General features: G+C 68.1%; 48 protein-coding genes and 1 tRNA gene (1 of these 49 only partly in view). 11 read left to right on the forward strand and 38 right to left on the reverse strand.

Features of this window, described 5'->3' with window-relative positions:
• Positions 1–823: 823 nt before the first annotated feature.
• The gene (locus V5F48_RS07720) at positions 824–1183 is read right to left on the reverse strand and encodes a septal ring lytic transglycosylase RlpA family protein (RefSeq protein WP_394108760.1); all 360 of its coding nucleotides are present in this window, start codon (positions 1181–1183) and stop codon (positions 824–826) included.
• A gap of 263 nt (positions 1184–1446) precedes the next feature.
• On the opposite strand from V5F48_RS07720, the gene V5F48_RS07725 reads away from it, so the two are divergent.
• Together V5F48_RS07725 and V5F48_RS07730 are read left to right on the forward strand one after the other, a co-directional pair.
• A tRNA-Pro gene (locus V5F48_RS07725) sits at positions 1447–1524 on the forward strand.
• A gap of 576 nt (positions 1525–2100) precedes the next feature.
• The gene (locus V5F48_RS07730; protein ID WP_394258229.1) at positions 2101–2964 is read left to right on the forward strand and encodes an MBL fold metallo-hydrolase; all 864 of its coding nucleotides are present in this window, start codon (positions 2101–2103) and stop codon (positions 2962–2964) included.
• Positions 2965–3329: 365 nt separating this feature from the next.
• On the opposite strand, the gene V5F48_RS07735 is transcribed toward V5F48_RS07730, so the two are convergent.
• Positions 3330–3797 (reverse strand): SAM-dependent methyltransferase, encoded by a 468-nt coding sequence (locus V5F48_RS07735; RefSeq protein WP_394258230.1) that lies wholly within the window; start codon positions 3795–3797, stop codon positions 3330–3332.
• 91 nt (positions 3798–3888) lie between these two features.
• Between V5F48_RS07735 and mazG the strand changes: the two genes are divergently transcribed.
• Positions 3889–4725 carry a nucleoside triphosphate pyrophosphohydrolase gene (gene mazG / locus V5F48_RS07740; RefSeq protein ID WP_394258231.1) on the forward strand — a complete coding sequence of 279 codons (837 nt, stop codon included), beginning with the start codon at positions 3889–3891 and terminating at the stop codon, positions 4723–4725.
• A gap of 142 nt (positions 4726–4867) precedes the next feature.
• Here the strand turns inward: mazG and hflX are convergent, their stop codons facing one another.
• The 10 genes from hflX to dusB form a co-directional block, all read right to left on the reverse strand.
• Positions 4868–6241 carry a GTPase HflX gene (hflX, locus tag V5F48_RS07745; protein ID WP_394258280.1) on the reverse strand — a complete coding sequence of 458 codons (1374 nt, stop codon included), beginning with the start codon at positions 6239–6241 and terminating at the stop codon, positions 4868–4870.
• Positions 6242–6418: 177 nt separating this feature from the next.
• Positions 6419–6673 carry an RNA chaperone Hfq gene (gene hfq / locus V5F48_RS07750; protein WP_041576100.1) on the reverse strand — a complete coding sequence of 85 codons (255 nt, stop codon included), beginning with the start codon at positions 6671–6673 and terminating at the stop codon, positions 6419–6421.
• Positions 6674–6821: 148 nt separating this feature from the next.
• A complete protein-coding gene (locus V5F48_RS07755; RefSeq protein WP_394258232.1) occupies positions 6822–7679 on the reverse strand; it encodes a D-amino-acid transaminase in 858 nt (285 codons plus the stop codon).
• 14 nt (positions 7680–7693) lie between these two features.
• The gene (locus tag V5F48_RS07760) at positions 7694–9115 is read right to left on the reverse strand and encodes a hypothetical protein (protein ID WP_394258233.1); all 1422 of its coding nucleotides are present in this window, start codon (positions 9113–9115) and stop codon (positions 7694–7696) included.
• A gap of 30 nt (positions 9116–9145) precedes the next feature.
• The gene (trkA, locus tag V5F48_RS07765) at positions 9146–10522 is read right to left on the reverse strand and encodes a Trk system potassium transporter TrkA (RefSeq protein ID WP_394108766.1); all 1377 of its coding nucleotides are present in this window, start codon (positions 10520–10522) and stop codon (positions 9146–9148) included.
• Between the two features lie 118 nt (positions 10523–10640).
• Positions 10641–12008: a nitrogen assimilation response regulator NtrX gene (gene ntrX, locus V5F48_RS07770; RefSeq protein ID WP_394258234.1), complete on the reverse strand. Its 1368-nt coding sequence runs from the start codon at positions 12006–12008 to the stop codon at positions 10641–10643.
• A 3-nt stretch (positions 12009–12011) separates the two neighbouring features.
• The gene (locus V5F48_RS07775; protein WP_394258235.1) at positions 12012–14210 is read right to left on the reverse strand and encodes a sensor histidine kinase NtrY-like; all 2199 of its coding nucleotides are present in this window, start codon (positions 14208–14210) and stop codon (positions 12012–12014) included.
• 413 nt (positions 14211–14623) lie between these two features.
• Entirely contained in the window at positions 14624–16066 is a 1443-nt protein-coding gene (gene ntrC / locus V5F48_RS07780; RefSeq protein WP_282641773.1) for a nitrogen regulation protein NR(I), read from the reverse strand.
• Positions 16067–16073: 7 nt separating this feature from the next.
• Positions 16074–17207 carry a two-component system sensor histidine kinase NtrB gene (locus V5F48_RS07785; protein ID WP_394258236.1) on the reverse strand — a complete coding sequence of 378 codons (1134 nt, stop codon included), beginning with the start codon at positions 17205–17207 and terminating at the stop codon, positions 16074–16076.
• Positions 17208–17239: 32 nt separating this feature from the next.
• Positions 17240–18274, reverse strand: a complete 1035-nt coding sequence (gene dusB, locus V5F48_RS07790) for a tRNA dihydrouridine synthase DusB (RefSeq protein WP_394258237.1) — start codon at positions 18272–18274, stop codon at positions 17240–17242.
• A gap of 184 nt (positions 18275–18458) precedes the next feature.
• On the opposite strand from dusB, the gene V5F48_RS07795 reads away from it, so the two are divergent.
• Complete coding sequence (locus V5F48_RS07795) at positions 18459–19670, forward strand: bifunctional 2-C-methyl-D-erythritol 4-phosphate cytidylyltransferase/2-C-methyl-D-erythritol 2,4-cyclodiphosphate synthase (RefSeq protein ID WP_394258238.1); 1212 nt, start codon at positions 18459–18461, stop codon at positions 19668–19670.
• 19 nt (positions 19671–19689) lie between these two features.
• Here V5F48_RS07795 and surE read toward each other — a convergent pair whose 3' ends face one another.
• The 12 genes from surE to V5F48_RS07855 all read right to left on the reverse strand — a co-directional run bounded on the left by surE (position 19690) and on the right by V5F48_RS07855 (position 31458).
• Positions 19690–20457 carry a 5'/3'-nucleotidase SurE gene (surE, locus tag V5F48_RS07800; RefSeq protein WP_394108772.1) on the reverse strand — a complete coding sequence of 256 codons (768 nt, stop codon included), beginning with the start codon at positions 20455–20457 and terminating at the stop codon, positions 19690–19692.
• A 177-nt stretch (positions 20458–20634) separates the two neighbouring features.
• Positions 20635–22152 carry a serine--tRNA ligase gene (gene serS, locus V5F48_RS07805; protein ID WP_394258239.1) on the reverse strand — a complete coding sequence of 506 codons (1518 nt, stop codon included), beginning with the start codon at positions 22150–22152 and terminating at the stop codon, positions 20635–20637.
• A 216-nt stretch (positions 22153–22368) separates the two neighbouring features.
• Positions 22369–23175 carry a twin-arginine translocase subunit TatC gene (gene tatC / locus V5F48_RS07810; RefSeq protein ID WP_394258240.1) on the reverse strand — a complete coding sequence of 269 codons (807 nt, stop codon included), beginning with the start codon at positions 23173–23175 and terminating at the stop codon, positions 22369–22371.
• Positions 23172–23717 carry a Sec-independent protein translocase protein TatB gene (gene tatB, locus V5F48_RS07815; protein WP_394258241.1) on the reverse strand — a complete coding sequence of 182 codons (546 nt, stop codon included), beginning with the start codon at positions 23715–23717 and terminating at the stop codon, positions 23172–23174. The genes tatC and tatB overlap by 4 nt, the downstream gene beginning before the upstream one ends.
• Positions 23718–23777: 60 nt before the next feature.
• Entirely contained in the window at positions 23778–24014 is a 237-nt protein-coding gene (locus V5F48_RS07820) for a twin-arginine translocase TatA/TatE family subunit (protein ID WP_012116377.1), read from the reverse strand.
• Positions 24015–24094: 80 nt separating this feature from the next.
• Positions 24095–25192: an ABC transporter ATP-binding protein gene (locus V5F48_RS07825; RefSeq protein WP_394258281.1), complete on the reverse strand. Its 1098-nt coding sequence runs from the start codon at positions 25190–25192 to the stop codon at positions 24095–24097.
• A 20-nt stretch (positions 25193–25212) separates the two neighbouring features.
• Positions 25213–25941 carry an SMC-Scp complex subunit ScpB gene (gene scpB / locus V5F48_RS07830; protein WP_394258242.1) on the reverse strand — a complete coding sequence of 243 codons (729 nt, stop codon included), beginning with the start codon at positions 25939–25941 and terminating at the stop codon, positions 25213–25215.
• Positions 25938–26816 (reverse strand): segregation and condensation protein A, encoded by an 879-nt coding sequence (locus tag V5F48_RS07835; RefSeq protein WP_394258243.1) that lies wholly within the window; start codon positions 26814–26816, stop codon positions 25938–25940. The genes scpB and V5F48_RS07835 overlap by 4 nt, the downstream gene beginning before the upstream one ends.
• Before the next feature lie 2 nt (positions 26817–26818).
• Positions 26819–27832, reverse strand: coding sequence for a beta-N-acetylhexosaminidase (gene nagZ / locus V5F48_RS07840; protein ID WP_394258244.1), 1014 nt, complete (start codon positions 27830–27832; stop codon positions 26819–26821).
• Between the two features lie 152 nt (positions 27833–27984).
• Positions 27985–29250, reverse strand: coding sequence for a peptidoglycan DD-metalloendopeptidase family protein (locus V5F48_RS07845; protein WP_394258245.1), 1266 nt, complete (start codon positions 29248–29250; stop codon positions 27985–27987).
• 169 nt (positions 29251–29419) lie between these two features.
• Entirely contained in the window at positions 29420–30694 is a 1275-nt protein-coding gene (locus V5F48_RS07850) for an alpha/beta hydrolase (RefSeq protein WP_394258246.1), read from the reverse strand.
• A gap of 104 nt (positions 30695–30798) precedes the next feature.
• Positions 30799–31458 (reverse strand): protein-L-isoaspartate(D-aspartate) O-methyltransferase, encoded by a 660-nt coding sequence (locus tag V5F48_RS07855; RefSeq protein WP_394108781.1) that lies wholly within the window; start codon positions 31456–31458, stop codon positions 30799–30801.
• Between the two features lie 121 nt (positions 31459–31579).
• Between V5F48_RS07855 and recG the strand changes: the two genes are divergently transcribed.
• Both recG and V5F48_RS07865 read left to right on the forward strand, forming a co-directional pair.
• Positions 31580–33673: an ATP-dependent DNA helicase RecG gene (gene recG / locus V5F48_RS07860; RefSeq protein ID WP_394258247.1), complete on the forward strand. Its 2094-nt coding sequence runs from the start codon at positions 31580–31582 to the stop codon at positions 33671–33673.
• 89 nt (positions 33674–33762) lie between these two features.
• Positions 33763–34149 carry a YbaN family protein gene (locus tag V5F48_RS07865; protein ID WP_394258248.1) on the forward strand — a complete coding sequence of 129 codons (387 nt, stop codon included), beginning with the start codon at positions 33763–33765 and terminating at the stop codon, positions 34147–34149.
• A 16-nt stretch (positions 34150–34165) separates the two neighbouring features.
• Here the strand turns inward: V5F48_RS07865 and glmS are convergent, their stop codons facing one another.
• The gene (glmS, locus tag V5F48_RS07870; protein WP_394258249.1) at positions 34166–35989 is read right to left on the reverse strand and encodes a glutamine--fructose-6-phosphate transaminase (isomerizing); all 1824 of its coding nucleotides are present in this window, start codon (positions 35987–35989) and stop codon (positions 34166–34168) included.
• Positions 35990–36161: 172 nt separating this feature from the next.
• The gene (glmU, locus tag V5F48_RS07875; RefSeq protein WP_394258250.1) at positions 36162–37508 is read right to left on the reverse strand and encodes a bifunctional UDP-N-acetylglucosamine diphosphorylase/glucosamine-1-phosphate N-acetyltransferase GlmU; all 1347 of its coding nucleotides are present in this window, start codon (positions 37506–37508) and stop codon (positions 36162–36164) included.
• 147 nt (positions 37509–37655) lie between these two features.
• Here glmU and V5F48_RS07880 point away from each other — a divergent pair, with 147 nt between their 5' ends.
• The gene (locus V5F48_RS07880) at positions 37656–38054 is read left to right on the forward strand and encodes a hypothetical protein (protein WP_394108786.1); all 399 of its coding nucleotides are present in this window, start codon (positions 37656–37658) and stop codon (positions 38052–38054) included.
• On the opposite strand, the gene V5F48_RS07885 is transcribed toward V5F48_RS07880, so the two are convergent.
• Positions 38014–39639 carry a glycoside hydrolase family 17 protein gene (locus V5F48_RS07885; RefSeq protein WP_394258251.1) on the reverse strand — a complete coding sequence of 542 codons (1626 nt, stop codon included), beginning with the start codon at positions 39637–39639 and terminating at the stop codon, positions 38014–38016. The genes V5F48_RS07880 and V5F48_RS07885 overlap by 41 nt on opposite strands.
• A gap of 191 nt (positions 39640–39830) precedes the next feature.
• On the opposite strand from V5F48_RS07885, the gene V5F48_RS07890 reads away from it, so the two are divergent.
• The 4 genes from V5F48_RS07890 to gltA all read left to right on the forward strand — a co-directional run bounded on the left by V5F48_RS07890 (position 39831) and on the right by gltA (position 45549).
• Complete coding sequence (locus tag V5F48_RS07890) at positions 39831–40298, forward strand: hypothetical protein (RefSeq protein ID WP_394258252.1); 468 nt, start codon at positions 39831–39833, stop codon at positions 40296–40298.
• A 235-nt stretch (positions 40299–40533) separates the two neighbouring features.
• Positions 40534–43278: a glycosyltransferase gene (locus V5F48_RS07895; RefSeq protein ID WP_394258253.1), complete on the forward strand. Its 2745-nt coding sequence runs from the start codon at positions 40534–40536 to the stop codon at positions 43276–43278.
• Between the two features lie 160 nt (positions 43279–43438).
• Positions 43439–44068 (forward strand): molybdenum cofactor guanylyltransferase MobA, encoded by a 630-nt coding sequence (gene mobA / locus V5F48_RS07900; protein ID WP_394258254.1) that lies wholly within the window; start codon positions 43439–43441, stop codon positions 44066–44068.
• Between the two features lie 170 nt (positions 44069–44238).
• The gene (gene gltA / locus V5F48_RS07905) at positions 44239–45549 is read left to right on the forward strand and encodes a citrate synthase (RefSeq protein WP_282639891.1); all 1311 of its coding nucleotides are present in this window, start codon (positions 44239–44241) and stop codon (positions 45547–45549) included.
• A gap of 127 nt (positions 45550–45676) precedes the next feature.
• On the opposite strand, the gene lpxB is transcribed toward gltA, so the two are convergent.
• From lpxB to frr, 11 genes are all read right to left on the reverse strand, one after another.
• Positions 45677–46867 carry a lipid-A-disaccharide synthase gene (lpxB, locus tag V5F48_RS07910; RefSeq protein WP_394258255.1) on the reverse strand — a complete coding sequence of 397 codons (1191 nt, stop codon included), beginning with the start codon at positions 46865–46867 and terminating at the stop codon, positions 45677–45679.
• A gap of 10 nt (positions 46868–46877) precedes the next feature.
• Positions 46878–47831 (reverse strand): LpxI family protein, encoded by a 954-nt coding sequence (locus V5F48_RS07915; protein ID WP_394258256.1) that lies wholly within the window; start codon positions 47829–47831, stop codon positions 46878–46880.
• Between the two features lie 3 nt (positions 47832–47834).
• A complete protein-coding gene (gene lpxA, locus V5F48_RS07920; RefSeq protein ID WP_394258257.1) occupies positions 47835–48641 on the reverse strand; it encodes an acyl-ACP--UDP-N-acetylglucosamine O-acyltransferase in 807 nt (268 codons plus the stop codon).
• Positions 48641–49126 (reverse strand): 3-hydroxyacyl-ACP dehydratase FabZ, encoded by a 486-nt coding sequence (fabZ, locus tag V5F48_RS07925; protein ID WP_394108794.1) that lies wholly within the window; start codon positions 49124–49126, stop codon positions 48641–48643. Before fabZ ends, lpxA begins: the two co-directional genes overlap by 1 nt.
• A complete protein-coding gene (gene lpxD, locus V5F48_RS07930) occupies positions 49123–50220 on the reverse strand; it encodes a UDP-3-O-(3-hydroxymyristoyl)glucosamine N-acyltransferase (protein WP_394108795.1) in 1098 nt (365 codons plus the stop codon). Before lpxD ends, fabZ begins: the two co-directional genes overlap by 4 nt.
• Before the next feature lie 194 nt (positions 50221–50414).
• Complete coding sequence (gene bamA, locus V5F48_RS07935) at positions 50415–52916, reverse strand: outer membrane protein assembly factor BamA (protein WP_394258258.1); 2502 nt, start codon at positions 52914–52916, stop codon at positions 50415–50417.
• A 195-nt stretch (positions 52917–53111) separates the two neighbouring features.
• Positions 53112–54269 (reverse strand): RIP metalloprotease RseP, encoded by a 1158-nt coding sequence (rseP, locus tag V5F48_RS07940; protein WP_394258259.1) that lies wholly within the window; start codon positions 54267–54269, stop codon positions 53112–53114.
• 151 nt (positions 54270–54420) lie between these two features.
• The gene (gene dxr / locus V5F48_RS07945) at positions 54421–55590 is read right to left on the reverse strand and encodes a 1-deoxy-D-xylulose-5-phosphate reductoisomerase (RefSeq protein ID WP_394258260.1); all 1170 of its coding nucleotides are present in this window, start codon (positions 55588–55590) and stop codon (positions 54421–54423) included.
• A gap of 10 nt (positions 55591–55600) precedes the next feature.
• Entirely contained in the window at positions 55601–56419 is an 819-nt protein-coding gene (locus V5F48_RS07950; protein ID WP_394258261.1) for a phosphatidate cytidylyltransferase, read from the reverse strand.
• Positions 56419–57186, reverse strand: coding sequence for an isoprenyl transferase (locus tag V5F48_RS07955; RefSeq protein WP_394258262.1), 768 nt, complete (start codon positions 57184–57186; stop codon positions 56419–56421). The genes V5F48_RS07950 and V5F48_RS07955 overlap by 1 nt, the downstream gene beginning before the upstream one ends.
• 28 nt (positions 57187–57214) lie before the next feature.
• Positions 57215–57516, reverse strand: the 3' portion of a protein-coding gene (gene frr / locus V5F48_RS07960; RefSeq protein ID WP_394108801.1) for a ribosome recycling factor. It continues 262 nt past the right edge of the window; the window shows 302 of its 564 coding nt (coding positions 263–564); the start codon falls outside the window, past its right edge; its stop codon occupies positions 57215–57217.

Consider the following 57516-nt stretch of genomic DNA (forward strand, 5'->3'; position numbering starts at 1 on the left):
CACCTTCCGCCAACTCACCTTCCGCGAACCCACCTTCCACCAGCGCGCCGGCGGGCCGCGCTCCGCAGCCCCATGCCCGGCCCCAGGCGGGCTGGGCGGATGAAGAGGTGCGGCGGGTTTGGGATGAAGGGTGGGGCGAGGGCGCCCCCCAGTCCCTGCCGCGGGCGACACGGGTCGGCCCGCTCATCGGCCCCATCCACGAAGAGGAGGATCCCGCCTCGGGCGTGCTTCCCGAAGCCGAGCAGCGCCGGATCGCCGAGCGAATGGCTGGCCGCGCTGCGGCTCCCGACCCCTATGTGGCGCAACGGCGTGGTCCGCCGCCCTGGAGCCGGGCCGAGGCCCCGCTGGACCTGCCCAATCCGGCGTTCCGCGACGTATCGAGGGCGGAGGCGCCGGCCTATGCCCCCGAACCGGAGCCGCCGGCGCAGCGGGTGCCGCGTGAGCCGCTGCGTCCGGGCCCGCCCGAGCAATATCTGCCGCCGCACCTGCGCTCGGAGCCGCGGATGGCGGGCCAGCCGCCCATGGCCGCGCCCGTGCTCTCGCGCGACGACGTGCATCGCATGCAGTCGGCACTCTATGAGCTCGGCGAATGCCGGCGGCTGATGGAAGAGGTGCTGGCGCCGCGGGCGGCCGAGCGTCGGGGCGAATGAGGGACCGCCGCGTCCCCGCAGTCTCCGTCGCGCGGAGCCAAGCCGCATCCGGCAAGGCGCGATCCGCGCGACGTCACGTCATCTGAGGGAAAAGGCGACGAGGCTGCGCCGGAGAGTGCCTCCATCCTGGCGCGCGGCCTCGTTCGGCCTGTTTGCTGAAAACCCCGCCGGCGTCAGTCCAGCACGGCCAGGGCAACGCGGGTGAGGCCCGAGCCGGTAAAGCCAAGCTCAGCGGCCGCGCCGCGGGATACGTCGATCAGCCGGCCACGGATAAAGGGGCCGCGATCATTGATGCGCACGACGACGGTGCGTCCATTGCGCAGATTTGTAACACGCACCTTGGTGCCAAAAGGCAGGGAACGGTGCGCCGCCGTCATGGCGGAGGGGTTGAAGCGCTCGCCGCTCGCGGTGCTGCGGCCTTGCCAATAATAAGAGGCGACGCCGGTGGAGGTGTCCGCTTTTGCGGTGTTCGAGACGGCCATTCCGGCCGAGAGGGACAGGGCGAAGCAGGACAGGACCACGCGTATCTTCATGCAATCAATCTTCCGTGTCATTTCGGATGATTGCCGAATGGCGGCGCAATGGGGCGATAGCGTCCCAATTTGCCGGCGAAAAGGTGATGATTCGGGTATCCTCGCCACAATCTTGCCGGCATTCAGCACGGAATGGACAATCTCAAGCTGTAGCTTGGCTGGGGATTGGCGGCTGAAAAACACAGGACTGGGGAGAGCATGGGATACCTGTGCGAGGGGGCTTGCCCGCGCCGGATCGATGGTCTAAGCCTCCCATCCTCAGTCGGAGCGTAGCGCAGCCCGGTTAGCGCACTAGTCTGGGGGACTAGGGGTCGGAGGTTCAAATCCTCTCGCTCCGACCATTCAACACCCCAAAAACCCTGCCCAATCCCGCCGGTGCCCGTGACGACGCGGGTTCCCCGCAGTCGCGTGGGCTCACGTTATTGCGCCTCTTGGCTGCGCCGTTTGGCTGCGCCTTTTGCGGGGAGGCGGCACGACCAGCCCCGGATTCAGTCAGCCCCGGATTGGGTCTCTCCCCGATCGCCCTTCCGCATCGCCCTTCCGCACCGCCCTTCCATGCCGCGCTCCTGCACCTGCTCCTGCACTTGTGGGGAGCGCGACGCAATTCGCCTCGGGACAATCCGTGCCCGTCGCCATTTTGCACTTAGGGGCAAATGCTCACTTGAGAGCCTAAGCGAATCACCCGCGTTAAGTCACACCAATAGCGGGCGGATCTGCCTTTACCTGAGACCCGTTCTGGCGCTCGCGATCTCGTGCGATACGCCGTGCGATTTCCGCCCTCATCACCCGATTTCAGTCCCGCTGAATGATCTTTGGCGCCCTGGAGTGTGACTCCGCGGCGAATATGGATCACGCTGCGGGCCGATTCCGCCCTGACCCCTGACCCGAGCAGCAGACGCAGCGAGGTCGCGAGAGCCATGCCTTTGCCCAGCGAAACCGGCGCAAGCCTCACCTTCACCATCCTGGGATGCGGCTCATCCGGCGGTGTGCCGCGGGTGGGGCAGGGGTGGGGCGCCTGCGATCCCCTGAACCCGCGCAACCGTCGCCGCCGCTGCTCCATGCTGGTGGAACGCTTTGGGCCGAACGGTAAAACGACCGTTCTGGTCGATACGTCTCCGGACTTGCGGGAGCAGCTCCTCGGCGAGGCCGTGACCCATATCGATGCGGTGCTCTATACCCACGAGCACGCCGACCACACCCACGGCATCGACGATTTGCGCCCGCTCGCCATCCATCATCGCAGCCGGGTGGATGTCTATGCGGATGAAGATACCTCCCGGATGCTGCATCAGCGCTTCGGCTACTGCTTCTCCACGCCGCCCGGCAGCGCCTATCCGCCCATTATTACAGAGCATCGCTTCCGGGAGGGCCGGGAGATTGTGGTGGAAGGGGCGGGCGGCGCCATCAGCGCCCTGCCGTTCCGCCAGCGGCACGGCGATATCGATTCCTTCGGCTTCCGCTTCGGCGACGTGGCCTATTCCAGCGACGTCAACGGGCTTGCCGAGAACAGCCTGATGCGCCTGCATAATCTCGATGTATGGATCATCGATGCCCTGCGCGAGACGCCCCATCCGTCGCACTTCACCCTTCAGGAGGCGCTCGACCACGTGGCGCTCGTGAAGCCGAGGCGGGCGATCCTCACCAACCTTCACACCGATCTCGACTATGCCGTTCTGGCAGCTCGCCTGCCGGACGGCATCGTACCGGCCTACGACGGCATGCGTTTTGAGTCCTGCGTCCGGGCAACTGCCGCACCCGTTGATGCCGCCGCCCGAGGCTAATGTTCAGCATCGCCCGCACTTGGCGATGCACATGAAGGGCGGCTGGCGATTCGCGCGATGGATTTACTCATTCTAGCAAGCCGTTGTTACGACGCATTATTTTTGTAAATATTCAGGAGTGCTGAAGGTCGTCCGGCAGCGCTTTGAAGGACGATGAGGCTTCGCCCTTCCCCACCTCCGGCCGCGACTTAGTTCCATAATATCTCTTCTGCGACTCCTTCATTGGGCGCCCGCGCGATGCCTGGCATTCGCTTCCGCCCGGCATGGCTCTCGTGGCTAGAGCATTGAGTTTACGCGTTTTCTTTACGCGAACCGGTATCCACTTCGCTCGAAAACGCTCTAGCCCGGCCGGCGCCGCCGCCCCCTCAGCCGTGCTGCGCCTTGAGGTCGATGAGCGGCGTGCCATCGAGGCAGTCCAGCCCACGCACCTGCACCCGCAGACCGTCGATGCCCACCAGCCGCACCACCGACGAGGCGACCGGATTTGGCCGCACCGGCGAGCGCAGGGCGAAGGTGCCGCGCGTGGCACCATCGTGGCGCGGGCTCTGGAGCACCAGATCGCGCCGCGCCCGGTTCATCCAGTAGAGCACCTGCAGGCTCGGGCAGTCGGCGACGCCGGTCAGGGCCTCCGCCCAGCGCGGGTCAATCTCCAGCACGCAGACCGGCCCCTCCTCCGGGTCGCCGCGGCGGGGACAGGCGCCACGCTCGATCCAGGGCGTGCGTATGCGGCCGATGAAATAGAGGCCGGCATCGAAGCGCTCCGGCAGCGCCACGGCCTTTTCGCCCGGCCGCATGTCCTCGTCGATGGGGCCAGCGGGCGCGATCTCGACCATTCTCTCTTCCTCTTCCAAGCTGGGCGGAGCATAGGACGGTCGCGCAAATGGAAGCAATTTGCTCGGATCGCGCTCTTGATTGGAGAACCTCATGGAATCCTCCCGCGACATCGCGCGCCTCATCGAGATCATGGCCGCCTTGCGCACGCCGGGAACCGGCTGCCCGTGGGATCTGGAGCAGAGCTTCGCCACCATCGCGCCCTACACGCTGGAGGAGGCCTATGAGGTGGCCGATGCCATCGCCCGCGCCGACATGGGCGACCTGAGGGACGAGCTGGGCGACCTTCTGCTGCAGGTGGTCTTCCACGCCCGGATGGCGCAGGAGGACGGAGCCTTCGATTTCGGTGGCGTGGTGGAGGCCATCACCGCCAAGCTGATCCGCCGGCACCCCCATGTGTTCGGCACTGCGCGCGATCTTTCGCCGGAGGCTGTGAAGGGCCTCTGGGGTGAGATCAAGGCGCAGGAAAAGCGCGATCGGGCGCAGGCACGGGCTGCCGCAGGCCTGCCGGAAGAGGAGGCGCAGCAGGGCGCCCTTTCCGGCGTGCCCCTGCCGCTGCCCGCCCTCACCCGCGCGCTGAAGCTTCAGGAAAAGGCCAGCCGCGTGGGCTTCGACTGGAATGATGCGCGCCAGGTGCTGGCCAAGATCCGCGAGGAGACGGAAGAAGTCGCCGAGGCGCTGGAGGAAGGCGGCATCGCAGCCATAAGGGACGAGATGGGCGACCTGCTGTTTGCCGTGGTCAACCTCGCCCGGCATGCGGGCGTGGACCCTGAGGCCGCCTTGCGCGGTACCAATGACAAGTTCACCCGCCGCTTCGGCCATCTGGAAAGCCGGCTCTCCGCCGCCGGCCGCCTGCCGGAACAGGCGAGCCTCGACGAGATGGAGGCCCTTTGGCAGGAGGCGAAGGAGAAGGAGCGCGAGGGCGCATGAGCGAAGCGGGGTAACCAATGGTGAGCGAAGCGGGGTAACCAATGGTGAGCGAAGCGGGATAACCAATGATGAGCGAAGCGGGGTAGCCAATATATGCGGAGCGGGTTAAGCGCTACCGCCTGAACCGCGGCTAAAGCCGGGCTCAGGTCGGATGCACGCGCCGCGCGCCGAACCGGCGGGTGACGAGGCCGGTGCGGTCGGGCGGAATGCGCAGGGCCACGTGGATGGCGCCGTCCTCATCCATGGTGCGCTCCAGAACCTCGCCGTGGCGATAGAGCCAGCCGAGCCCCTCCCCGTCCTCCGCCGCCAGCGTCACCGAGACCGTCACCCGGCCGGCGGTGATGCGGCGCTCGATGAGGCCGAGAAGGTCGCCCGTCCCCTCCCCCGTCAGCGCGGAAACCGGCACCGGCGCCTCGGCGCCGCCCCGCGCGGCCCGGTTCTCCACCTGCTCGCGCTCTTCCGGCGCCAGCCGGTCGATCTTGTTCCAGACCTCGATCACGCGCCCGCCCGGCAGGGGATCGACACCCAGATCTTCCAGCACGTCGGAGACATCGGCAGCCTGCGCATCGGTGTCCGGATGGGAGATGTCGCGCACATGCAGGATGAGGTCGGCTTCCAGTACCTCCTCCAGCGTGGCGCGGAAGGCGGCGACAAGCTGGGTCGGCAGTTCGGAGATGAAGCCCACCGTGTCCGAGAGGATGATGCGGGTACCGTGGGGCAGGTCCACCGCACGCAAGGTCGGATCGAGGGTGGCGAACAGCAGGTCCTTCGCCATCACCTCCGCCCGGGTCAGGCGATTGAAGAGCGTGGATTTTCCGGCATTGGTGTAGCCCACCAGCGCAACGATGGGATAGGGCACGCGCTTGCGGCTGGCCCGGTGCAGGCCACGGGTGCGCTTGACCTGCTCCAGTTCCTTCTCGATGCGCACGATGCGCTCGCCGATGAGCCGGCGGTCGGCCTCGATCTGCGTTTCGCCCGGACCGCCGAGGAAGCCGAAGCCGCCGCGCTGGCGTTCCAGATGGGTCCAGGAACGCACCAGGCGCGAGCGCTGGTAATTGAGGTGGGCAAGCTCCACCTGCAGCGCACCTTCCTTGGTGCGGGCGCGCATGCCGAAGATTTCGAGAATCAGCGCCGTGCGGTCCACCACCTTGGCGGACCAGGCTTTTTCGAGATTGCGCTGCTGCACCGGGGAGAGCGCCGCGTCGAAGAAGACGAGGTCCACCGCCTCGGCGCGCACCACGCCCTCCAGTTCCTCCACCTTCCCGGAACCGAGAAAGGTGGCGGGACGGATCTCGGACAAGGGAATGGTGGCGGAGTAGACCACGTCGAGGTCGATGGCGCCGGCAAGGCCCACCGCCTCCTCCAGCCGGGACTGGGGGCTACGCCGCTCCGGCGCGCCGCGGGTGGCACGTTTCCCAAGGGCTGGCGTGATGACGGCGCACCGCGTGGGCGGCGCGCGACGGTCGATGCCGCCGCGGCCATCCTCTGGTGCAGGGGGGGACAGATCGTCCGGCAGTTCCCCGGAAGCCCCGGTCGCCGAAGCATCTGCCTCTGGCTCACGGGTTTCCTGCGCGCCGGCCTTGACCGTCCGAGTTATGGCGCCCCGTGACGCGGCGCCCCCCTTTGACCCCAGCTTTGACCCTGTCTTCAACGTCGTTCTGGACCCCTTGCCGGTGGTACGCTCCACGATGCTTTAAGCCTTCTCTCCCACATCGTCGGTGGGATCGAACAATTGCACCGGATGTCCCGGCATAATGGTGGAAATGGCATGCTTGTAAACAAGCTGGGAATGCCCGTCGCGGCGCAAGAGCACGCAAAAATTATCAAACCAAGTGACGACGCCCTGCAACTTCACCCCATTCACCAGGAAGATCGTGAGAGGTGTCTTGTTCTTGCGGACGTGATTGAGAAAGGTGTCTTGAAGATTTTGTGTCCGTTCCGCCGCCATTTTCGTATCCGTTTTTTTGGCGTTAAGTCCGTCGCAGACACACACGAAAAAAGTGCGGTCGCCACGGGAGTTGGCCTCCTAGAATGGCACAGCCCCATGGCGGCGCAATATTATTTTGCTCCGCACCATGAGCGCGGCCGTGGATACCTCAGGAAACTTCTGAAAAATCGTGGAATTTCAAGCGTAAGCTGGTCGCAACCACGCCGGGCGTCCCGGCCCCCACCGGATGGCCGTCGATGCGCACCACAGGCATCACCACCGTGGTCGCGGCGGTGATGAAAGCTTCTTGCGCCGCCAGGGCTTCCACTACGGTAAAGGCGCGTTCCTCCACCGCGTAGCCGAGGTCGGCCGCCACGTCGAGTACCACGGTCCGGGTGATTCCGCGCAGGATGCCGCTCTCCGCCGGGCGGGTGACGATGGTTTTGCCGCCCGTCACGATCCAGGCATTGGTGGACGCGCCCTCGGTGACGAAGCCGGCGCTGTCCACGAACCAGGCTTCCCGCGCGCCGGCCTCCTTCGCCTGCTGCTTGGCCAGCACGTTGGGCAGGAGCGAGATGGACTTGATGTCCACCCGCGGCCAGCGATTCTCCGGCACGGTAATGACGGCGACGCCCTTGGCGGCCAGCGCCTCCTGCCCCTTGCGGTCGGAGCGGCGCGCCGTGACCACCACGGACGGCGTGGTCCCTGCCGGCGGAAAGGCATGGTCGCGCCGCGCCACGCCGCGTGTGACCTGAAGATAGACCAGCCCGTCGCGAACCCCGTTCCGCCGCACCACCTCTCCGAGCACGTTCGCAAGGGCTTGCCGGGTCATGGGCGCGGGAATCAGCAGCTCGCGCAGGGAGCGTTCCAGCCGGTCGAGGTGGCGCCGCTGGTCCACCAGGCGGCCGTTGAACACCTCGCACACTTCGTAGACGCCGTCGGCGAACTGGTAGCCGCGATCCTCCACATGCACGCTGGCATGGCGGTGGGGCAGGTAGCGGCCGTTGACATAGGCGATGCGGGACATGGCAAACCGCTTCTTCAGGTGCGCCAGAGGGCGAGATGGATGACGACGAGGAGGCCGATCATCTCCAGCCGTCCCGCCACCATGCCGAGCCCCGCCACCAGGACGGAACCGGCGGGCAGCGACGAGAGCGGCGGCCAGCCCGCGCCCCCGGCGTCATAGACCGGCCCGGTATTGGTCACCACCGCGGCCGCGGCGGCCAGCGCGGCGTCGAGGCCCGGCAGGCCGGGGCTCAGCGCGATGACGCAGACGGCGAACACCACAGCAAGGCTCGCCGCGCCGGCCCAGATGCCGAGCATCCCCACGCCCACGCCCTCATAGGCGGCCGGCTGCACGAGGTGGGGATAGACCAGGCGCATCAGCCCGCCGCGGGTGTTGAGGAGAATGGCGCGCAGCCGCAGCATCTTGAGCCCGCCCGCCACCGAAAGGGCGCCGCCGCCCAGCAGCACCACCAGGATGACGAGGCCGAGGGGCAGGCTCATATAGGTGCCCTCGCGCGGCCCGATGCCGCTGGTGGAAATCAGTGACGCGGCCGAGAACAGGCCGTCGCGGATCGCCTCGAAGGACGGCACGTCGGCCGAGCGGTAGAGGATGGCGCCGAGCACAATGCCCAGCACCGCCCACCAGCCGAGGATGACGAGGCTTTCCGTCTGCTCCGGGGCGGCATTGATGCGCCGCGTCAGCAGCGCGCGATGCCAGCGCACGCTGGTGGCGCTCCACAGCAGGAACGGCAGCAGCAGCCATTTCGGGCTCTCGTCCAGGGTCAGCGCCAGCTGGGCTTCCGGCGGCAGGTGGGCCCCGGCCGAGACCACGGCAGTGGCCAGGGTGAAGGCCACATAAGGGCTCTCCCCGCTCACCAGCAGCACGATCACAGCCAGCAGGGTGGCGCCCCCATAGGCGGGGGCGATCTCACGCAGCACGGCGGTGAGATCCACCACATCAAGGGTGGTCCCGCCGCGCGGCGTGCGGTCCGGCAGGCCGCCGAGCCCCGCCGGCGCCAGCACCGCCACCGCCGCCACGATGGTCAGCAGCCCTCCGGTCCATTGCAGCAGACCGAGCCAGACATAGAGGCTCGCCGGTCCCTGCCGGAGCGCGGTGGCCCCGGTGGTGGTGAAGGCGGACACCGCTTCGAGCCAGGCGGCCAGCGGCGGCAGGCCGGAGACGATGGCGACCGCCGGCGTCGCCGCCAGCGGCAGCAGCAGCCAGAGCCCGGCCACCAGCACCACGCCGCCCGCCCGCGTGAGACGCAAGGAAGCGCCTTTGGGCGTGTGCTGCGTGGTGAAGCGCAGGAGCCCGGCGAGGAACAGGCAGAAGCCGAAGGTGGCAAGGAAGACCGGCGCATGCCCCTCCCCGCCCCGCGCGGCCACCACCGCAGGCGGGAGCGCGAGGAGGCCGACGGTGAAGAAGCCGGCGGCAATCGGGCGGGCGGCGTTGACCATGGGCGCCTTGCGATCAGGAGAACAGGTGGATCAGAAGAATTCGAGCGCCACGCGGAACAGCTGCTCCACGCGCTTGATGCGGTCGGCGAGGGCGAACAGCACCACCCGGTCGTGGGCCCGCACCACGAAATCGCCGCGGGGCAGCAGCACCTGCCCGTTCCGCACGATGGCGCCGATGCGCAGGCCTTCCAGAAGGTCGAGGTCCTTCAGCGGTCGGCCCACCAGCGGCGAGGTCTCCAGCGCTTCCGCCTCGATCATCTCACCGGAGCCGTCGAGCAGCGCATGGACGCCGCGGATGCGCCCGCGCCGCACATGCTGGAGCACCTTGGAAACGGTGATCTGGCGCGGGTTCACATGGGCGTCGATGCCCAGGCCCCGGGCAAAGGTGGCGTAGCCCTGCTCGTTCAGCAGCGCCAGGATGCGCTTGGCCCCGATCTGCTTGGCCAGCAGGCAGGACAGGATGTTGATGCGGTCGTCGTTGGTGAGCGCGATCATGGTGTCCGCCTCGCGCACGCCCGCCTCGTCGAGGATGGCGCGCTCCAGCGTGTCGCCGTTCAGCACCACGGTGCGCGACAGCACTTCGGCGATGGTCTGGGCCCGCTCGCGCGAGAACTCGATGAGCTTGACCCGCGCCGCCGCATTGCGCCGCTCCAGCTCGCTGGCCACGTAGTAGCCGATGTTGCCGCCGCCGGCGATGACGATGCGCTGGCCCGGCACCTCGTCGTGGCCGAACAGGGACAATGCGCGCTGCACCTGGTCCGCCTGGGCGACGAAATAGACGTTGTCGCCGATGGCGAGCTGATCGTTGGAGCGGGGCACCATGGTCTTGCCGTTCCGGCTCACCGCCACGATGGTGGCGGGCATGTCCGGGAACAGCTGGGTGAGCTGGTTGAGCGGGGTATCCACCACCGGGCAGTCCTCGCCGCACAGCACGCCCACCACCTGCACCGCCCCGTCGGAAAAGCTCACCGTGTCGGTGGCGCCGGGCAGGGACAGGCGGCGCAGCACCATCTCGCCCACCTCCACCTCGGGGGAGATGATGACGTCGATGGGCAGCTGGTCGCGGGAGAACAGGTCGCGCCATTCGGGCGCCAGATAGGTCTGGGCGCGGATGCGGGCGACCTTGGTGGGCACGTTGAACAGGGCATGGCCCACCTGGCAGGCCACCATGTTCACCTCGTCGTGGAGGGTCACGGCGATGAGCATGTCGGCCTGCTCGATGCCGGCGCGGGCGAGCACATCGGGATGGGAGCCCTGCCCCACCACGCCGCGCACGTCCAGTTGCTCGGTCACCATCTGGATGCGGCGCGGGTTCGCGTCGATGATGGACACGTCGTTCTGCTCACCGGCGAGGCGCTCGGCGATGCCGAACCCCACCTGCCCCGCGCCGCAGATCACGACCTTCATGAACCCTCCCCCGGCGCCCAAGCGAATCGCGACCTGAAAGATCGCGGCAAAACCGATCGCATCCCGAGCCCCACGCTCCGATGCAGCCCCTTTTTCGGGTATCCCGTCAACTGGCCTGTCAGCCTACTCCGAGAGCCTTAAGCTTTCGATGAAGGGCCGAGCGCTCCATGCCGACGAATTCCGCCGTCCGCGAGATATTGCCGCCGAAGCGGTTGATCTGGGCGGCAAGATATTCCCGCTCGAACACCTCGCGCGCCTCACGCAGGGGAAGACCCATGAGATGCTCGCCGCCATTGCCGTTGGGCAGGTTGGGCACCAGCGCGCCCACATCAGGGGGCAGCATGGCGGCGGTGATGGTGGCTTCCAGATCGCCGCCGGCGAGGATCAGCAGCCGTTCCACATTGTTGCGCAGCTGGCGCACGTTGCCGGGCCAGTCGTGGGACTGCAGCACCGCCATGGCGTCCTCGCCGATGGGACGGCGCGGCAGCCCGGTGGTCTGCGAGATGGTGTCGACGAAAAATTCCACCAGATCGGGAATGTCGTCGCGCCGCTCGGCCAGCGGCGGCACCCGGATCGGCACCACCGAGAGGCGATGGTAGAGGTCTTCGCGGAAGCGGCCCTTGGCGATCTCCTCCTCCAGGTTGCGCCCGGTGGAGGAGATGATGCGCACGTCCACGCTCGCCTTGTCGTTGGAGCCGATGCGCGAGAATGTCTGCTCCACCAGCACGCGCAGCACCCGGTTCTGGGTCTCGCGCGGCATGTCGGAGATTTCGTCGAGGAACAGCGTGCCGCCGTGGGCCTCGTCCAGCGCGCCGCGCTTGGGCTCCCGCCCCTCCCCTTCGGCGACGCCGAACAGCTCGAATTCCAGCCGCTCCGGCGTAATGGCCGCCGAGTTCAGCACCACGAACGGCCCCTGGGAACGGGTCGAGGTGGTATGGATGAGCCGGGCCGTCAATTCCTTGCCCGACCCCGAGGGGCCGACAATCAGAATGCGGCTGTTGGTGGGTCCCACCCGATCAATGGTGGCCTTCAGCTGCTGGACCGCGCTGGAGCGGCCCACCAGCACGTGGCCATGGGGCGCCAGCTGCTTCAATTCCTTCAGCTCGCGCTTCAGGCGCAGGGTCTCCAGGGCGCGCTCGGCGACCATCACCAGGCGGTCGGCATTGAAGGGCTTTTCGATGAAGTCGTAGGCGCCGCGCTTGATGGCCGCCACCGCCGTCTCGATGTTGCCGTGCCCGGAAATCATCACCACCGGCACCTCGGGGTGCTGGGCCTTGATCTCGTTGAGCAGTTCCAGCCCGTCGAGCCGTGAGCCCTGCAGCCAGATGTCGAGGAAGACCAGGTTGGGCCGTCGCGCCGAGATCGCCGCGAGCGCGCTGTCGGCGTCCCGGGCGGTGCGGGCGGCATAGCCCTCGTCCTCCAGGATGCCGGCGACCAGCTCGCAAATGTCGGCCTCATCATCCACGATGAGGATGTCCATGGCCATGTGTCAGGCCCTCCCTGTTTCAGGGACCGGATGCGCCCCGCCCGCGCCGGCCGGTGGTTGACCGTCCGCCCGCATCCGAAGCCGGATCCAGGCCCCCCGGCCCTCGGGCGAATCGTTGAGTTCGATAAAGCCGCCGTGCTCTTCCATGATCTTTCCCACGATGGCGAGGCCGAGCCCGGTGCCCTTCTCGCGGGTGGTCACGTACGGTTCCAGCAGCCGGCTGCGCTTGTCCTTCGGCAGCCCGGCGCCATTGTCGATGACGTCGATGACGAGGTCCTCGCCCTCCGCAATCACGCGCACGCGGATGCGGCCCTTGCCACGTTCGGCCTCGGGCACCCCCTCGATGGCCTCGGCGGCATTCTTGAGGATGTTGGTGAGCGCCTGCGAGATCAGGCGGCGGTCGAAGCGCGCCGGCATGGAGGGCGGCAGCTCGGTCTCGAAGGTCACGTCGGGATGGCCGACGCGCATGAGGAACACCCCCTGGCGCACGGTCTCCGCGAGGTCCTGCGCATCCACCACGGGCTTGGGCATGCGGGCGAAGGAAGAGAACTCGTCCACCATGCGGCCGATGTCGCCCACCTGGCGGATGATGGTATCGGTGCACTGGTCGAACACATCCCGGTCCTGGGTGATGTGGCGCCCGTACTTGCGCTTCAGCCGCTCGGCGGAAAGCTGGATGGGGGTGAGCGGGTTCTTGATCTCGTGGGCGATGCGCCGTGCCACGTCGGCCCATGCGGAAGTGCGCTGGGCCGAGATGAGGGCGGTGATGTCGTCCAGTGTCACCACCCAGCCGTGATCCTCGGCCGTGGACTGCTCGGTGGTGACGCGCATGGCGAAGATCCGCTCCCGGCCCTCGCGCTGGATGGTGATGTTGCCCTGGACCGCGCGCTGGCCCGCGCCCAATGCCTCGGTCAGCAGGGCATCGGTTTCCGGCACCACCTCGGCGAGCTTGCGGCCGAGCGCATCATCCTCGGCAAGGCCCAGGAGCTTCTCGGCGGAGCGGTTCAGGATGGTGACCTGCGCCTCGGCGTCGAGGCCGATGACGCCCGCGCCGACGCCCGAGAGCACCGCCTCGGTGAAGCGGCGGCGGCTGTCCATCTGGTCGCGCGCGGTGACCAGGGCGTTGCGCTGGGTTTTCAGCTCCACGGTCATCTTGTTGAAGGTTTCGCCCAGTGTGGCCAGGTCGCCCTCGGCCCGGTGCACGGGCACCTGCACGTCGAGATTGCCCGCCGCCACCCGGCCCGCCGCCCACATGAGCCGGCGGATGGGCGACACCAGCCACTTGGAGAAGTTGATCCCGAGCCAGACCGCCGACAGCAGCACGATGAGCGTGACGATGGAATACATCAGCCCGAAGGCGAGCTGAACGTTGAAGCGCCGCTCCTCCAGCGCCCGGTAATCGGCAAGGGTTTCCTGCGTCACCTTGAGAAAGCCGATGACACGGGGGTCGACAGGCCTTGCGACATACAGGAACAGGTTGTCGAAATTGGCGATGGGCACCACCGCGCCGACAAAGTCCGCATCCGACGGCAGGTAGATGATGGGCTGCTCGGCGGAAGCATCGTTGATGGCGATGTTGGAGGGAACGACAAACTCGCGCTCCATGCGCAGGTTCGCCCGCTCCACCACGGAAAGGTCGCGCCGGACGATCTGCGCGCCCGGCACGTTGCGCAGCGCCGCCTGGGCGGTGAGAATCTGCCGGAACTTCTCGATATCCGTGTCGTAGAGCTGCTTCATCCGCGACAGGTCGTTGCTCATGGCGAGCACGTCGCCGCGGATGGAGATCGCATGCTCGCGCACATAGGTCTGCGCCACCGACGCCGCCGTGCCGACGATGTCCCGGGTGCGGCCGGAGAAATAGCGATCGAGGCTGCGATCCAGCGTGAGGCTGGCCACCAGCGCCACCACGATGGCCGGCACCACCGCGACGCCCGCGAACAGGCCGACGATGCGCACATGCAGCCGGGACGCGGCCCGGCCGCGCGCCCGTGCCCGCAGGATGCGCCATACCTCCAGGCCAATGATGGCGAGCAGGATGAGCCCCGCAACGCCCGATGCGATGAGCAGGCCCACCACCACCCACGGCGTCGCCACGATGGAGGTGAGGCCCATCAGGATGACGAAGGTGGCCACCGCCAGCACCAGCGACAGGACAACGACGATGGGCGCGAACAGGCGGGCGGCGATGCCGCGGCGCGACACTGTGCTCTCCCTCGCGTCCTTGAGCGGCGCATCCGTCATCAGTGCCACAGTCCCCCAGCCATCCACCGCCGCCGCGAACTGAGTCGCGCGACGGAGGTGATGCAGTGGAACGACACTGGTGCAAAAATGTGACAGAGGGCCTAACGCGGCCCCAATTCGCACAACCGATGCCGGGAGTCGGTAGCGGGGTCCAGATCACCGCGTGTTGTGCACAGGCCACGGGCCTTTTGGCCGAGCCAGAGGCGCGGCAACACGGCGATCCGCGCCGCGAATCGGCAACGGCGCCGCTTCCATGGGGCTGCGCCACCACCACCCTGCCCGAACGGCCGGCCCGTTTTGGGCTGAACCGGTGCCCCCGAAGCGATCAGCATCCGCCACGGGACGGAAGGCGGCAGAAGCCGCCCTCCCCGCCCCTACCGCGACGTGCGGATGACCTGGATGTCGAGGTCCCGGATCTTCTTGCGCAGGGTGTTGCGGTTCAGCCCCAGAAGTTCCGCCGCCTTGATCTGGTTGCCCCGCGTGGCCGCCAGCGCCGCCGAAAGCAGGGGATATTCCACGTCCTTCAGGATGCGGTGATAGAGGCCGGGCGGCGGCAAGTCCTCGCCGAAGCCGGAGAAATAGGTGTTGAGGTGCCGTTCCACCGAGGCCGCCAGCGTCGCGTCCACCGGCCCCTCCTCGGAGAAGGCGCTCGGCATGGGCTCGGACAGCTCCGCCTCGATGATGGCGGGGGTGATCACTTCCTGCGGATAGAGCGCCGCGAGGCGCCGCACCAGGTTTTCCAGCTCGCGCACGTTGCCGGGCCAGCGGTAGCGCTTCAGCCGGTCGAGGGCGGCGGTGTCGATCTGCTTGGCCGGCAGGCCCTCCCGCTCCGCCTGGAGGAAGAAGTGGCGCACCAGGTCCGGCACATCCTCCGAGCGCTCGCGCAAAGGCGGCAGGCGCAGGGGCACCACGTTCAGGCGGAAGAACAGGTCCTCGCGGAACAGGCCCTGCTGGATCAGGGTCCGCAGGTCCTTGTTGGTGGCGGCGATGATGCGCACGTCGGTCTTGATGGGCGTGCGCCCGCCGACGGTCGTGTATTCGCCCTGCTGCAGCACGCGCAGCAGGCGTGTCTGCGCCTCCATGGGCATGTCGCCGATCTCGTCGAGGAAGAGGGTGCCGCCCTCCGCCTGCTCGAAGCGGCCGGGATTGCGCGTGGTGGCGCCGGTGAACGAGCCCTTCTCGTGGCCGAACAGCTCCGATTCGATCAGGTCGCGCGGGATCGCCGCCATGTTGATGGCCACGAACGGCCCGGTGCGGCGCTTGCCGTAATCATGGAGCGCGCGGGCCACCAGTTCCTTGCCGGTGCCGCTCTCGCCCGCGATCATCACGGTCAGGTCGGTCTGCATCAGCCGGGCGAGCAGGCGATAGATTTCCTGCATGGCGGGGGAGCGGCCCACCAGCGGGATATTGTCCTGCTCCTCGTGGGAATGGTGGTGGCCGTCACCCTTCTTCGGCTCCGCCAGGGCGCGGCCGACGATGGCGATCAGCTCCTTCAAATCGAACGGCTTGGGCAGATATTCATAGGCCCCGCGCTCGGATGCGCGGATGGCGGTCATGAAGGTGTTCTGCGCGCTCATGACGATGACCGGAAGATCCGGCCTCGCCTTCTTGATGCGGGGCAGAAGGTCGAAGGCGTTCTCGTCGGGCATCACCACGTCGGTGATGACGAGGTCGCCGTCGCCCTGGCTCACCCAGCGCCAGAGCGTGGCGGCGTTGCCACAGGACCGAACCTCATACCCGGCGCGCGACAACGCCTGGTTGAGCACGGTGCGGATGGCGGCATCGTCGTCGGCGACCAGGATGCTTCCGGAAGGCATCGACACCTCAGTTATCCTCTTGAGCCGTGCTCTTGCCGCGATACATGGGCAGGAGCACGCGAAAGGTTGTACGGCGGGGCTGACTGTCGCATTCGACGATGCCGCCGTGGTCGCCGATGATCTTCGCCACCAAAGCAAGACCGAGGCCACTGCCCGTGGGCTTGGTGGTGACAAACGGGTCGAACAGGTGGGGAATGAGGTCGTCCGGGACGCCCTTGCCGTTGTCGCGGACGCAGAATTCCAAAGGCAGGCTCACCCGTGAGGAAGCGCCGGGAACCGTCAGGCGCACGCCCGGCCGGAATGCCGTGGTGAGCTGGATCTCGCCGTCCTGGTCGCCGTCGATGGCCTCGGCCGCGTTCTTCACCAGGTTGAGGAACACCTGGATCAGCTGGTCGCGATTGGCGAGCACCGGCGGCAGCGAGGGGTCGTATTCCTCCACGATGCGGATGTGGCGGGCAAATCCCGATGCGGCGAGGGTGCGCACATGCTCCAGCACGGCGTGGATGTTCACCGGCTCGCGCTCCACCGGGCGCTCGTCGGAGAACACCTCCATGCGGTCCACGAGCTTCACGATGCGGTCGGCCTCCTCGCAGATGAGGCGGGTGAGGGCGCGGTCGTCGTCGTCCGCCGACTGTTCCAGCAACTGGGCCGCACCCCGGATGCCGGAGAGCGGGTTCTTGATCTCGTGGGCCAGCATGGAGGCCAGCGCGCTCACCGAGCGGGCGGCGCCGCGATGGGTCAGCTGGCGGTCCATCTTGTCGGCGATGGTGCGCTCCTGAAGCATCACCACCACCTGGTCGGGACGCTCGTTCACGGGCGCCACATGGATGTCCACGACGCGCTCGCCACCATTGCGCGGGGTGCCGAGGTCCACGCGATACTCGTTCACAGGCGCGCCGCGCTGGCGCACCTGCTCGATAAGGCCGAGCAAAGGCGTGCCGAACGGCACGAGGTCGCTCAGGGGCCGGCGGCGCAGCAGCGGCGCGCTGACCTCGAAGAACGCCTCGGCCGCCACGTTGGCCTCCACCACATGCCCGTTGCCGGCGATGGTGAAGACAGGGTGCGGGACCGCGTCCAGGATGGCGCGCGTCATCCCCTGGTCCTTGCCGCTTTCCTGCTCAGCCTTGCGCTTTTGGTCCATCTTCCGTGTGTCTTGCTTTCTGGCTTCGGCCGTCATGCCGCGGCCCTCCACATGATGTCGTCGAAGGCAGCGGTGATGCCGGCCTTCACCTGGGCGGGGTCCTCCAATACCAGGAGGCGCTTGCGCCAGCCTGCCACGCATGCGGCGCGGGCCTCGCCGGGGCCTGCCGCCGCCTCCAGCGCCCAGCCCACATGCTTACGCGCCTGCCGCACCCCCAGCGCCCGGCCATAAAGCCCGAGCCAGCCCTCATAAAGCTCCAGCAGCACCGCGCGCTGCTCGTCCAGCGCCGGATCGGCGGTGCCGCGGACCCCGGCGATGGCGCGGGCCACCCGGCCGGGAAACCACGGCCGGCCCTGCGCGCCGCGTCCGATCATCACCCCATCCGCCCCGGAGGCCTGGAGGATGGCGGGGCCATCCGACGGCGCCACCACGTCGCCGTTGGCGATCACCGGGATGGAGACCGCGTCCTTCACCGCCCGGATGGCCGCCCAATCGGCGCGGCCGGTGTAGAACTGGCAGCGGGTGCGGCCGTGGATGGTGACCATGGCAAGGCCGCTCTCCTGCGCCATGCGCGCCAGATCCACCGCCGTTGCGGCCGCATCGTCCCAGCCCAGCCGGGTTTTCACCGTGACCGGCACGGCGACCGCGCCGCGCACCGCCTCCAGAATCGCGCGCGCCAGCGGCAGGTCGCGCAGCAGGGCGGCGCCGGCGGCGCCGGTGGTGACGCGCTTGGCCGGGCAGCCCATGTTGATATCGATGATGCCGGCGCCCGCCGCCTCGGCCACGCGGGCGGCCTCGCCCATCAGATACGGATCATTGCCGGCGATCTGCACGGCGTGGAGCGGCACGCCTTCCCCCTCCGCGCGGAGCACCATCTCGGGATGGCCTACCAGCAGCGCTTCGCTCGCCACCATTTCTGATATGACGAGGCCGGCGCCGTAACGAACAGCCATCCGCCGCACCGGTGCGTCCGTGATTCCCGCCATGGGGGCGAGGATCACCGCATTGGGCAGCGCATGGGAGCCGATCCGCAACGCCGGAATGGAAAATGCGACAGTCTCTTGCACAGAAATTAGGCCACCTCGCTTCTGCCTACATCTTAGACAAGTGCACGGAACACGCAAGGGAAGTCTGCGTGGAAGTGCAGCGCAGCAGAATTGAGGCCGCCGGCCATTGCCTGCATCGCTCCTCCGACCCGTGCGGCGACAGCCTTCAGCCCCGCATCCGGGGAAGCCGGCCGAGGAGCGCAACATGAGCGGGCAGGCTCATCCCACATGCGTGGCCATCGTGGTGGCCGCCGGTCGCGGCACGCGCGCCGGTGGTCCGCTGCCGAAGCAATATCAGATGATGGCCGGCGAGCCGGTGCTGCGCCGCACCCTCCGCCTTTTCGCGCTGCATCCCCGGATCACGGCCGTCCTCGCCGTCATCCATAGCGATGATTCTGTCCGCTTTGCGGACACGGCGCGCGATCTGCCCAAGATCTTGGCACCGGCCTTCGGCGGCGCCACCCGCCAGGCCTCCGTGCGCGCCGGGCTGGACGCCCTCGCCACCGATGGGGGCATGCGCCCGGAGATCGTGCTGGTGCACGATGCGGCACGCCCCTACACCTCGCCGGACCTCATCGCCCGCGCGGTGGCAGCGGCAGGCAATGCGGATGCCGCCATTCCCGTGCTCGCCGTGACCGACACGGTGAAGCGGGTGGATGCCGCTGGCATTGTCATCGAGACCCTGGACCGCGCTGCCCTGCGCACGGTGCAGACCCCGCAGGCGTTCCGTTTCGACGCCCTGCGCGCTGCCCATGCCGCCGCTGCCGCAGCCGGGGTGGAGACGCTGACCGACGATGCGGCGGTGATGGAATGGGCCGGCCATCCCGTGGCCACCTTCGAAGGCGAGAGCACCAACGTGAAGCTGACCACCCCGGAAGACATGACCCGCGCCGCCGGCGCCGCTTTCGCCGATCTCGCCGACGTGCGCACCGGCACCGGCTTCGACGTGCACGCCTTCGGCCCCGGCGACCATGTGATGCTGGGCGGCGTCGCCGTGCCCCACACCGCCGGGCTCATCGGCCATTCGGATGCGGACGTGGGCCTGCACGCCCTGACCGATGCGCTGCTCGGGGCGCTGTGCGACGGCGATATCGGCGCCCATTTCCCGCCCTCCGACCCGCAATGGAAGGGGGCGTCGTCGGACCGCTTCCTCGCCCATGCGGTGGAGAAGGTGACGGCGCGGGGCGGGCGCATCGCCCATCTCGACCTCACCCTCATCTGCGAGGCGCCGAAGGTGGGGCCGCACCGTGATGCCATCCGCGCGGCGATTTCGCTTATCACCGGCGTGCCCCTCGCCCGCGTCTCGGTGAAGGCGACCACCACCGAGAAGCTGGGCTTCACCGGCCGGCGGGAAGGCATCGCCGCCATGGCCAGCGCCACCATCCGCCTGCCGTTCGGGGATGAAGCGGAGGGCTGAGCCCCCGCCCTGCCCCGCTCTACTTGGCGTCGAACAGCAGGGCGAGCCGCGTCATCTGCGGCTCGTCGGTCATGTCGAGGCGCAGGGGGGTGACGGAGATGCGGCCTTCGTCCAGTGCCCGCAGGTCGGAGCCGGGGGAGGTCTCGAAGATCCGGCGTTCGAAGGCGATCCAGTAATAGGAATGGCCCCGCCCGTCGCGCCGCTCGTCGATGCGCATGAGGCGCTGGTCGCGCTTGCCCTGAAAGGTGGCGGCGATGCCGGCGATGTCGTCCGGCGCGCGGTCCGGGAAGTTCACGTTCATCACGATGCCGGGGGGGATGCCCTCGCCCAGGAGGGTGCGGATGATCTTGGGGGCGTGGGTCTCGGCGGTGATATAGTTGGGGTTTTCGCGGGTCTTGATGCCGAACGCCTGCGACAGGGCGATGGAGGGAATGCCGAGGATGGTGCCCTCGATGGCGCCGGCCACGGTGCCGGAATAGCTCACGTCCTCGGCGATGTTCTGGCCCCGGTTGACGCCGGAGAGCACGAGGTCCGGCGGGTTGTCGGCCAGGATGTGGCGCACCGCCATGATCACGCAGTCCGTGGGCGTGCCCTTCACCGCGAAGCGGCGTTCCTCCACCTGCCGCAGGCGCAGGGGATCGCTGAGCGACAGGGAGTGGGCGACGCCGGACTGGTCGAACTCGGGCGCCACCACCCACACGTCGTCGGTGAAGCTCCGGGCGATGCGGACGCAGGCCTCAAGGCCCAAAGCGTGGATGCCGTCGTCATTGGTGACCAGGATGCGCATGGGACCATTTCCGCAAGGGGGTGGCCCCTCTCCCCTTGCGGGAGAGGGTGGCTCGCGGCCCAGCCGCGAGCCGGGTGAGGGGTGTGGGACGGGCCTGTGTGCCGGCTCTCGATTCCGGATCGCCAGTGCCACCCCTCACCCCGGCCCTCTCCCGCAAGGGGAGAGGGAGCGTATCTTCTACTTCAGCTTCTCGATGGTCTTCAGCCCGCCCATATAGGGCAGCAGTGCGTTCGGAACTTCGACGGCGCCGTTCACCTGCTGGTAGGTTTCCAGCACCGCCACCAGCGCGCGGCCCACCGCCACGCCCGAGCCGTTGAGCGTATGCACGAAGCGCGGGCCTTTCCCCTCGGCGGGGCGATAGCGGGCATTCATGCGCCGGGCCTGGAAATCGCCGCACACGGAGCAGGAGGAGATTTCGCGGAACGCCCCCTGCCCCGGCAGCCAGACCTCGATGTCGTAGGTCTTCTGCGAGGCAAAGCCCATGTCGCCGGTGCACAGGGTGACCACGCGATAATGCAGGTCCAGCTTCTTCAGCACCGCCTCGGCGCAGGCGAGCATGCGCTCGTGCTCCTCGCCCGACTTCTCCGGCGTGGTGATGGAGACCAACTCCACCTTGGTGAACTGGTGCTGGCGGATCATGCCCCTTGTATCGCGCCCCGCCGCACCCGCCTCGGCCCGGAAGCAGGGGGTGCAGGCGGTGAGGCGCAGGGGCAGCTCTTCCTCGGAGAGGATGGACTCGCGGACGAGGTTGGTGAGGGGGACTTCGGCGGTGGGGATGAGCCAGAGAGGCTTGGAGATTGCCTCTCGGAATTTGACAAAATCAGTCATCGCGAAAGCGTGACGATCACCACCCAATACACTTTGTTCTTCAATTCCCAGACCAGCCAGTTCGGCGAGGGCCAAACGCGCTATCCCTTCGGGATTTGTTTTCACCTCCTCAGACCAGTTGTCAAAAAGAAGGCCGGGGCCAATGGGAGCACGTGCTAAAAACTGATCTTCTCGAAACTTCGGCAGCTGCGCCGTCCCAAACATGGCATCGTCCCGCACCAGCAACGGCGGGTTCACTTCCATGTAACCGCCGATACCATCCTGCTCGGGCGCCGTATGCGTATCGAGGAAGAACTGCCCCAGCGCGCGCTCCAGCCGGGCGAGCGGGCCCTTGTTCACCACGAAGCGGGCGCCGGAGAGCTTGGCGGCGGTCTCGAAATCCATCTGACCGAGGGCTTCGCCAATCTCAAAGTGCTGCTTGGCACCCCAGCTATAGTCTCGCCCCTTCTCGGGTTCATGGACCCAGCGCACCTCATTGTCGTGCTCGTCTGCGCCCTGCTGCACCTCGGCGAGCGGGGCGTTGGGGATCGACGAGAGCTGACGGTGCAGTTCTTCGACGATTTGCCGAACCCGATCTTCCAGGGAGAAAATTTCCGTCTTGATCTTGGTCACCTCTGCCATAAGAGCAGAAGCAGCCGTCTCGTCCTTCCTGGCCTTGGCCTGGCCGATCTCCTTGGAGGCGGCATTGCGGCGGGCGAGCAGGGTTTCCAGCTGGGTCAGCGTGGCACGATGCTCTTCATCAAGGCCGCGCAGCTTGGCCACCAGCGCCTCGGCATGCCGCCGCGCCTCCTGCGATCCGTTGCCGCGCCGCGCCAGCGCATTGATAAGCCCTTCCGGCTCGTCCCGGATCCATTTGATGTCGTGCATGGCAAGGCTCCGCCTTGGCCCCAAGGGCCTCTATGGGCCGGCGCACAGTCCCCTCCACCGTCATCCCCCGGCTTGACCGGGGGATCCACGCGTCCGTCGATGCCGGCGCGCGGCGGCACGATGGATGCCCCGGTCAAGCCGGGGCATGACGGCGGAGAGGGAGCGCCAGGCCCGAATAAAATTCCCAATGATCCGGAAAAGGCCCCGTCGCCGCGTTCAGCTTGCGGCGGCGTCGGCCGCGTCCCGCGCCGCCTCTGCCGCCAGCCGCCGCCTCTCGACGATGCCCACCAGATAGACCGACACCTCGTAGAGAAGCAGCGTCGGCAGGGCAAGGGAGAGCTGGCTGATCACATCCGGCGGGGTGAGCACGGCGGCCGCGATGAACACGCCGACGATGGCGTAGCGGCGGGTCTTCTTCAGCATGTCCTGCGTCACCACCCCGATCTGCCCGAGCAGGGTCAGGATCACCGGAAGCTGGAAGCAGATGCCGAAGGCGAGGATGAGCGTGGTGATGAGGGAGAGATATTCCGACACGCGCGGCAAGAGTGAGATTTCCGCCTTCCCGTCGCCGCCGGTCTGCTGCATGCCCAGAAAGTAGGTCATGGCCAACGGCATGGCGACGAAATAGACGAAGGCCGCGCCGATGAGGAAGCAGATGGGGGTCGCCACCAGATAGGGCCGGAAGGCGTTCTTCTCGTGCTTGTAGAGGCCCGGCGCCACGAACATGTAGACCTGCGTCGCCACCACCGGGAAGGAGATGAACGCCGCCCCGAACATGCCGAGCTTGATCTGGGTGAACAAGAATTCCTGCGGCGCCGTGTAGATGAGCTTGATGCCCGGCGCGAAGCCGGAGGCAAACTCATAGGGCCACAGCAGGATGTTGTAGATCTGCTTGGCGAACATGAAGCAGACGAAGAAGGCGATGAGGAACGCGATCAGCGACTTGATGAGCCGCGACCGCAGTTCGATCAGATGCTCGATGAGCGGGGCCTTGGAGGCGTCGATTTCGTCCTCGTCGCTCATGACGCGCTCTTGGTCTCGCCGGCAACGGGGGCAGAAAAGGGTTCGGCGGAAACGGGTTCGGCCGCAAGCGGGCCGGCGGGCGGCGAGCCGACCTCCACCATGCGGCGGATTTCGTCGCGGATCGCGGCCATGGGATCGGGGGCTGCTTCGGGAGCAGCGGCAGGCAACTCCAGTGGCGCCGAAGCGGCGTCCACGGCCGGCGCCTCGGGGGCCGGAATCTCGGGAACTTTGGGCGGCGGATTGCCGCCCTCCACCGTGCTGCGGATTTCCTCGCGGATGGAGCGCAGCGGGTCGAACATCTCGGAGGTCGCCAGCGTGGAGCGGGCGCTCTCGGTGACGTCGGAGATTTCCTTGCGCATGTCCGCAAGGTCGGCCTCCCGCAGGGCCTCCTGGAACTGGCCCTGGAATTCGCCGGCCATGCGGCGCACCTTGGTGATGGTGCGGCCGACGGTGCGCAGCACCGAAGGCAACTCTTTAGGGCCGATGACGATCAGCGCGACAATGCCGATCAACATCAGCTCGGACCAGCCGATTTCGAACATGAGCGCCTGAACCCGGCGGACCCGCCGCCGCCCTCCTCAAGGGTTAAAGGGAGCCCGTCGTCAGACGGGCTTCTTCTCGGCCTCGGCGGCGCTCGATGTCTGGTGCGGGAGGGGGCGCGGCGCCTCAGGCGGGGCGGCCGGGGTCTTCGCCGGTTCGTCGTCCTCCGCCAGGCCCTTCTTGAAGGACTTGATGCCCTTCGCCACGTCGCCCATGAGATCGGAGATCTTACCACGACCGAACAGGAGGAGCACCACGGCCAGCACCACGATCCAGTGCCAGATGCTCAGCGAACCCATTTAACGTCCTCCAAGGAAGCTCTTCGCGCCGCAGCGCGCCCGACGCGATTTTCGCGCACGGGATTTCTCGGACGGCGACACTAGGCCCCGCCCGCGGCGAAAACAAGGACGTCCCCGGGGTCAACCACAAGCCCCACCTCGTCGCCCCTGCCCACGGCGCCCGCATCCCGCAGGCGGATCAGGAGCGGGCGGTCGAGCCCGTCGGTGATCACTTCCACGAGATCGAGTTCACCGAGGAAGCGCCGCTCCACCACCCGGCCCGCGATACCGGTGCCGGCGGGCGCGAGCGCGATGCCCTGCGGCCGCACCGCCACCACCACCGCGCCCTCGCGCAGTCCTGCGGGGGCGGCGAAGCGGCCCAGCGGCGTGTCCACCTGCCCGTCCAGTGCGAAAGCCTCCATCTCGTTCAGCTCGCAGAAGAAACGGGCGACGCCGAGGTCCGCCGGCCGGCGGTACAGCTCCGCCGGCGGGCCGAGCTGCACCAGTTCGCCCTTGCGCAGCAGCGCGATGCGGTCGGCCAGCCGCATGGCCTCTTCCGGGTCGTGGGTGACGATGATGGCGGTGGCCCTGGCGTCGCGCAGCACCGCCAGCGTGTCGGCGCGGACCTGGTCGCGCAGCCGCTTGTCGAGGCCGGAGAACGGCTCGTCGAGCAGCAGGATGCCCGGACGCGGCGCCATGGCACGGGCGAGCGCGACGCGCTGCTGCTGGCCGCCGGACAGTTCATGGGGATAGGCGTCGGCGAGGTCGGCGAGGTCGACGCGCGCCAGCGCCAGTCGGGCCTCCCGCTCGGCCTCCGCCCGCTTCAGGCCGCCGAGGCCGAACAGCACGTTTTCCAGATTGGTGAGGTGGGGGAACAGCGCATAGTCCTGGAACACCAGCCCCACGCCCCGCCGCTCCGGCGGCACGAAGGCGCCCTGCCCGGCCACCGGCTCGCCATCGATGAGGATGCGGCCCCGGTCCGGCCGCTCGATGCCGGCGGCGAGGCGCAGCAGCGAGGTCTTGCCGCAGCCTGACTGGCCGAGCAGGCACAGCACCTCCCCCGGCGTCACGGCAAGGCTCACGCCCTTCACCGCCGGCACGCCGCCATAGGCGAGTTCCACGGCATCGAAGGCGAGGCCCTTGGCGATGGCTGCGGGCGTGCGGCTGCGCACGGGGTTGGTCTCCACGATGTCGTCGATCAGCACCGGAACTCTTCCTCTCAGGCCTCGTCGGGCGTGTCCGAATAGTCCTCGTCCGGGGGTGGGGAAAGGGTGAAGTCGAGGGCTTCGGGCTCCAGCGCCTCCTCGTCCTCCCTCAGGGACGGATCATCGGATGGCAGCGGCATGGCGAAGCCCGCCGCCAGGCGCCCGTCGATGAGGCCGGCCCCCTTCATCTCGTCGAGGCCCGGCAGGTCCTGCACCGCATCGAGGCCGAACTGGACCAGGAAGGCCGGCGTGGTGCCGTAGGTCACCGGACGGCCGGGCGCCTTGCGGCGGCCGCGCAGGCGCACCCAACCGCTCTCCAGCAGCACGTCCAGCGTGCCCTTGGAGGTGGAGACGCCGCGGATTTCCTCGATCTCCGCCCGCGTCACCGGCTGGTGATAGGCGACGATGGCCAGCACCTCGACAGCGGCACGCGACAGCTTGCGCGCTTCGGGAACGGGACCGGCCACCACCCGGGCAAGATCGGGCGCGGTGCCCAGCATCCACCCGCCGGCGGCCTTCATGATGTTGACGCCGCGCCGGGCATATTCGGCGGTCAGCGTCTCCATGAGCGCGGCGAGGTCGGCCTCCTTGGACAGATGCGGCTTGAGCGCGCGCGCATCCACCGGCCCGGAGGAGGTGAAGAGCAGCGCCTCGATCACACGCAGGTCGCGCGCGAACGCAAAGGCGCGCTCGTCCTCCGGACGCACGTCGAACAGGTCGATGCGCGGTGCGGGCCGGTTCATGTCTCCTCTCCGGACGCCGGATGCGGCGCCTCACACGGCAAGATCTCGAGCGGCAAGGTCTCGAGCGGCAAAACGGGCTCCGCCGGGCGCGACCGCAGCCACAGGGGGGCGAAGGGGGCATCCTGCCGGATGTCCAGCATCCCTTCGCGCACCATCTCGAGGCTGGCCGAAAAGCTCGACGCGAGCGCTGTGGCCCGCTGCTCGGGCTCTGTCATGTAATCTAGCAGGAATTGGTCGAGCCGCATCCATTCACCCACGGCGTCCGCGCCCAAGAGCCGTTCCAGCCGCGCCCGCGCCTCGGCCAGCGACCACACCGCCCGCGTCTTGAGGGTGACGTGGGACAGCACCTGGGTCTGCCGCTGGCGGGCATAGGCGGACAGGAGATCATACAGGGTGGCGGTCCAGACGGTATAAAGCGGCTCTCCCGAGGCGGGGGGCACGGCGCGGGCGAACATGTCCCGGCCGAACTGGGGACGCGCCATCAGCTCTTGCGCCGCCTTGCGGATGCGCTCCAGGTGCCGCAGGCGCCGGGTGAAGGCAGCGGCCAGTTCCTCCGCGCTCGGCCCGTCCTCCTGCGGCGGGGCCGGCAGCAGCAGGCGGGATTTCAGGTAGGCGAGCCAGGCCGCCATCACCAGATAGTCGGCGGCGAGTTCCAGCCGGCCGCGCCGCGCGTCCTCGATGAAGGTGAGATACTGGTCCGCCAGCGCCAGGATGGAGATGCGGGTCAGGTCCACTTTCTGGGTGCGGGCGAGGGCCAGCAGCAGGTCGAGGGGCCCCTCGAAGCCGTCCACATCCACCATGAAGGCCTCGCCGGACCCGGCCTCGACGCGGTCGGCGCCAGCCTCGAAGGGGTCCGGTGCGACCTCGCCCGCCATGGTCAGGCGACCTGCCGGATGTGCGCCGCCACGCTCTCCCGCAGCGCCGCGGCGTCTACCTCCGCCGGCGTCCGGCGCAGGGCGAGGGCGCGCTCCGCCCGCTCCTTCGCGACACCGGCGAGCAGGGGCGACACGCTGGCCACGATGATCATCTCGTCCAGGCGGCCGTTGCAGTGGAGCAGCAGGTCGCAGCCGGCGGCGAGCGCGTCGCGCCCGCGGGTCGCCATGTCGCCGGCGAGCGCACCCATGGAAAGGTCGTCGCTCATGAGCAGGCCGGTAAATCCGATGCTTCCCCGGATCACCTCGTCCATCACCTTCGGCGAGGTGGTGGCGGGCCGCTCCGGATCGATATCCGCATAGACCACGTGGGCGGTCATGCCGAGGGGCAGGTCGGCCAGCAGCCGGAAGGCGGCGAAGTCCGCTGCCTCCAGCTCGGCACGGGGGGCGGTGACCACCGGAAGCCGCTCGTGGCTGTCGGCCGGGGCGCGGCCATGGCCGGGAATGTGCTTGAGCACCGGCAGCACGCCGCCTTCCAGCAGCCCCACCGCCGCCGCGCGGGCGAGCGCGGCCACCGGCTCGGGCGCGGTGCCATAGGCCCGGTTGCCGATGATACCGTGCCCGTCCGGGTGGCGCAGGTCGGCGCAGGGCAGGCAGTCCACGTCGATACCGAGGGCGTAAAGGTCGGCGGCGATGGCGCGGGAATTGAGCCGCACCGCCTCCAGCGCCGCCGCGGGATTATTCAGGTAGAGCGCGCCGAACGGCTCGGCCGGCGGATAGTCCGGCCAGTGGGGCGGCCTCAGGCGCTGCACCCGCCCGCCTTCCTGGTCGATCAGCACCGGCGCCTGCCAGCCCACCGCGGCGCGCAAATCCGCAACCAGGGCGCGGACCTGGTCCGGCGTTTCCACGTTGCGCGCGAACAGGATGAAGCCCCACGGCGCGGCATCCGCGAAGAAGGCGCGCTCGTCTGGGGTCAGGTGCGGACCGGCGCAGCCGGCGATGAAGGCGCGGGAGGTCATATGCTGGGCCTATAAGCGGGGGGAAGCGCCGTCAAGCTCGGGACGACGCGCCGGCACCACGCGCCTCCCCGTCCGTCCAGGTCGGCAACCGGACACCGGACATGAAAACGGCCGGGCAAGCCCGGCCGTGATCGCAGGAATTTCAGGTCGGCTCAGAGGCCGGCCACGTAGCGGCTCGGGTCCACCGCGGTGGAGCCCTTGCGGATCTCGAAGTGCAGCTGCGGCGAGTTGACGTTGCCGCTCTGGCCCGCCTTGGCGATGATCTGGCCGCGCCGCACGGTGTCGCCGCGCTTCACGTTCAGCTCGCTGTTGTGGGCATAGGCGGTGACGTAGCCATCCGCATGCTTCACCAGCACGAGGTTGCCATAGCCCTTCAGCTCGTTGCCCGCATAGGCCACCGTGCCGTCTTCGGCCGAGCGCACGCCGGTGCCTTCGGGCACGGCGAAGTTCACGCCGTCATTATGGGCGCCACCCGGCTTGGGACCGAAGGAGGCGATGACCCGGCCGCGCACCGGAGCGCGGAACTGGGGACCGGAGCCGGAGGCGCGGGGCGCATCGTCGGCATCGGCGACAGGCGAGACCTTGGCGGCGGTTTCCACCTTGGGCTCGGGCGCCGCCGACTTGGCCACCGCCGACTTGGCCGCCGCCTGGGTCGGGGCCGCCGCGAGCTTGGGTGCGGCCGCAGGCGGCGCCAGGTTCTGGGACAGGACCGGCGCGGTCGTCAGCGGCTTGGCGGCGACCGTCGCCGGCTGGCTGGCGGGCTTGCCGGGCACAGTCAGGGTTTGGGGCGCGGCCGCCACCTGCGGCGGCTTCGCAGCGAGGGCCGGCTGGGCCGCAGCCTGGGCCGCATGGGCCTGTGACGCACCGTTGCCGCCGGGGGGGATGACCAGCGTCTGGCCGGTCCGCACCGTATGGCCCGGAGCAATATTGTTGGCCGCACCGAGGGCCGCCGGGGCGACGCCATACATGCGGGCAACGGAGGCCAGCGTCTCGCCACCCACCACCACATGGGTTCCCGGCACCGCCGGACGGGCGGAGGCGGTCACCGGAGCCACCGCCGCGGCACCATAGCCCTGCGCGCCATAAAGCGGCTGGGTCGCGCCGGAGGAGGCATAGGAGGACGGCTGCGTGCCCGGGCCACCCTGTCCGGGCGGGGGCAACGCGACAGCATCCACACGGCCCGAGGGCGCGGCGCCGAGGGAGCCGGTGACATCACCGCCCCCCTGCTGCGCCCCTTGCTGGCCTGGATAGCCGCCGCCGTAGCCGGCGTTCGCCTGCTGCTGGGGGGGAGCCGTGAAGCCATCCGTCAGGAACCGGGTCGAGTCCGAACTGCATCCGGCAACCGTACCGGACACAAGCCCGATCAGCGCCAGTCGCGCGAAGACATTACGCCCGTGAGTCTCGCTGGAAATACGCATGTGACCGAACTCGCACGCAACGAAATACATGCGTCACTTAAGGGTCCCAGGCGTAAACGGCGGCTTAAGTCGGCCCACGCGAGCGGATGGCCGCCGACGTTTCACCCGACCCGTTGCCGGGAAGCAACACCGGCCGGCGAACGTCCACCGGCTCGTGCGCAGCACCCGATCAGCGTGCGGCCGGGGCGGTCACCGCATGGGTGCCGCTGGCGGCGGTATCGGTCACGGAATGGCCGAGCTGTTTCACGTGCTGGCCGTATTGGTTGCGGGTGTTCTCGTCCAGCACCGCCACCGGCGCGGCGATGACGAGGCCCGCGGCCGTACCCACGGTGGAGGCGGCGCCCGAGGTCATCTGGATGATGTGCTCGCCGACGCCCACGCGGGAATCCGTCATGGCCTGGCCCTCGGCAAGGCGGGCGCCGATGGCCTGCACCACCTCGGGGCTCGCGGCGAACTTGCCATGGGCGAGGGCGTCGTCGGTCTTCAGCTTGGTGAGGTCGATGACGTTGATGTTGTTGCGCTCGAACTCGGAGCGATAGGGCTCCAGCTCCGGATTGACCGCGCCCACACGCGGCATATCGCCCCACACCCGTTTGGACACGGCCAGCGCCTTGTCGTCCTGCGAGACAAACAAGGTGAAGGCGGGCCGGTTGGGGCCGATCTCGTTGAAGAAGGCCGCGAACACGTCCACGTCCACGTCAGGGGCGGCGAGCATCACATATTTGATCTTCGGCAGGATGCGGCCGTTGCGGATGGCCATCTGCCGCAGCGCTTCCAGCGTCACCACATTGCCCATGGAGTGGGCGAGGATGGAAATCTCACCCACGTTGGGGTCCTTCGCCATGAAGGTGAGCAGCCGTTCGAGGGCATCGCGCGAAACCGAGGTGCTCTCCCGGTCATAGCCATAGGCGAGCAGGCTGCCGCGCGACGGCCAGGTGAACAGCACCGGCGTCACCGGGGCGTTGGAATCGTGGACGATCTGGGCGAAGCGGAACACCGCGTCATCGAAGCGCTGGTTGAAGCCGTGGACGAACACCAGCGCCTGCCGGTTCGGCGTGCGGCGGATGCGCGCGTTGAACCACGTGATGGCCTGCTCCTGGGTCAGCTCGTCAAGCTGGGTGGTGACAAAGTCGGTGGCCGGGTTGCCAGGAACGGACCGCGGCCACTGCACGTCGCCCTCCTTGCGGGCCGGCGGGATGGAGACGGTGACCTCGGCGAAGCTCGACTTGCGCGCGCGCTCGCCGTTGAAGATGTCCGGTCCGTCGGCGCGTTCGCGGACGGTGGCGACCACCATGTTGACGCGGGAGGTGCCGGGCACGCTGTCCGGTACCGGGATGAGCACGCCGGCCGGCCGACCCCCGCAGCCCGAAAGGGAACCGAGCAGGACCGCGCACGCCAGTACCCGCCACACACGGCGCGACACGACAACCGCCACGTTCTTCATCCCCCGAAACGAAACATTAAGGTTCGATAGCCGAGCGGACCCCGGGCGGCAACCGCACTGCAGCCTAAGACGGGAGTAATGGGGCGCCGGCATGGCGCTTTGCGTTAAAGTGTGGCCGCGGCACCCGGAATGAGCGGCACAAAACGCACCTTCATAAGCTCGGTGCGCGTGCGCCCGGACTGCTCCTTCACGTAGCGCACCAGGGTCTGGATCTCTTCCGGCGCGCCCAGCGGCATCACGATGACGCCGCCGAACTTGAGCTGGTCGATCAGCGGCAAGGGAATGTCGGGCGCCGCCGCCGTCACCAGGATGCGATCGAAGGGCGCGCGGGCGGGCATGCCCTGAGTGCCGTCGCCCACATAGGCCGTGACATTGCGCAGGCCCAGCACCTCGAACCGCGCCTGCGCCTCCGCTACCAAAGAACGGTAGCGATCCACCGTAACCACCCGCGCGGCGAGGTGGGAAAGCACGGCGGCATGGTAGCCAGACCCCGTTCCCACCTCCAGCACCGAATGGTCGGCGGTCAGCGACAGGGCCTCGGTCATGGCGGCGACGAGGCTGGGCTGGGACATGGTCTGGCCGCAGGCGATGGGCAGGGCCACGTCGTCATAGGCGTGCCGACGCAATGCGGGGTCCACGAACAGGGCGCGCGGAACCAGCTCCATGGCGCGCAGCACGCCCACGTCGCGAATCCCCCTCTGGCGCAGGCCGAGGATGAAGGCCATGCGCTCCGCCTGTTCGCCTTCGCCTTCGCCGGTGCTCATGCGGGACACTCATCCGTGCGGGTTAGATATTGATAGATATAGGAGAACGCTTGTGACCTCCAGTTGAAGCGCACCAGGAGCCGCTTGCGCCGCGCGGGCGAACAGGACACCTTCCGCCGCCATGCGCCCGGATGCCCTCCTCCCTTTGTTCGCGCCGCTCACCAGCCTGCCCGGCATCGGCCCCAAGCTGGCGCGGCCCTATGGCCGGCTGCTGGGCCGGGAGATGCCGCGCGTCCTCGACCTGTTGTTCCACATGCCGTCCGGCTTCGTGGACCGGCGCGCCCGCCCCACCATCGCCGAGGCCATCCCCGAGACCGACGTGACGCTGGAGGTGCGGGTGGACGCCCACCAATCCCCGCCCCCCGGCAGCCGCGCGCCCCACCGCACCTATGTGTCGGATGCCTCCGGCGACATGGTGCTGGTGCATTTCAAGATGGACCCGGCGCGCCTCGAACACATGCTGCCCGTGGGACAGACTCGCTGGCTGTGCGGCCGCATCTCGCTTTATGACGGCATGCGGCAGATGACCCATCCCGACCGTATCCTCGATGCGGCGGGCCTCGCCCGGCTGCCGGCGGTGGAGCAGGTCTACCCGCTGGTGGAGGGCCTCGCCGCCGGCCATGTGCGCCGCGCCATGGAGGCCGCGCTCCAGCGCGTGCCCGAGCTTCCCGAATGGATCCCTCAGGACCTCCTTGCCGAACACGGCTGGCCCGCCTTCAAGGAGGCCCTTGCCCGCGTGCACCGGCCGACCAATCCCCAGGAGGCGACCCCGGCCGGCGCACCGTGGCGGCGGCTCGCCTTCGACGAATTGTTCGCCCACCAGATCACCCTCGCCCTGCTGCGCGCGCAGGAGGAAAAGGCCGGCGGCCGCGCCACCGTGGGCGACGGGCACATCTCTGCCCGGCTCATCGCCGCCCTGCCCTTCCGCCTCACGGCTGGGCAGGAGCAGGCGGTGGCGGCCATCCGTGCGGATCTGGCCGCCGACACCCGCATGCTGCGCCTGCTGCAGGGCGACGTGGGCTCTGGCAAGACCGTGGTGGCGCTGATGGCCGCCGCCACCGTGGCCGAGGCCGGCCGCCAGACCGCCCTGATGGCGCCCACGGAAATCCTCGCCCGCCAGCACCACGAGACCATCGCGCCTCTAGCCGAGGCGGCGGGCCTGTCCGTCAGCATCCTCACCGGGCGGGAGAAGGGGCGCGCCCGCACAGCGGTACTCACCGAGCTGCAGCATGGCCGCACCGACATTGTGATCGGCACCCATGCCCTGATCCAGGACGACGTGATCTTCCGCGACCTCGCCCTCGTGGTGGTGGACGAGCAGCACCGCTTCGGCGTGGAGCAGCGCCTGACCCTCGCCCGCAAGGGGGAGGCGGTGGACATGCTGGTGATGACTGCCACCCCCATCCCGCGCACCCTCGTCCTCACCCTGTTCGGCGACATGGATTCGAGCGAGCTGCGCGAGAAGCCGCCGGGCCGGCAGGCCATCGACACCCGCGCCATCCCCCTCGACCGGCTGGACGAGGTGGTGGCGGCGGCCGGCCGGGCCCTGTCCTCCGGCGCCCGCGCCTACTGGATCTGCCCGCTGGTGGAGGAGACCGACACCTCGGACCTCGCCGCCGCCACCGAGCGCTTCGAGGTGCTGAAATCCATCTTCGGCGACAAGGTGGGGCTGGTGCACGGCCGCATGTCCGGGGCGGCCAAGGACGAGGCCATGGCCCGCTTCGCGTCAGGCGAGACCCGGCTTCTGGTGGCCACCACCGTCATCGAGGTGGGGGTGAACGTGCCCGAGGCCACGGTGATGGTGATCGAGCACGCGGAGCGCTTCGGCCTCGCCCAGCTCCACCAGCTGCGCGGACGGGTGGGGCGCGGCGACAAGCCCTCCGTCTGCCTCCTGCTCTATCGCGCGCCGCTGGGCGAGACGGCGAAGGCGCGCCTCGCCATCCTGCGCGAGAGCCAGGACGGCTTCCGCCTCGCCGAAGAGGATCTGCGCCTGCGCGGAGAAGGCGACGTGCTCGGCACAAGGCAAAGCGGCATGCCGGGCTTCCGCACCGCGCGCCTCGAGTTCCATTCCGGCGAGGTGGAGGAAGCCCGGGCCGCCGCGGCCCAATGCGTCAGGGGCGATCCTGACCTTGCGGCACCTCAATCCGGCCCGCTCCACACCCTGCTGCACCTGGCCGAGCGGGATGCCGCCATGCGCTTGCTCTCGGCGGGATGAGGGGCCATGGTCCGGCCATGATGCCTGATCCAGACACCTCCGGCGTTCGGCCGCCCGCTGGCCTCCCGCATCGGTCGGAAAGCGAGCGGATGGCGGCGCGCCGCTGGTCTCGCGCGGCCATCTACCAGAAGCTGCTGTTTGCCGCCGGCATCGTCTTTCTGGTCATCGGTGCCATCGGCATGGTGGTGCCCATGCTGCCGGGAACGGTGTTCCTGATCCTCGCCGCCTGGTGCTTCACCCGCTCCTCGCCGCGCTTCGAGGCCTGGCTGTTGAACCACCGCTGGCTTGGTCCCGGCGTGGTGCGCTGGCGCGACACCGGCGCCATCCCGCCTCTGGTGAAGCTGTTCGCCCTGTCGAGCTTCGTCGGCACCTTCACCGGCTCGTGGTATTTCGGCGCGCCGGTGCCGGTGCTGGCGGTGCTGGGCGTGATGTTTATCGCCCTCGCCGTATTCGTGGCGAGCCGGCCGAACCGGTAGCCTTTCGCCCCGTCCCCTACTCCACCGTCACCGACTTGGCGAGGTTGCGCGGCTGGTCCACGTCCGTGCCCATGATGACCGCCGTGTGATAGGCGATCAGCTGCACCGGGATGGAATAGACCATGGGGCACACGGTGGAGGGCATCTCCGGCAGGATCAGCTTCTGCACCGCCCCCACGTCCACCGCCGCCGCGCCCAGGGGGTCGGTGACGAGGATGATCCGGCCGCCGCGCGCCGCCACCTCTTCCATGTTGGAGACGGTCTTGTCGAAGATGCGGTCGTGGGGGGCGATGACCACCACGGGCATCTTCTCGTCGATGAGGGCGATGGGGCCGTGCTTCAGCTCGCCGCCGGCATAGCCTTCGGCGTGGATGTAGGAGATTTCCTTGAGCTTGAGCGCCCCTTCGAGGGCCAGCGGGTAGTTGGTGCCGCGGCCGAGATAGAGCACGTCCCGCGCCTTGGCGAGGGTGCGGGCGAGCACCTCGATTTCCGGGGAGAGCTTCAACGCCTCGGTCATCAGGCGCGGCACTTCCATGAAGGCGCGCACCAACTTGTGCTCGTCATCCTCGCCCAGCACGCCCTTGGCCCGGCCGAAGGCCACGGCGAGGCAGGCCAGCGTCGCCAGCTGGCAGGTGAAGGCCTTGGTGGAGGCGACGCCGATTTCCGGGCCGGCGAGGATGGGCAGCACCACGTCCGCCTCGCGGGCGATGGTGGAGGTGGGCACGTTCACCACGGCCACCACCTTCTGCCCGCACTCCTTGGCGTAGCGCAGGGAGGCCAGAGTATCCGCCGTCTCGCCCGACTGGGAGATGACGATAGTGATGCCGTCCGGCGTCAGCGGCGTCTCGCGGTAGCGGAATTCGGAGGCGATGTCGGTGGAGACCGGGACCCGGCCGAACCGCTCGAACCAGTATTCCGCCACCGCGCCAGCATAGAGCGCCGTGCCGCAGGCGGTGATGGAGATGTTGGTCACCGCCTTGGGATCGAACGGCAGCTCGGGCAGGGCCACGGTCTCGGCGGCAAGGTCGAGATAATGGCCGAAGGTGTGGGAGATAACCTCCGGCTGCTCGTAGATCTCCTTCGCCATGAAGTGGCGGTGGTTGCCCTTGTCCACCAGCATGGCGCCGGCGGGCACCTTCTGGATGGTGCGCTGCACCAGCCGCCCGGTCTCGTCGCGGATTTCCACGCCCTCGCGGGTCAGCACAGCCCAGTCGCCCTCCTCCAGATAGGCGATGGTGTCCGTGAACGGGCCCAGCGCGATGGCGTCCGAGCCCAGGAACATCTCGCCCTTGCCGTAGCCGATGGCCAGCGGCGAGCCGCGCCGGGCGCCGATCAGCAGGTCGGTCTTGCCGTCGAACAGGAAGGCCAGCGCGAAGGCGCCCTTCAGCCGCGGCAGCACGGCCGCCACCGCCGCCACCGGATCGCGACCGGCGAGCAGTTCGCGGTCCACCAGCTGGGCGACGATCTCGGTGTCGGTATCGCTCTTGAAGCTGACGCCCTGGGCTTCCAGCTCCTGCTTCAGCTCGCGGAAATTCTCGATGATGCCGTTGTGCACCACCGCCACCCGCTTGGTGCCGTGGGGATGGGCGTTGCGCTCGGAGGGCTTGCCGTGGGTGGCCCAGCGGGTGTGGCCGATGCCCGAATGGCCGTTCAGCGGATACTTGTCGAGCTTGGTTTCCAGGTGCCTCAGCTTGCCTTCGGCCCGGCACACCTCCAGGTGGCCGTTTTCGAGGGTCGCGATGCCGGTGGAATCATAGCCGCGATATTCGAGGCGGCGGAGCGCCTCCACCACCTTATCCGCGACAGCGCCCTTCCCGAGAATGCCGACGATGCCGCACATGCACAAAAGCTCCGCTCGTTCCGGTCGCCAAAGGTCGGCGCCCGCTTAGGCCCCAAGGTCCAACCCCAAGGTCCACTCCAAAGCTGAATGGACCGTTCCCGCCCGTTCGCTCAAGCCCGGACGGCATCACTTCCGCTTTCGCTTTCTGTCAGGACAGGTCTCAGGAACAGGCTCAGCCCTTCGGTTTGCCGCGCGCGGCGCGGAACTCCCGCGCCCAGCCCTCCTTCACCACCTGCCGGCTGCGGGCGATGGCGAGGGCATCGTCCGGCACATCCGAAGTGATGACGGCGCCGGTGCCGACGAAGGCGCCCTTGCCGATGGTCACGGGCGCCACCAGCGCCGAATTGACGCCGATGAAGGCCCCTGCCCCGATCTCGGTGCGGTACTTGCCGAAGCCGTCGTAGTTGCAGGTGATGGTGCCGGCGCCGAGATTGGCGCCCGCCCCCACATGGGCGTCGCCCACGTAGGACAGGTGGTTCACCTTGGCGCCGCTTTCAATGTGAGCCGCCTTGGTCTCCACGAAATTGCCGATGCGCACCCCCGAATCGAGCTGGGTGCCCGGCCGCAGCCGCGCATAGGGGCCGATGGTGACCCCCGATTCCAGCCGCGCACCTTCCAGATGGCAGAAAGCGTGGATGACCACATCGTCGCCGATGCTCACCCCGGGGCCGAACACCACGTGGGGCTCCACGATCACGTCGCGGCCCAGCACCGTGTCGGCGCAGAGGAACACGGTCTCGGGAGCCACCAGCGTGGCACCGTCAGCCATGGCGGCAAGCCGCAGACGGCGTTGCAGGATGGCTTCCGCCTCGGCCAGCTGCACCCGGCTGTTGACGCCGGCCACCTCGTCCGCATCCGCGCGGGCAGCCACTGCCGAAAGCCCGGCCGCGCGGGCGATCTCCACCGCGTCGGTGAGATAATATTCGCCCTTGGCATTGGTATTGCCGATGCGCTCCAGAATGCCGAGGGCGTGGGCGCCGGCCAGCGCCATCAAGCCGGCATTGCAGAAGCGAACCGCCTTTTCCTCAGCGCTCGCGTCCTTCTCCTCGCGGATGGCGACCAGTTCGTCACCCCGCGTCACGAGGCGGCCGTAGCCGGTGGGGTCTGCTGGTTCGAAGCCGAGGGCCGCCACCGCCGCGCCGGCCTTGAGCGGCGCGCGCAACAGGCCGAGGGTTTCCGGCCGCACCAAAGGCGTGTCGGCATAGAGCACCAGCACATCGTCGGCGCCCTTCTCCAGCGCGGCGCGGGCGGCGAGGACGGCATGGGCGGTGCCCAGGCGCTCGGTCTGCTCGAACACCTCCGCGTCGGGCACGATCCGGCGCACCTCGGCGGCGACATCCTCCCGGCCGGGGCCGACCACAACGGCGGTGCGGGTGGCGCCGGCGGCGCGGGTGGCGGCCAGCACATGGTGCAGCATGGTGCGGCCGGCGACCTTGTGCAGCACCTTCGGCAGCCGCGAGGCCATGCGCGTGCCCTCCCCGGCCGCGAGAACCACGACGAGCAGGCTCCGGTCACTCATTCTAACCCCTCCTCGGCGAAGCGCCGTCCCTTACCCTGCCGCCGGCGGATACGCCATCCCGCCTGATCCATCCCGCCTTGCCACTGGACCCGCCCCGCGCCATTTCATAAGGAGCATGCTCCGTTCCGCCGGCTGAAGAGACCGTGAATGCCGAACATCCCCTATTCCGAGCGCCCGCTCTTCCGCCCCGGCCCGCGCACGCTCAACTGGCTGATCCCGCTGGGCATGGGCGCCGTGGGGTGGGCGCTCTACATGCGCTATATGGTGGTGGAACCGACGCTCGTCTCCCTCGCCTGCGAGGCCGGGCTCGAAAGCGCCAGCTGCTATGGCCGCGCGGCGGTGCTGGCGCTGTCGCTGTGGAACGTGTTCGGCGCGGTGGCGCTGGTGGTGGCGCTGATCCAGCTCATGGCGCCGGGCCTCGCCACCTTCAGCGTGGGCATGGTGTTCTCCGCCTTCGCGCTGGTGTTCCACAACGAGGTGGCCGGCGCGCTGGCGGCGATGATGCTCATCCTTTCCTTTGCACGGCCTGGACCCGCCACAGCGTGAAGGCGAGGATGAGGCAGAGCGCGCCGAACCAGGCGGCCTGCCAGTTGGAGAGCGTCTCGTTGAGCGGCACATAGAGGCCCGCCACCAGCAGCCCCCAGGTGGCGATGACCTCGGCGAGGCCCGCCCCGTCGCGGTCGGCCCGGCGCACCAGCATGGGCGCGCAGACCGCCGCCACGATGGCGGTGAGAGGAAACACCGGAAAATCCTTGTAGCGCGGGTCAAATAGCAGTTCGAACGCCACCGATCCCACGGCCACGGTGGCGAGGGCCGCCATCAGTGCGGCGGCGATGGCGGCACCCGAGGACACCGCCCAGCGACGGGCATCGAGGGCCACCGAGAACGGCGCCAGCCCCTGGCCCTGCCCGATCACCGCCGGCATCACCACCAGGCCCGCCACGGCGACCGCCAGCAGCAGGCCGTTGCGCAGCCAGCCGAAGACGCCGAGGCTTTCCAGCGGCATGGCGGAAATGGCGGCGCCGAGGGTCGCGCCCCCGAACAACGCAATTCCCGCCACCGCCAGCCAGTCCCGCGTCTGAAGTTGATCCTCGCGCCTGCGGCCCCCGGCAAAGGCGCTGGCGAAGACCCCTGCCACCACCACCAGGCCCACGGCAATGTGCATGCGCCAGCCGGGAAAATCCTCCACCGGCTGTCCCCAGGCGAATTTCGGCATGCGGGCGGTGGCGTCGAAAATGCCCCAGTGGCCGCCCACGGTGCCCTCGCTGCGGCGTTTCCACGGCTGGTCGAAGGCTTCGATGACGTTGACGCGGTAACCTTGGCGTTTGGCCAACGCCACCACATCGTGCATCACCCGCGCCTGGTTCGAGGGGGACGGCAGCGCCTCCTCGCGCATGCGGCCGGCGCTGGGCCAGCCGGTCTCGCCGATCAGGATTTCCTTGCCGGGGAAAGCCTCGGCCATGCGCTGGCGGATCTCGTCCACATGGGGGCCGGCCTCCGCGGCGGAGACCGGCAGGTCCTCCCAATAGGGCAGGATGTGGATGGTGACGAAATCCACGTTCTCGGTGAGGCCCTTGTTGCGCTCCCAGAACTCCCACACGTCGGCATAGGTGACCGGGACCGGGGCCACCTGGCGCTTCACGCCGGCGATGGTGCTGGCGAGCTCGGTAGCGGACATCTCGCCGCGCAGCAGCACCTCGTTGCCCACCACCACGGCCTTCACCACGTCCTGGTTTTCCTGGGCGAGGCGGATGCCGGTGTCGAGTTCCACGCGATTGCGGTCCACGTCCGGCCCCAGCCAGATGCCGAGCAGCATGGTGAGGCCATGTTTGCGGGCGATGGCCGGCGCCTTGTCGAGCCCCATCTCGATGGAATAGGTGCGCACGCAGGCCGAAATCTTGGCGAGGCTGGCGAAATCCTCGTCGATCTGGGCTTCCGATATGACCAGCCCCTTCTGGAACGGCGACTGGCCGTCGCGGAACGGGGCATAGGACACGCACGGCAGCTTCTCGCCCTGCGCCAGCGGCGAGGGCGGCATGGCCACGGGCCGTCCGAGCAGGGTCCAGAGGCCGGCGATGAGGCCGGCCACCACGAGCGCGAGCACCACGGGCAGCCGCACGGAGGAAGGCATCGAAACTCCAGACGAGACGAGGGACCCCGCCGCCACATAGAGCCTTGCACCGGCGGTGTGAAGCCTTCCCGCGGCCGCGGGCGCCGCAACGGCACCGCAACATCCGCGGCGCCGTCATGCTGACAAATTCACGCCCTTCTCCTAACGTGTCGCCGCGGTCCTCTCCGCGTTCCTCTGAGAAAATGGCCCTCATGCAACGCTTTCGACTTCCGCTCCTCGCGGCCGCCATCGTCTTCGCCTGCCTTTCGCCGGCCGCCGCCCAGAATCAGCCGGCCGATCAGAAGCCCGCCGCGGAGCAGCTGACGCCGGAGCAGAAAGCCGCCGCCGAAGCCCAGCGCCGCTCGGTGGAGGAGTTCAGCGAGGCGGCCAAGCTGCCGGGAACCGCCGGCCTGCCGGAATGCGTCTGGACCGGGCGGCGGATCGCCGCACTGCTGTGGCGCGACGACATCGACACCGCGCGCCGCCATCTCGAAATGTACCAGCAGTTCGGCTGCCCCACCGAGCATCTCAAGCTCACCTTCCGCTGCCTGGTGCGGCAGGGCAACATCGATCCCAAGGCACAGGAGCGTCTCGGCGGGCGGGTGCAGCAGTGCTGGGTCAATCCGGATTATGTCGCGGCGGCCCCGCAGCCCGCCGCCCCGGCACCCGCGCAACAATAAGATCACAGCCCGATCATGGCGTTGACGCAACGGCGTCCCAGCGGCGCCACGATCGGGATTTATCTCCAACAGTGAGCATGTTAGTGTCTCGACGCAGTGCAGCGTAAAGTGATCGTCAAGGCTGCGTTGCCGACCGCGGGGGCAGGTCGAAAGGGTGCCCCGAAGCCGTTTCCCGGAACCCTTCGCCCTCTGCTGGCGTTCAAGGTTCCAATTCCCCTCTAGGGTGGGCATCGCCATGCGTCCCGGTCTTGCTGCTGCGGCAGCGGTCATTGCGGTTGTGACCTCGATCCACGCCGCAATGTGGATTTCCATGCGGCCCGAGGTCAGCGCGCCGAACATCACGGACCGGTTCCACAGCCTGTCCTTTGCCCCCTTCGGCCGGGACATGAGCCCGGAGGGCGAAGCGCCCACCAATGCGGCGCAGATCCGCTCCGACATCCAGGTGGTGGCGCCCTACTCGCGCGGCGTGCGCACCTATTCCTCCACCAACGGCAAGGAACTGATCGCCCCCATCGCCGGCGAGCAGGGCATCCGGGTGACCGTCGGCGCCTGGCTCAACAAGCAGACCGACCCGAAGACGGGCGAGCCCGTCCTGGTGCGGGACAAGAAGACCGGCGAGATGGTTCCCGTCAAAGACGGCAACGACCGCGAGATCGAGAGCGCCGTCAAGATCGCGCGCGAGAACCGCAACGTCGAGGCCGTGGTGGTCGGCAACGAGACCCTGCTGCGCGCCGACCTGACCGACGCCGAGCTGGCCGAGACCATCCGCCGGGTGAAGCGGCAGGTGAACGTGCCGGTGACCACCGGCGAAATCTGGAACACCTGGCTCGACCATCCGGAGGTCGCCTCCTCGGTGGACTTCATCTACGCCCACATCCTGCCCTACTGGGAGGACGTGCCGGCGGACAAGGTGGTCGATTTCACCATCAACGCCTACAACCGGCTGCGCGCCGCCTATCCCGGCAAGCGCATCGTGATCGGCGAGTTCGGCTGGCCCTCGCACGGCTACAACCGCGGCGCTTCCGTGCCCGATCCGCTGGCCCAGGCCATGATCATCCGCGATTTCGTGGCGCGCGCCGACGCGCTCGGCATCGAATACAACATCATCGAGGCCTTCGACCTGCCCAAGAAGCAGAACGAAGGCTCGGTGGGCCAGTACTGGGGCGTGTTCGACGCCGACCGCGACCTGAAATTCCCGCTTAGCGGCCCGATCTACGACCACACCTACAACCAGACCACCATCCTGGCGCTGCTGCTCGGCGTGCTGTTCACCCTGCCGCTGCTGCGCATGCGCGAGCTCACCATGTCGCAGGGCCTGGTGCTGGCCGGCGCTGCCAACGGCGTCGCGGCCTGGCTGGCGCTGGTGGTGGACTATTGGCTCAACCACTATGTCACCGGCGGCGACTACGTCACCCTCGCCCTGAGCGTGGTGATGCTGGTGCCTCTGGTCTTCGTGCTGCTCTACCGCATCGAGGAAATGGCGGCGATCGCCTTCGGCAGCGGCCCGCGCCGCCTGATCGACGCGCAGAAAGCCGTCGTGCCCGCGGTGCCCACGCGCTTCCCCAAGGTCTCCATCCACGTGCCCGCCTATCGCGAGCCGCCGGAGATGCTGAAGCAGACCATCGATGCCCTGGCGGCGCTCGAATATCCCAATTTCGAGGCCATCATCATCGTCAACAACACGCCCGACCCGGCGATGGTCGAGCCGGTGCGCGCCCATTGCGCGACGCTGGGCGAGCGCTTCAAGTTCATCAATGCGGAGAAGGTGGCGGGCTTCAAGGCCGGCGCCCTGCGCATCGCCCTTGATGCCACCGCCCCGGACGCCGAGATCATCGGCGTGATCGATGCGGACTATGTGGTGACGCCCGACTGGCTGAAGGAGCTGGTGCCGGTGTTCGACGACCCCACCGTGGGCCTCGTCCAGGCGCCGCAGGACCATCGCGACGCCGACCGCAGCCTGCTGCACGAGGCCATGAACGCCGAATATGCCGGCTTCTTCGACATCGGCATGGTCCAGCGCAACGAGGACGACGCCATCGTGGTGCACGGCACCATGTGCCTCATCCGCCGCGCCGCCATGCTGGAGGCCGGCAACTGGTCGTCCGACACCATCTGCGAGGATACCGACCTCGGCCTCACCATCGCCGAGAACGGCTGGAAGACCCATTATACCCGCAAGCGCTACGGCTACGGCCTGCTGCCCGACTCGTTCGAGTCCTTCAAGAAGCAGCGTCACCGCTGGGCCTACGGCGGCTTCCAGATCATCAAGAAGCACTGGCGCAAGTTCCTGCCCAACCGCTCGCGCCTGACCACGGCCCAGAAGCGCCACTTCGTGCTCGGCTGGATTTCCTGGCTCGGCTCGGAATCGGTGGGCGCCGTCATGGCCATCGCCTCGCTGGCCTTCGTGCCCTTCGTGCTGCTGTTCGGCGTATCGGTGCCGGCCCATGTGCTGACGCTGCCGATCCTGATCACCTTCCTCGTCTACCTCATGCACTTCGTCAGCCTCTACCGGCTGCGGGTGGAGACCACGCCCCTGCGCATGCTGGGCGCGGCGGTGGCGGCGAGCGCGGTGCAGTACACGGTGGCCAAGGCGGTGCTCGACGGCTTCCGCTACAAGGACCTCGCCTTCGCCCGCACCGCCAAGGGCAACAACTGGCTGGCCGGCGCGGCCCGGTCCTTCCCGGCCCTGCCGGAGGCGACGCTGGGCGGCCTGCTGCTGCTGGCCGGCATCGCGCTTCTGGTGCTGAACAACTGGCCGGGCGTGGCGCTCACCAAGAACGATTGGCGCCACATCCGCGAGATCAACCTCTACGGCATCGCGCTGATGGTGCAGAGCCTGCCCTTCGTGGCCGCCGCTCTCATCGGCGCCTTCGAGCCCTCGCGCTTCAACCAGGTCGCCTTCTGGCGGGCGATCGGCGCCAAGCTCGCGGTGGTGCCGCGCCGCCTCGGCCTCACGCCGCCGCCCGCCGTCGCGGACTGAGGCTTCAAGCGGCCGAGGCCGACATGCAATCCAAACGCCCGGCCCGTGCCGGGCGTTTTCATTTCAGCGGCGTGCTTGCGTCGACCCGCATCCGAAGCCGATGGCGCCCACGCGCAACAGAGTCGTTTCGCTCTCAACCGACCGCGCTTTATGAAGGGGCATGAGCCCCTTTCGCCCGCCCCATGCCCTGATCCTCGCCGGCGGCCTCGGCCGACGGATGGACGCCCCCGCCCACGGCGCACCGCAAAAGCCGCTGGTGCGGCTCGGCGGCTCGCCGCTCATCGCCCATGTGATTGCGCGCCTGCGGCCGCAGGTGGGCCAGCTGTGGATCAACGCCAACAGCGGTGCCGACGCCTATGCCGGCCTCGGCTGCGAACTGGTCCCCGACACCATCTCCGGGCATCCCGGCCCGCTGGCGGGCGTGCTGGCGGGCCTGGAACGGCTGGCCGCCGAGGATGCGGACGCGAGCCTCCTCACCGTCCCGGCCGACACGCCCTTCCTGCCATCCGATCTCGCCGTGCGCCTTCAGCAGCGACAGGCGGAGACGGGGGGCTTGGTCTGCGCCGGTTCGCTTGGCCAGCGCCATCCGGTGATCGCCCTCTGGCCGGCATCGGCTCGCACCGCGCTGCGGCAAAGCCTTGAGGCGGGACGGCTGAAAGTCGGGCTTCTCATGGATGCCCTGAACGCCGTAACAGAGGGGTGGGACAATGAGCCGGAAGACCCCTTCTTCAATGTGAACACACCGGAAGACCTTGCCATTGCAGAGATTCGCCGGACTGCCCGGCAATGAAGCATGGTCACGCTTGCGGCAGGAATGGGGAGGGTTTAGGACTGCTTCACGGCAACTTCGCATTCGCGAAGACGCCAGAGCGGGGACGGACTTGCCACTCGGGGAACCGGATTGCCACCTCCGGCCAGCGTGGATTTCCGGTTCTTGTCCGCCCAAAGGATGAGGGATCCATGGACGCCACCACCAATACCGGGGCAAAAGCGGCCAAGCTGAGCTTGGGGGAGAAGAGCTGGGACCTTCCGATCCACGAAGGGACCATTGGCCCCGACGTGGTCGATATCTCGAAGCTCTACGGCCAGACCGGGCTGTTCACCTACGACCCCGGCTTTACCTCCACCGCTTCGTGTGAAAGCAAGATCACCTATATCGATGGTGATGAGGGCGTGCTGCTCTATCGCGGCTACCCCATCGAGCAGCTCGCGGAAAACGGCGATTTTCTCGAGACCTGCTATCTCCTGCTTTACGGCGAACTGCCGACCGCGGCCCAGAAGGCCGAGTTCGACCTGTCCGTGACCCGTCACACGATGGTTCACGAGCAGATGACGCGCTTCTTCCAGGGCTTCCGCCGCGACGCCCACCCCATGGCGATCATGGTGGCGTCCGTCGGCGCGCTCTCCGCCTTCTATCACGACTCCACTGACATTTCCGACCCCACCCAGCGCCTGATCGCATCGATCCGCATGATTGCGAAGATGCCGACGCTGGCGGCCATGGCCTACAAGTATTCCATCGGCCAGCCGTTTGTTTATCCCAAGAACGAACTCGACTATACGGCCAATTTCCTGAACATGTGCTTCGCTGTTCCGTGTGAAGACTATAAGGTGAATCCCATTCTCGCGAAGGCGATGGATAAGATCTTTATCCTTCACGCCGATCACGAGCAGAACGCCTCCACCTCCACGGTGCGCCTCGCCGGCTCCTCCGGCGCCAATCCCTTCGCCTGCATCGCGGCCGGCATTGCCTGTCTGTGGGGCCCCGCCCATGGCGGCGCCAACGAGGCGGCCCTCAAGATGCTCACCGAGATCGGCCATGTGGACCGCATCCCGGAATACATCAAGCGGTCGAAGGACAAGAACGACCCCTTCCGCCTCATGGGCTTCGGCCACCGGGTCTACAAGAACTACGACCCGCGCGCCAAGATCATGCAGCAGACCTGCCACGAAGTGCTGGGCGAACTCGGCATCAAGGACGATCCGCTGCTGGACGTCGCGGTGGAGCTGGAGCGCATCGCGCTCTCCGATGACTATTTCATCGAAAAGAAGCTCTATCCGAACATCGACTTCTATTCGGGCATCACCCTGAAGGCGATGGGCTTCCCCACCACCATGTTCACCGTGCTGTTCGCCCTCGCGCGCACCGTGGGCTGGATCGGCCAGTGGAAGGAGATGATCGAGGATCCGGGCCAGCGCATCGGCCGTCCCCGTCAGCTCTACACCGGCGCCGCCCAGCGCGATTATATCGCCATGTCCAAGCGCAAGTGATTGTTCAGGCGTAAATGATCCAGAGGCCGATCATCACGGCCGATCGAAACAGGAAAGCGCGGCCCCCGGGCCGCGCTTTTCGTTTATGTACCAGTCTTTGGAATGCGCGCAGGCGGAGATGGCCTTTTCAGGCCGGTGGCAGCGCGCCGGGACGCCCGCCGCGGGCGAGGCGCAGGACCACCTCGGCCGCCCGCGCGCTTGGGCTCGGCCCGGTGATCCCGAAAATGGCATCGAACCGGGCGAAGGTCGCTTCCTGCCGCGCCCGCTCGGGCGTGTCACCGATGACCCGCTCGAGGGCGTCGGCCAGCACCGGCACGGTCAGATATTCCTGCAGGAATTCCGGCACCACATCTTCCCCCGCCACCAGATTGGCGAGGATGACGGTGGTGCCCTGCAGCACGCGCCGGGCGATCTGGGCCTCGATCCATCCCACACGATAGGCTGCCACATGGGGAATGCCCGCCAGCGCCAGTTCCAGCGTGACCGTTCCCGAAGCCGCAAGCGCGGCGCGCGCGCTGCGGAAGGCGGCATATTTCTCGCCGTCCGTGGTGACGATGCGCGGCTTCAGCGGCCAGGAGGCGATGGTCTCGCGCACCAGCGGTTCAAGGCGCGGCAAGGTGGGAAGCACGAGGTCCATGGGCCGCGTCTGCCCCACCCGCGCCAGCGCGGCGCCGAAATCCGCCCCCAGCCGGACGATCTCCCGCCGCCGGCTTCCGGGGAGCACCAGCACCAGGGGCGGTTGTTCGCTGCGGCGCCGAGCGTCCGCCTCGGAGGGGCGCAACTCGGCCAGCCGCTCCAGCAGGGGATGGCCCACATAGAAGGTGGCCGGCCCGCCGAGGCGGCGATGCACCTCCGGCTCGAAGGGCAGGAGCGCCAGCAGCGCATCCACATGCGGCCGCATGGCCGCCGCCCGTCCCGGCCGCCAGATCCACACGGTGGGGGACACATATTTCACGATGGGAATGTCGGGATTTTCCGCCCGCACCCGCGCGGCGACGCGGTGGGTGAAATCCGGCGCATCCACCAGCACCAGCACATCCGGCGGCTCGGCAAGCACCGCGGCCACGGTTTCCCGAAGCCGCCGCAGGATGGCGGGCAGCTTGCCAAGCACCGCGGTGAGGCCGATGGCGGTGATGTCCTCCATGGGGAAGAGGCTCGCGAGACCCGCCGCTTCCATGCGCCGGCCGCCCACGCCGCGAAAGGCGACGCCCGGTGCCGCGGCGTGGAGCGCCTCCATCAGCGCCCCGCCGAGCTGGTCGCCGGATTCCTCGCCCGCGACCACGAAGACGCGGAGCGCCTTCTCCCCGTGTTCGCTCATGATTGCCCGCTCACGTCTCGCTGCTCCGGCCCATGCCGAAAATGAACAGGCCGGCGGCATCGGCACCCGCCACCAACGCTTCGACATCCGGCACGATGGCGCCGCCCGCCTCGAAGGCGATGCCCGCGAGCCCCGCCTCGGCCGCGCGGGCGACGGTGGCGGGACCGAGGGAGGGCAGGTCTACCCGCCGGTCCTGCCCCGGCTTGGGGGCCTTCACCAGCACCCCGCGCCCCGCGTGAAAGCGCAGGCGGCCGGTGCGGCGCATCTCGCCGTAGCGCGCAAGCATCTGGTCGGTGCCTTCCGCCGCCTCCACGGCGACGACGAAGCCATCCACCACGATCACCCCCTGCCCCACGTCGAACGGCCCGAGGGTGCGGATGACATCAAGCCCGCGGGCCATGTCCTGCCGGTCCTGGGCCGAGGGAACCCGCGCACCGAGCACGCCTTGTGGCAGCAGCAGGCCGGGGGCAACCTCGTGCGCTCCCACGAGGTTGAAGCCCTGTTCGGCCACCAGTTCGAGCACGCCGGATAGCAGATGATTGTCGCCGCCGCGAAACAGCCGGGCGATGCGCGGCAACAGGCGCAGCATGGTCCAGTCGAAGCCGAGATCGGAGACGCGCGGCCGGGTGAGCGCACCCACCATCACCACGTCGCGTACGCCCCGCGCCCTGGTCGCGGCCGTGACCGAGCCCAGCGAACCCAGGCGGAACCACAGGTGCGGATAGCGCTCCAGCGCCGGATCGGCAAAACCGCGGATGAGCAGAAGCAGCACCTCACGGCCCTGCGCGATGACCGCCTCGGCAACCGCCGCCGGAAACGCGCCGCCGCCGGCGACGATGCCCACCGGCCCCCTGCCGGCGGGCCTCCGGCCCACCCCGTCCGGACCCCCGGCATCTGGGCCTGCGGCCTTCAGGGTGCGCGGGCCGGGCGTCGGACCCTGCCCGTTCTGCCCTGGAAGGCTCACGCCTCACTCCTCCTTGATGACGCCCCGGGAGGGCTGGCAGATCGGCCGCTTGCGGTCGGCGTCGATGAAGCTGACCACGGCCGCGGCGAAAGCCGAGGTCTCCGACTTTTCACGCACGGCATCGAGCCGGGCCTCGAACGTGCCCTCGCCGAAGAAGAGGTCGCGATAGACCGCCCGCGCCGCATGCAGATCCGACTTGGAGAAGCCGCGACGCTTCATGCCGATGACGTTGAGGCCGACCAGCTTGCCCGCCTGGCCGAGCACATTGCCGAAGGGGATGACATCCTCGCGCACGCCGGTGAGGCCGGAAATCATGCACTGGGCGCCGATGCGGGTGAACTGGTGCACCGCGCACTGCCCACCCAGAAAGGTGAACTCGCCCACGCTCACGTGGCCGCCCAGAACCGCATTGTTGGCGAAGATGACGCTGTCGCCCACCATGCAGTCGTGGCCCACATGGGAACCCGTCATCATCATCACGCCGTTGCCGATACGGGTGACCCCGCCGCCGCCCGCCGTGCCGGTGCTGGCGGTGGCATGCTCGCGGATAATGCAGTCGGAGCCGACAAACAGCTCGGTGCGTTCGCCCTTGTAATGGACCGACTGGGGCGCGGTACCGAGGGACGCGAAAGGAAAGACCGTCGTGCGCGCGCCGATGGTGGTGGCGCCCTGGATGTTCACATGGGCGAGGAGCTTGACCCCCTCCCCGAGCACCACATCCGGACCGAGAACTGTATAGGGGCCGATCTCCACATCATCCGCAAGACCCGCCGGGTTTTCCACCCGTGCGGTGGGGTCGATCTTCGCCACTAGCTGTTCTCCATGATCATGGCGCCCACCTTGGCCTGCGCAACAATCTCGCCGCGCACCTTGGCCTCACCTCGATACCACCACATATTGCGGCGGCGGGAGATGCGCGTCATGTGATATTCGAGCACGTCGCCCGGCACGACCGGGCGGCGGAACTTCGCCTCGTCGATGGTCATGAAATAGACCAGAGAGGGCTTCTCGCTGTCCTTGCCGAGCACACAGACGACGCCTGCGGTCTGCGCCATGCCCTCGATGATGAGGACCCCGGGCATCACCGGGTTGCCGGGGAAATGGCCCTGAAAGTGCGGCTCGTTGGCCGTCACATTCTTGATGCCAATGCAGGAGAGGTCGCCGTCGATCTGCTCGACCCGATCCACCATCAGGAACGGATAGCGATGGGGCAGGCAGGTGAGTACCTTGAGGATGTCGGCGCTGGCGAGCACCTTCGGCGCCGCACTATCCGCGGCGGGCGTGGTATCGTTCATTCCCCCGATCCTTCCCCTTCCCCGTCATTGCCGTCCCGCCGGGCGCTGGCCGCGGCGAGGCGCTTCAGGGTCGTCACCTCGCGGAACCATTCGCGGACGGGCTTGGCCGGCGACCCGCCCCAGCGCACGCCGGGCGGCACGTCGCCCTTCACGTTGCTCGACGCGGCAATCTGCGCACCGGTCCCGATGGTTGCGTGGCCCACCACGCCCACCTGGCCGCCCAGCATCACGAAATCCCCGAGGGTGGTGGACCCCGAAATTCCGGTCTGGGACACGATGATGCAGTGCCGACCGGTCACCACGTTGTGGGCGATCTGCACCAGATTGTCGATCTTGGTGCCTTCGCCGATGACCGTATCGGTCAGGGCGCCGCGGTCAATGGTGGTGTTGGCGCCGATTTCCACATCGTCCTGAATCACCACCCGGCCGATCTGCGGCACCTTCACATGGCCCTTGGGGCTCGGCTGGTAGCCGAAGCCGTCCGAACCGATGCGCGCGCCGCCATGGATGATCACGCCGTTGCCGAGGAAGGCATGGATGACGCTGGCGCCGGGACCGATGGCGCAGTTTCGGCCGATGCGGACCTGCGGCCCGATGATGGCGCCCGCGCACACGATGGTGCCGGAGCCAATTTCCGCGCCGGGTCCGATCACCGCTCCGGGATCAACCGTAACGCCATCCTCCAGCCGGGCCTTGGGATGCACCTGCGCGCCCGGCGAAATTCCGTCCTGTCCGAAGATGGACAGCGGCTTGAGTGCGGCCGGGAAGAGCGTGCGCGTCACGGCGAGAAAGGCTGCTGCGGGACGCGGCGCAATAAGCAGCGTCAGGCCGGGGGGGGCCTTCGCGGCAAACCGCTCCGAGGTGATGACCGCGCCGGCGCGCACGGATCCGAGCTTCTCGGCGAACTGGACGGTGTCGCAGAAGGCGAGTTCGTCCGGACCCGCCGTTTCCAGGGTGCCGACCCCCTTGATGGTTCGCGCGCCCAATTCGGCAGCCTGCGCCTCATCGGCAACCGCCAGGCGCGCCCCGCTGAGGGCTGCCACCTCCGCAAGGGTGAGGGGCGCCGGCAGCGGGAAGAAGACGTCATGGCTCATGGGGAAAACCGGCCCGGGCGCTTAAAGCTATCGGGTGAAGTCACATTCACCGGATTGCTCTATCTCTTTGTTTTGACGCAACTCCAGGCGAAAAATGGCTGCACACTTTTGCTGGAATTGCTCTAGAACGCGGCGGGCGCCGGAGGTTGGGGCCAAAGCCACCACCCTCCGGCGCCCGCCTTGCAGGATCAGGATCAGAAGCGCGTGCCGCCGGAGAAGCGGAACGCCTGGGTCCGGTCGTAGGTCGCCTGCGACAGCACCCACGCATAGTCGAAGCGCAGCGGTCCGAAGGGCGACTGCCAGATCAGACTGGCGCCGACAGAGGAGCGAACCGCGTTGTCGTCGTACACGCAGACGTTGGCGGTCTGGAACTGGTTCTTAGAACCAGCCGGACAAGTCACCTGATTGGGCGTCCCGTAGAAGATGTTGTTGCCATCGTAGTTCGGCACCTTCGGGAAGTTGGTCGGTCCACCATAGTCGAACAGCGAACCGGCATCGGCGAAGATCGCGCCCTTCATGCCGATATCCTTGGGCAGGAAGGCGAAGGGGAACTGGATTTCCGCAGAGACACCCCAATAGGTGGTGCCACCCAGCGCATTCAGCTCATCACTGGTGCAGCTGTAGCCAATGGGCGAACTGGCGTTGGACGCAGCACAGGGTGCATTATCCCTCGGACCAATGCCGGACGGGGCGAAGCCGCGCACCAGGTTGGGACCCATATAGAAGTTGTCGAGCACATCCAGTTCGTCATTGCCCCAAGAGCTCACATAGCCGGCCTGCGTGCGCAGGATGAGCACCGAGTCAAACCAGAGCGGCGTGTAGTGCCGGATGTCGCCGGTGGTGCGGATGAAGTTCACGTCACCGCCCAGGCCGGCGAAGTCCTGCTTGAGCTCGGCATAGAGACCCTGGGTGGGGTTCAGGTTGTTGTCGAGACCGTTGAAGGACAAAGTATAGCCGATCGCCGAGGTGATCGTGGCGCCCTGGGCTGCCGCATCGCGGATCGCCCACGATGTCGTGCTCGCGCAGTAATCGTAATAATAGGTGCCGACAGCGTAGTCGTTACACAGGTTGATCTCGCGCTGGTAGAGGTTGTAGCGCAGCGCCAGCGTGATCTCGTCGGTGATGGGCAGGCCGAAGCGCAGGCCGCCGCCGATGGTGGTGGTGCCATACGGCGTGTAGCTCGTGGTGCTGGTCTCTTTCCAGTACAGGTCGAAGCCGGCAGCCAGGCGATAGCCGAGGAAGTAGGGCTCGGTGAAGGAGAATTCCGCGCCCTGGGCGTTCTCGCCCATAGAGCCGGACACCTTCACGTACTGGCCGCGACCGAGGAAGTTCTTCTCGCCCAGCGAGACCTCGGCGATGACGCCGTCCGCGGTGGAGTAGCCGCCGGAGATGGCGAACTCACCCGTGGGCTGGTCTTCCACGTCCACCACCAGGATCACGCGGTCGGGGGCAGAGCCCGGCTCGGTGGTGATCTTGACGGTCTTGAAGTAGCCGAGGTTGCGCAGGCGACGCTCGGCGCGATCGACGAGCACGCGATTGTAGGCATCGCCCTCGCCGATATCGAACTCGCGGCGCACCACGAAGTCCCGGGTGCGGGTGTTGCCGCGCACCTCGATGCGCTCGATGTAGACCCGCGGGCCTTCCTCGACCACGAACACCACGTTGATGCGCTTGGCCTCGAAGTCGCGATCGCCGCGCGGACGCACCTGGGCGAAGGCGTAGCCGCTCTTCGACACCTCGATGGTCAGGTTCTCCACCGACTTCTCGACCAGCTCCGCGTTGTAGACCTGCCCCTCGGTGGCGCGCACGGAACGGCGCAGGGACTCACCGGAGACGTCGCGGATGTTGGAGACCACATCCACCTTGCCGAAGCGATACTGCTCGCCCTCGTCCAGGGTGAAAGTGATGGTGTAGCCGCCGCCGGCAGGATCCATCTCGGCAGAGGCACCGATGATGCGGAAGTCGGCATAGCCGTTCTTCAGGTAGAAGCGGCGCAGCAATTCCTGGTCCGAGTTCACCCGGTCCGGATCATACACGTCGGTGGACTTCAGGAACGACAGCCAATTGGTGGCGGTCGTGGAAATCACATCCTTCAGCTTCCAGTCCGAGAACGCCTTGTTGCCGACGAACTTGATATCCTTGATGCCGGTCTTGTCACCCTCGGTGACCTCGAACACCAGGTCCACACGACCATTGCCGCGATCGATGGTCACCGGGTTGACGCGCACGCCGCTGCGGCCGGACCGACGATAAACCTCAATGATGCGCTGGGTATCCGCCTGGACCGTGGCCTTGGAAAGGGTGCCACGGGGCTTCGACTGGATCTCACCCTCCAGCACCTCGTCCTTGAGCTTACGGTTGCCCTCGAACACGACGCGGTTGATCACCTCGTTCTCGGACACGCGCACGATGATGCGGCCGCCGGACTGGGACACCTGCACGTCGGAGAACAGGCCGGTGGCGTACAGCGCCTTCCAGGCCTCATCGACCTTGCCCGCGGTATAGGGGCCCGGCCCGAAATAGGAACGGATCGTCTCGGCATCGACGCGGCGGTTGCCCTCGACGACGATGGAGCTCGACTGCGCAGCGGCAGGACTTGCCACGATGAGGGAACCGGCCACCGAAGCACCCGCGATGCACGCGGCGAGCCCGAAGGCGGCGGCCAGATTTCTCAAGACCCGGAGTGGAGCAGTCATATGGTGCGCAACCTTGAAATTTCGTTGTTCTCGAAACCGCCCGAAGCCCTTGAAGGGCAATGACGGATTCTCACCCTGCATTGCCGCTTGTACAGGCTTTTACCTGCGGTGCAAACCGCGCCGCCCCTCGAGCCTGCCTTTTCCGGGAGACCGTTGCGTTCCCGCCACGACCCCGGTGCGGCAAATCAAAAACCTTTACATTGCAGCAATATGCAACACGTCGTTCCACGTCGCGAAGATCATCAGCATCAGCACCAGGGCGAGGCCGATGCGGAAGCCGATGTCCTGTGTGCGCGCGCTCAGCGGACGCCCACGGATGGCCTCGAAAGCGTAGAACAGAAGGTGGCCGCCATCCAACAGCGGGATGGGAAAGAGGTTAAGCAGTCCGATAGAAACGGACAGCACTGCTGCCAGAGACAGGAGTGCCCCGATACCAAAAGTCGCAACCTGCCCCGATACCTGGGCGATGCGGATGGGCCCGCCCAGTTGGTCCGCCGACTCGCGGCCAGCGATCAGGCCGCCCAGATAGCTGAAAGTGCGGGTCACCACGAACCAGGTTTCCTGAACACCCATGCCGACGGCCTCGATGGGACCGTAGCGGTGGGTGGTCACGTCACCTGCCGCAAGGGAACGGGAGATGCCGAGCAAGCCGGTGCGGTGCACATTGCCGAAGGGGTCCTTCACCTCCTTCAGCTCGGGCACGGCGGTCAGGGTGAGCTGCCGGTCGCCGCGCTCGATGGTGAAGGCGAGCCCCTCCCCCGCGCGGCTGCCGACGATGCGCTGCATGTCGGAGAAGCTCTCCACCTTGGCGCCGTCGATCTCCAGCACCAGGTCGCCGGGCTTGAAGCCGGCGCTCTCCGCCACGCTGCCGGGGTTGACCTGATCCACCCGCGGGGCCGTCACCTGCTTGCCGAACACCATGAAGACGAAGGCGAAGATGACGATGGCGAGGAGGAAGTTGGCGATCGGCCCGGCAGCCACGATGGCGGCCCGCCAGGCCACCGGCTGGAAGAAAAAGCTCTCCCGTCGCTCGGCTGGCGTCATCTGCGCGAGGCGCTCCTGGTTCGGCGTGGAAGCGGCGTCCTCGTCACCGAAGAAGCGCACATAGCCGCCCAGCGGTACCGCGGCGAGGCGCCAGCGGGTGCCGTGCTTGTCGTTGAATCCGGCGATCTCCGGCCCGAATCCGAGGGAAAAGGTGAGCACCTTCACCCCGGCGCGTCGCGCCACCCAGAAATGGCCGAGCTCGTGGAAGAACACCACAAGCGTCAAAACAAACAGAAATGGAACGATATAGCCGAGAAGCGAGGACGAGAGACTGCCCAGGTGCGCGCCGAGACCGGAAAGCACATCCATTATCAGAACCTCTTTTCCCGCGGACGGCGCCCGGCACGGGGGAAGTCCCGCGCCCTCGCCGACCAGATGCCGCCGGGCCAACCGGCTTGAACACCCTGTCCGCCGCAACGGACATGACCCACGCTGCCGCCCGTGAGGCGACAAACTGCTTCTAAGATGCCTTTGCGGAAAATTTGGGCAAGAGCACGGCAGCGGCGCGACGCGCCTGTGCATCCGCCTCCATCGCGTCGGCAACGCTGGCCGGAGCCGGCCCGCCATTGATGCGGTCCAACGTCGCGGCGACGGTATCGGTGATTCCGTAAAAGCCAATCCGTCCTTCGAGATAGGCCGCCACCGCCACCTCGTTGGCGGCATTGAGGATGGTTGCGGCCACCCCGTCGGTGGCCATGGCGGCGCGGGCGAGCGCCAGCGCGGGGAACCGGGCCTCGTCCGGCGCCTCGAAGGTGAGGCGGCCCAGGGCCACGAGGTCCAGACGGCGGCAGGAGGTGGCGATTCGATCCGGGAAGGCCAGGCAATGGGCGATGGGCACGCACATGTCGGGCATGGCGAGCCCGGCGATGACCGAGCCGTCCACGAACGAGACCAGCCCGTGGATCACCGACTCGGGATGCACCACCGCATCGAGCCGCTCGGGCGGCAGGCCGAACAGGTGCAGGGCCTCGATCAGTTCGAGGCCCTTGTTCATCAGCGTGGCCGAATCGATGGTGATCTTGGCGCCCATGGACCAGTTGGGGTGCTTCAGGGCGTCCTTCGGCACCGCCCGCGCGATCTCCTCCCGGCTCTTGAGCCGGAATGGGCCGCCGGAGGCCGTCAGCGTGATCTTCTCCACCGCCCTGCGTGGGCCGGCCTCCAGCGCCTGGAAAATGGCGTTGTGCTCGCTGTCCACCGGCAGGATCTCGGTGCCCTGCCGTGCCGCCTCGGCCATGAAGAAGGCGCCGGCAGCCACCAGGCATTCCTTGTTGGCCAAGGCGATGCGCCGCCCCGGCGCGAAGGCCGCCACCGTGGGCGCGAGGCCCGCCACGCCGACGATGGCGCTCACCACCACGTCCGCGTCGCGCTGGGCCGCCTCGATCAGGGCCGAGGGCCCGGCGCCGCTGGCGATGCCGGAGCCGGCCAGCGCATCGGCGAGCGCCTTGCCTGCCGCGGGATCGGCGATGGCGGCGAAGCGCGCGCCGAGCGCACGGGCGGTCTCGGCCAGCGCCGGCACATCCCGCCCGCCAGCCACCGCTTCCACCTCATAGAGGCCGGGCGCATCGGCGAGGAGGGTCCGGACGCTGTGCCCGATGGAGCCGGTGGCCCCGAGGATGGAAAGGCGCTTCATGACTGAGGTCCTACCACAAGAGCAGCCCGGCTGCCGGATCGCTCATGCTGCGCAGGAGCGCCACCACGACGGCGGCAAGGGATGCCGCGGCGAATCCGTCGAGCCGGTCGAGCAGCCCGCCATGGCCGGGAATAAGGCGACTCGCATCCTTCACGCCGAACAGCCGCTTGAGCGCGGATTCGGCAAGGTCGCCGGCCTGGCTGACAATGCTGAGCCCCAGCGCGAGGCCGGCCACCGGCAGCAGGGCGGCTCCGCCGGGGATCGCCGCCACCAGCACGCCCGCCGCCATGCCCGCGAGGGTGCCGCCGATGGCCCCCGACCAGGTCTTGTTGGGGGAAACCCGCGGCCACAGCTTGGGCCCGCCCAGCGCGCGGCCGGTGAAATAGGCGAAGATGTCGGTCGCCCACACCACCGCGCACAGGAACAGCACGGCGATCAGGCCCAACGGCGTCTCGCCGCGCAGAATCACCACCGGCAGGGCCGCGCTCCCGGCGACGATCACGCCGGTCATGGCCCATGCACTCTGGCGCGGCACTGCCAGCGCGCAGGCCGCCGCCCCGAGGGCAACGGCGCTGAAGACATGGCCCGGCATCTCAAGCACCGCGAGGACCCCGCCGCCGATCAGCGCCAGCCCGCCGATGCCGAGATAGAGCGGCCGGTTGTCCAGCCGCGCCAGGGTGGCCCATTCATAGAGAATGGCGCCCCCGGCCAGCACCCACAGGATGGCGAAGGGGATGCCGCCCAGATAGGCAGCCAGGAGCACAACCGGCACGAGGACGAGCGCGGAGAGCGTGCGATGCTTGAGATCGGCACCGAAATTCACGGGCATCAGGGCCCGGGACACTTGGTGGTGCCGCCGAACCGCCGTTCCCGCCGGGCATATTCGTCGATGGCCGAGAGCAGGGCCGCCTTGTCGAAGTCGGGCCAGTAGATGGGCAGGAAGACGAACTCCGAATAGGCCGCCTGCCAGAGCAGGAAGTTGGACAGCCGCTGCTCGCCGGAGGTGCGCACGATGAGGTCGGGATCGGGGATGCCGGCGGTTTCGAGCCGCTGGGAGATCATGTCCACGTCCACGTCCTCGGGTCGCACCCGGCCGGCGGCGACATCCGCCGCGATGCGCGAGACCGCCGCCGCAATCTCCTGCCGCGAGCCGTAATTGAACGCCACCACCAGGGTGAGGCCGGTGTTGTTGCAGGTCAACGCCTCGGCATCCACCAGCAGCTGGCGGATATCGGGGGCGAGATTGTCCCGCTCGCCGATCACCTTCACCCGCACATTGTCGGCATGCAGATCGGCGAGGTCGTGCCGCAGGAACAGCTTCAGGAGCCCCATCAGCTCCCTCACCTCGGTCACCGGCCGCGACCAGTTCTCCGACGAGAAGCTGTAGATGGTGAGGAAGCGGATGCCCACCTCGCGGGCGGCCCGCACGCAGCGCCGCAAGGCTTCCACCCCGCGCCGGTGGCCTTCCACCCGCGGCAGCTTGCGCGAGGTGGCCCAGCGCCCGTTGCCGTCCATGATCACGCCCACATGCACCGGGACGACAGCCGGCGACCGTTGGGTAACGGCGGCCTCGCCCGCAGCGGCGCGTAGGGACATGGCTTGCTCCGGGCTCAAGAGCGGCTCCTCAGACCGAAAGGATTTCCTTTTCCTTCTGGGCGAGCGTCTGGTCGATCTCGGCGATGGCCTCGTCGGTGGCCTTCTGCACGTCCTTGGACAGGCGGTCGAGATCATCGGAACTCATCTCGCCGTCCTTTTCCACCTTCTTGAGGTGGTCCATGCCGTCGCGACGCACATGCCGCACCGCCACCTTGGCCGCCTCGGCATATTTGTGGGCGACCTTCACCAGTTCCTGGCGGCGCTCCTGGTTGAGCTCGGGGATGCGCAGGCGCAGCACCTGGCCCTCGGTGTTCGGGTTGAGGCCGAGAT

This window comes from Xanthobacter autotrophicus ATCC 700552 (assembly GCF_043194565.1).
GTDB classification, from domain to species: domain Bacteria; phylum Pseudomonadota; class Alphaproteobacteria; order Rhizobiales; family Xanthobacteraceae; genus Xanthobacter; species Xanthobacter autotrophicus_F.

Excerpts from the sequence above, each read along its gene's own strand:
- V5F48_RS07730 (WP_394258229.1), top strand. The coding sequence starts at position 2,101 with ATGCCTTTGCCCAGCGAAACCGGCGCAAGCCTCACCTTCACCATCCTG.
- V5F48_RS07880 (WP_394108786.1), top strand. The coding sequence starts at position 37,656 with ATGCCGAACATCCCCTATTCCGAGCGCCCGCTCTTCCGCCCCGGCCCG.
- scpB (WP_394258242.1), bottom strand. The coding sequence starts at position 25,941 with ATGAACCGGCCCGCACCGCGCATCGACCTGTTCGACGTGCGTCCGGAG.
- V5F48_RS07885 (WP_394258251.1), bottom strand. The coding sequence starts at position 39,639 with ATGCCTTCCTCCGTGCGGCTGCCCGTGGTGCTCGCGCTCGTGGTGGCC.
- V5F48_RS07850 (WP_394258246.1), bottom strand. The coding sequence starts at position 30,694 with ATGAAGAACGTGGCGGTTGTCGTGTCGCGCCGTGTGTGGCGGGTACTG.
- ntrX (WP_394258234.1), bottom strand. The coding sequence starts at position 12,008 with ATGGCCATGGACATCCTCATCGTGGATGATGAGGCCGACATTTGCGAG.
- mazG (WP_394258231.1), top strand. The coding sequence starts at position 3,889 with ATGGAATCCTCCCGCGACATCGCGCGCCTCATCGAGATCATGGCCGCC.
- hfq (WP_041576100.1), bottom strand. The coding sequence starts at position 6,673 with ATGGCGGCGGAACGGACACAAAATCTTCAAGACACCTTTCTCAATCAC.
- surE (WP_394108772.1), bottom strand. The coding sequence starts at position 20,457 with ATGCGCATCCTGGTCACCAATGACGACGGCATCCACGCTTTGGGCCTT.
- V5F48_RS07835 (WP_394258243.1), bottom strand. The coding sequence starts at position 26,816 with ATGGCGGGCGAGGTCGCACCGGACCCCTTCGAGGCTGGCGCCGACCGC.
- glmU (WP_394258250.1), bottom strand. The coding sequence starts at position 37,508 with ATGAGTGACCGGAGCCTGCTCGTCGTGGTTCTCGCGGCCGGGGAGGGC.
- tatC (WP_394258240.1), bottom strand. The coding sequence starts at position 23,175 with ATGAGCGACGAGGACGAAATCGACGCCTCCAAGGCCCCGCTCATCGAG.
- lpxB (WP_394258255.1), bottom strand. The coding sequence starts at position 46,867 with ATGAGCGAACACGGGGAGAAGGCGCTCCGCGTCTTCGTGGTCGCGGGC.
- dxr (WP_394258260.1), bottom strand. The coding sequence starts at position 55,590 with ATGAAGCGCCTTTCCATCCTCGGGGCCACCGGCTCCATCGGGCACAGC.
- V5F48_RS07755 (WP_394258232.1), bottom strand. The coding sequence starts at position 7,679 with ATGTCCCGCATCGCCTATGTCAACGGCCGCTACCTGCCCCACCGCCAT.
- rseP (WP_394258259.1), bottom strand. The coding sequence starts at position 54,269 with ATGGATGTGCTTTCCGGTCTCGGCGCGCACCTGGGCAGTCTCTCGTCC.
- V5F48_RS07795 (WP_394258238.1), top strand. The coding sequence starts at position 18,459 with ATGAGCGGGCAGGCTCATCCCACATGCGTGGCCATCGTGGTGGCCGCC.
- V5F48_RS07895 (WP_394258253.1), top strand. The coding sequence starts at position 40,534 with ATGCGTCCCGGTCTTGCTGCTGCGGCAGCGGTCATTGCGGTTGTGACC.
- V5F48_RS07865 (WP_394258248.1), top strand. The coding sequence starts at position 33,763 with ATGGCGGCGCGCCGCTGGTCTCGCGCGGCCATCTACCAGAAGCTGCTG.
- recG (WP_394258247.1), top strand. The coding sequence starts at position 31,580 with ATGCGCCCGGATGCCCTCCTCCCTTTGTTCGCGCCGCTCACCAGCCTG.
- V5F48_RS07855 (WP_394108781.1), bottom strand. The coding sequence starts at position 31,458 with ATGAGCACCGGCGAAGGCGAAGGCGAACAGGCGGAGCGCATGGCCTTC.
- V5F48_RS07890 (WP_394258252.1), top strand. The coding sequence starts at position 39,831 with ATGCAACGCTTTCGACTTCCGCTCCTCGCGGCCGCCATCGTCTTCGCC.
- V5F48_RS07735 (WP_394258230.1), bottom strand. The coding sequence starts at position 3,797 with ATGGTCGAGATCGCGCCCGCTGGCCCCATCGACGAGGACATGCGGCCG.
- V5F48_RS07950 (WP_394258261.1), bottom strand. The coding sequence starts at position 56,419 with ATGCCCGTGAATTTCGGTGCCGATCTCAAGCATCGCACGCTCTCCGCG.
- V5F48_RS07760 (WP_394258233.1), bottom strand. The coding sequence starts at position 9,115 with ATGGTCAACGCCGCCCGCCCGATTGCCGCCGGCTTCTTCACCGTCGGC.
- nagZ (WP_394258244.1), bottom strand. The coding sequence starts at position 27,832 with ATGACCTCCCGCGCCTTCATCGCCGGCTGCGCCGGTCCGCACCTGACC.
- lpxD (WP_394108795.1), bottom strand. The coding sequence starts at position 50,220 with ATGAGCCATGACGTCTTCTTCCCGCTGCCGGCGCCCCTCACCCTTGCG.
- V5F48_RS07720 (WP_394108760.1), bottom strand. The coding sequence starts at position 1,183 with ATGAAGATACGCGTGGTCCTGTCCTGCTTCGCCCTGTCCCTCTCGGCC.
- ntrC (WP_282641773.1), bottom strand. The coding sequence starts at position 16,066 with ATGCCTTCCGGAAGCATCCTGGTCGCCGACGACGATGCCGCCATCCGC.
- tatB (WP_394258241.1), bottom strand. The coding sequence starts at position 23,717 with ATGTTCGAAATCGGCTGGTCCGAGCTGATGTTGATCGGCATTGTCGCG.
- trkA (WP_394108766.1), bottom strand. The coding sequence starts at position 10,522 with ATGAAGGTCGTGATCTGCGGCGCGGGGCAGGTGGGGTTCGGCATCGCC.
- V5F48_RS07955 (WP_394258262.1), bottom strand. The coding sequence starts at position 57,186 with ATGTCCCTACGCGCCGCTGCGGGCGAGGCCGCCGTTACCCAACGGTCG.
- V5F48_RS07785 (WP_394258236.1), bottom strand. The coding sequence starts at position 17,207 with ATGGACCAAAAGCGCAAGGCTGAGCAGGAAAGCGGCAAGGACCAGGGG.
- serS (WP_394258239.1), bottom strand. The coding sequence starts at position 22,152 with ATGCACGACATCAAATGGATCCGGGACGAGCCGGAAGGGCTTATCAAT.
- gltA (WP_282639891.1), top strand. The coding sequence starts at position 44,239 with ATGGACGCCACCACCAATACCGGGGCAAAAGCGGCCAAGCTGAGCTTG.
- V5F48_RS07845 (WP_394258245.1), bottom strand. The coding sequence starts at position 29,250 with ATGCGTATTTCCAGCGAGACTCACGGGCGTAATGTCTTCGCGCGACTG.
- bamA (WP_394258258.1), bottom strand. The coding sequence starts at position 52,916 with ATGACTGCTCCACTCCGGGTCTTGAGAAATCTGGCCGCCGCCTTCGGG.
- fabZ (WP_394108794.1), bottom strand. The coding sequence starts at position 49,126 with ATGAACGATACCACGCCCGCCGCGGATAGTGCGGCGCCGAAGGTGCTC.
- V5F48_RS07820 (WP_012116377.1), bottom strand. The coding sequence starts at position 24,014 with ATGGGTTCGCTGAGCATCTGGCACTGGATCGTGGTGCTGGCCGTGGTG.
- glmS (WP_394258249.1), bottom strand. The coding sequence starts at position 35,989 with ATGTGCGGCATCGTCGGCATTCTCGGGAAGGGCGCTGTCGCGGATAAG.
- mobA (WP_394258254.1), top strand. The coding sequence starts at position 43,439 with ATGAGCCCCTTTCGCCCGCCCCATGCCCTGATCCTCGCCGGCGGCCTC.